At 42.7% G+C, this 47,308-nt stretch carries 40 protein-coding genes and 1 tRNA gene (1 of these 41 running past the window's edge); 15 read left to right on the plus strand and 26 right to left on the minus strand.

The features are described 5' to 3' along the window. Together F2B13_RS19540 and F2B13_RS19545 are read right to left on the minus strand one after the other, a co-directional pair. Nucleotides 1–1,434 carry the 5' portion of a tyrosine-type recombinase/integrase gene (locus tag F2B13_RS19540; protein WP_232625274.1) on the minus strand. 57 nt of this gene lie to the left of the window's left edge, so the window shows 1,434 of its 1,491 coding nt (coding positions 1–1,434); the start codon lies at nt 1,432–1,434; its stop codon lies beyond the left edge, outside the window. Between the two features lie 15 nt (nt 1,435–1,449). Then, nucleotides 1,450–1,522 (minus strand) — tRNA-Met (locus F2B13_RS19545). 117 nt (nt 1,523–1,639) lie between these two features. Here F2B13_RS19545 and F2B13_RS19550 point away from each other — a divergent pair. Next, entirely contained in the window at nt 1,640–3,004 is a 1,365-nt protein-coding gene (locus F2B13_RS19550; RefSeq protein WP_149277679.1) for an alanine/glycine:cation symporter family protein, read from the plus strand. Then, nucleotides 2,991–3,878 carry a GTPase Era gene (era, locus tag F2B13_RS19555; protein WP_149277636.1) on the plus strand — a complete coding sequence of 296 codons (888 nt, stop codon included), beginning with the start codon at nt 2,991–2,993 and terminating at the stop codon, nt 3,876–3,878. The genes F2B13_RS19550 and era overlap by 14 nt, the downstream gene beginning before the upstream one ends. 151 nt (nt 3,879–4,029) lie before the next feature. On the opposite strand, the gene F2B13_RS19560 is transcribed toward era, so the two are convergent. Beyond that, nucleotides 4,030–4,551 (minus strand): GTP-binding protein, encoded by a 522-nt coding sequence (locus tag F2B13_RS19560; RefSeq protein WP_232625275.1) that lies wholly within the window; start codon nt 4,549–4,551, stop codon nt 4,030–4,032. Between the two features lie 55 nt (nt 4,552–4,606). Here F2B13_RS19560 and der point away from each other — a divergent pair, with 55 nt between their 5' ends. Next, nucleotides 4,607–5,911 carry a ribosome biogenesis GTPase Der gene (gene der / locus F2B13_RS19565; RefSeq protein ID WP_149277635.1) on the plus strand — a complete coding sequence of 435 codons (1,305 nt, stop codon included), beginning with the start codon at nt 4,607–4,609 and terminating at the stop codon, nt 5,909–5,911. Between the two features lie 175 nt (nt 5,912–6,086). After that, nucleotides 6,087–8,855: an outer membrane beta-barrel protein gene (locus F2B13_RS19570; RefSeq protein WP_149304924.1), complete on the plus strand. Its 2,769-nt coding sequence runs from the start codon at nt 6,087–6,089 to the stop codon at nt 8,853–8,855. Nucleotides 8,856–8,887: 32 nt separating this feature from the next. Here F2B13_RS19570 and F2B13_RS19575 read toward each other — a convergent pair whose 3' ends face one another. From F2B13_RS19575 to F2B13_RS19595, 5 genes are all read right to left on the minus strand, one after another. Continuing rightward, nucleotides 8,888–9,679: a TPM domain-containing protein gene (locus F2B13_RS19575; RefSeq protein ID WP_149304925.1), complete on the minus strand. Its 792-nt coding sequence runs from the start codon at nt 9,677–9,679 to the stop codon at nt 8,888–8,890. Beyond that, nucleotides 9,660–10,097 (minus strand): TPM domain-containing protein, encoded by a 438-nt coding sequence (locus F2B13_RS19580; protein WP_149277632.1) that lies wholly within the window; start codon nt 10,095–10,097, stop codon nt 9,660–9,662. The genes F2B13_RS19575 and F2B13_RS19580 overlap by 20 nt, the downstream gene beginning before the upstream one ends. Before the next feature lie 8 nt (nt 10,098–10,105). Next, complete coding sequence (locus F2B13_RS19585; protein WP_149277631.1) at nt 10,106–10,705, minus strand: LemA family protein; 600 nt, start codon at nt 10,703–10,705, stop codon at nt 10,106–10,108. A gap of 94 nt (nt 10,706–10,799) precedes the next feature. Next, nucleotides 10,800–11,129, minus strand: a complete 330-nt coding sequence (locus F2B13_RS19590; RefSeq protein WP_149277630.1) for a MerR family transcriptional regulator — start codon at nt 11,127–11,129, stop codon at nt 10,800–10,802. Continuing rightward, nucleotides 11,129–12,106, minus strand: coding sequence for a M23 family metallopeptidase (locus F2B13_RS19595; protein WP_149277629.1), 978 nt, complete (start codon nt 12,104–12,106; stop codon nt 11,129–11,131). Before F2B13_RS19595 ends, F2B13_RS19590 begins: the two co-directional genes overlap by 1 nt. Before the next feature lie 101 nt (nt 12,107–12,207). Between F2B13_RS19595 and alaS the strand changes: the two genes are divergently transcribed. The 3 genes from alaS (at nt 12,208) to F2B13_RS19610 (ending at nt 16,566) form a co-directional block, all read left to right on the plus strand. Then, complete coding sequence (gene alaS, locus F2B13_RS19600; protein ID WP_149304926.1) at nt 12,208–14,841, plus strand: alanine--tRNA ligase; 2,634 nt, start codon at nt 12,208–12,210, stop codon at nt 14,839–14,841. A gap of 75 nt (nt 14,842–14,916) precedes the next feature. Beyond that, entirely contained in the window at nt 14,917–15,876 is a 960-nt protein-coding gene (locus F2B13_RS19605; RefSeq protein ID WP_149304927.1) for a GSCFA domain-containing protein, read from the plus strand. 72 nt (nt 15,877–15,948) lie between these two features. Continuing rightward, nucleotides 15,949–16,566: a DUF4230 domain-containing protein gene (locus F2B13_RS19610; protein ID WP_149277626.1), complete on the plus strand. Its 618-nt coding sequence runs from the start codon at nt 15,949–15,951 to the stop codon at nt 16,564–16,566. Nucleotides 16,567–16,599: 33 nt separating this feature from the next. On the opposite strand, the gene F2B13_RS19615 is transcribed toward F2B13_RS19610, so the two are convergent. The 4 genes from F2B13_RS19615 to F2B13_RS20545 form a co-directional block, all read right to left on the minus strand. Continuing rightward, nucleotides 16,600–17,865 carry a glucuronyl esterase domain-containing protein gene (locus F2B13_RS19615; RefSeq protein WP_232623082.1) on the minus strand — a complete coding sequence of 422 codons (1,266 nt, stop codon included), beginning with the start codon at nt 17,863–17,865 and terminating at the stop codon, nt 16,600–16,602. A gap of 21 nt (nt 17,866–17,886) precedes the next feature. Then, nucleotides 17,887–19,644, minus strand: coding sequence for an aromatic amino acid hydroxylase (locus F2B13_RS19620; protein WP_149277625.1), 1,758 nt, complete (start codon nt 19,642–19,644; stop codon nt 17,887–17,889). Between the two features lie 219 nt (nt 19,645–19,863). After that, the gene (locus tag F2B13_RS19625) at nt 19,864–20,433 is read right to left on the minus strand and encodes a DUF4136 domain-containing protein (protein WP_149304928.1); all 570 of its coding nucleotides are present in this window, start codon (nt 20,431–20,433) and stop codon (nt 19,864–19,866) included. 76 nt (nt 20,434–20,509) lie between these two features. Further along, nucleotides 20,510–20,668 carry a DUF5522 domain-containing protein gene (locus tag F2B13_RS20545; RefSeq protein WP_198439906.1) on the minus strand — a complete coding sequence of 53 codons (159 nt, stop codon included), beginning with the start codon at nt 20,666–20,668 and terminating at the stop codon, nt 20,510–20,512. 270 nt (nt 20,669–20,938) lie between these two features. Here F2B13_RS20545 and F2B13_RS19630 point away from each other — a divergent pair, with 270 nt between their 5' ends. From F2B13_RS19630 to hemL, 4 genes are all read left to right on the plus strand, one after another. Then, entirely contained in the window at nt 20,939–21,262 is a 324-nt protein-coding gene (locus F2B13_RS19630) for a hypothetical protein (RefSeq protein WP_149304929.1), read from the plus strand. A gap of 86 nt (nt 21,263–21,348) precedes the next feature. Next, nucleotides 21,349–22,260, plus strand: a complete 912-nt coding sequence (locus F2B13_RS19635) for a 1-aminocyclopropane-1-carboxylate deaminase/D-cysteine desulfhydrase (protein ID WP_149304930.1) — start codon at nt 21,349–21,351, stop codon at nt 22,258–22,260. Beyond that, nucleotides 22,257–23,120 carry a glucosaminidase domain-containing protein gene (locus F2B13_RS19640; RefSeq protein WP_149304931.1) on the plus strand — a complete coding sequence of 288 codons (864 nt, stop codon included), beginning with the start codon at nt 22,257–22,259 and terminating at the stop codon, nt 23,118–23,120. The genes F2B13_RS19635 and F2B13_RS19640 overlap by 4 nt, the downstream gene beginning before the upstream one ends. 2 nt (nt 23,121–23,122) lie before the next feature. Continuing rightward, a complete protein-coding gene (gene hemL, locus F2B13_RS19645) occupies nt 23,123–24,403 on the plus strand; it encodes a glutamate-1-semialdehyde 2,1-aminomutase (protein WP_149304932.1) in 1,281 nt (426 codons plus the stop codon). 30 nt (nt 24,404–24,433) lie between these two features. Here hemL and F2B13_RS19650 read toward each other — a convergent pair whose 3' ends face one another. From F2B13_RS19650 to F2B13_RS19665, 4 genes are all read right to left on the minus strand, one after another. Next, nucleotides 24,434–25,594, minus strand: a complete 1,161-nt coding sequence (locus tag F2B13_RS19650) for an acetylxylan esterase (protein ID WP_149304933.1) — start codon at nt 25,592–25,594, stop codon at nt 24,434–24,436. A gap of 13 nt (nt 25,595–25,607) precedes the next feature. Then, on the minus strand, nt 25,608–27,110 hold the full coding sequence (locus tag F2B13_RS19655; protein ID WP_149304934.1) for a TolB family protein: 1,503 nt from the start codon (nt 27,108–27,110) through the stop codon (nt 25,608–25,610). A gap of 51 nt (nt 27,111–27,161) precedes the next feature. Continuing rightward, entirely contained in the window at nt 27,162–27,599 is a 438-nt protein-coding gene (locus tag F2B13_RS19660; RefSeq protein WP_149277618.1) for a universal stress protein, read from the minus strand. Between the two features lie 127 nt (nt 27,600–27,726). Then, nucleotides 27,727–28,167, minus strand: a complete 441-nt coding sequence (locus F2B13_RS19665) for a hypothetical protein (protein WP_149304935.1) — start codon at nt 28,165–28,167, stop codon at nt 27,727–27,729. A gap of 943 nt (nt 28,168–29,110) precedes the next feature. Here F2B13_RS19665 and F2B13_RS19670 point away from each other — a divergent pair. After that, on the plus strand, nt 29,111–29,518 hold the full coding sequence (locus F2B13_RS19670; RefSeq protein WP_149304936.1) for a hypothetical protein: 408 nt from the start codon (nt 29,111–29,113) through the stop codon (nt 29,516–29,518). A gap of 63 nt (nt 29,519–29,581) precedes the next feature. Here the strand turns inward: F2B13_RS19670 and F2B13_RS19675 are convergent, their stop codons facing one another. From F2B13_RS19675 to F2B13_RS19705, 7 genes are all read right to left on the minus strand, one after another. Next, nucleotides 29,582–31,012, minus strand: a complete 1,431-nt coding sequence (locus F2B13_RS19675) for an SLC13 family permease (RefSeq protein ID WP_149277615.1) — start codon at nt 31,010–31,012, stop codon at nt 29,582–29,584. An 82-nt stretch (nt 31,013–31,094) separates the two neighbouring features. Continuing rightward, nucleotides 31,095–32,489, minus strand: a complete 1,395-nt coding sequence (locus tag F2B13_RS19680) for a c-type cytochrome domain-containing protein (protein ID WP_149304937.1) — start codon at nt 32,487–32,489, stop codon at nt 31,095–31,097. 12 nt (nt 32,490–32,501) lie between these two features. Further along, on the minus strand, nt 32,502–33,374 hold the full coding sequence (locus F2B13_RS19685; RefSeq protein ID WP_149304938.1) for a sugar phosphate isomerase/epimerase family protein: 873 nt from the start codon (nt 33,372–33,374) through the stop codon (nt 32,502–32,504). A gap of 64 nt (nt 33,375–33,438) precedes the next feature. Next, nucleotides 33,439–34,950 carry a DUF1501 domain-containing protein gene (locus F2B13_RS19690; protein WP_149277612.1) on the minus strand — a complete coding sequence of 504 codons (1,512 nt, stop codon included), beginning with the start codon at nt 34,948–34,950 and terminating at the stop codon, nt 33,439–33,441. A gap of 58 nt (nt 34,951–35,008) precedes the next feature. Further along, the gene (locus F2B13_RS19695) at nt 35,009–37,747 is read right to left on the minus strand and encodes a PSD1 and planctomycete cytochrome C domain-containing protein (RefSeq protein ID WP_149304939.1); all 2,739 of its coding nucleotides are present in this window, start codon (nt 37,745–37,747) and stop codon (nt 35,009–35,011) included. Between the two features lie 547 nt (nt 37,748–38,294). After that, nucleotides 38,295–39,986, minus strand: a complete 1,692-nt coding sequence (gene lysS, locus F2B13_RS19700; RefSeq protein WP_149304940.1) for a lysine--tRNA ligase — start codon at nt 39,984–39,986, stop codon at nt 38,295–38,297. A gap of 39 nt (nt 39,987–40,025) precedes the next feature. Further along, nucleotides 40,026–40,781: an SGNH/GDSL hydrolase family protein gene (locus tag F2B13_RS19705; RefSeq protein WP_232623081.1), complete on the minus strand. Its 756-nt coding sequence runs from the start codon at nt 40,779–40,781 to the stop codon at nt 40,026–40,028. Between the two features lie 133 nt (nt 40,782–40,914). On the opposite strand from F2B13_RS19705, the gene F2B13_RS19710 reads away from it, so the two are divergent. Beyond that, on the plus strand, nt 40,915–41,070 hold the full coding sequence (locus tag F2B13_RS19710) for a YqaE/Pmp3 family membrane protein (protein ID WP_149277609.1): 156 nt from the start codon (nt 40,915–40,917) through the stop codon (nt 41,068–41,070). Nucleotides 41,071–41,164: 94 nt separating this feature from the next. Next, nucleotides 41,165–41,890: a lipoyl(octanoyl) transferase LipB gene (gene lipB / locus F2B13_RS19715; protein WP_149277608.1), complete on the plus strand. Its 726-nt coding sequence runs from the start codon at nt 41,165–41,167 to the stop codon at nt 41,888–41,890. 2 nt (nt 41,891–41,892) lie between these two features. On the opposite strand, the gene F2B13_RS19720 is transcribed toward lipB, so the two are convergent. The 3 genes from F2B13_RS19720 to F2B13_RS19730 all read right to left on the minus strand — a co-directional run bounded on the left by F2B13_RS19720 (nt 41,893) and on the right by F2B13_RS19730 (nt 44,815). Then, entirely contained in the window at nt 41,893–42,585 is a 693-nt protein-coding gene (locus tag F2B13_RS19720) for a TapB family protein (RefSeq protein ID WP_149277607.1), read from the minus strand. Between the two features lie 36 nt (nt 42,586–42,621). Further along, nucleotides 42,622–43,974 (minus strand): OmpA family protein, encoded by a 1,353-nt coding sequence (locus tag F2B13_RS19725; protein WP_149277606.1) that lies wholly within the window; start codon nt 43,972–43,974, stop codon nt 42,622–42,624. Between the two features lie 241 nt (nt 43,975–44,215). Further along, nucleotides 44,216–44,815, minus strand: a complete 600-nt coding sequence (locus F2B13_RS19730; protein ID WP_149277605.1) for a ribonuclease HII — start codon at nt 44,813–44,815, stop codon at nt 44,216–44,218. A gap of 142 nt (nt 44,816–44,957) precedes the next feature. On the opposite strand from F2B13_RS19730, the gene F2B13_RS19735 reads away from it, so the two are divergent. Beyond that, a complete protein-coding gene (locus F2B13_RS19735) occupies nt 44,958–46,922 on the plus strand; it encodes a putative porin (RefSeq protein WP_149277604.1) in 1,965 nt (654 codons plus the stop codon). Nucleotides 46,923–47,308 lie beyond the last annotated feature (386 nt).

The raw sequence follows: 47,308 nt of genomic DNA on the forward strand, positions 1-47,308 counted from the left end.
GTATTTCTCAAGGGCTGTCTGGGTCGTGTGTTCGGTGTACTGCTTCAGTTTGGCCTTCGCCAGTTGCTGGGGGTATTTCTTGCGCAGTTTCCTGTAGAGCTTGGTGATATAGGTATGCCGATAACTGTAGAGCCCGTAATCCTTGCCTAGTCCGAAATGGTCCTTTACCTTTTTGAACCGTTTGGAGAAATAGTTCCGTTTGTCGGCATCCGGTATGTCCCATTTCCCGCCCAGTCCGTAAGGGGTGAAGAGATGATCGTCCTTGTCCAATTCGGAAAGGTCAGGGAGTTTTTCTACCATGATCTCTTGAAGGCGCCTTCTTTTGCGAAGCTTGTCCTTCGCATCATAATTGATCCGTTTTTCGTCAAGGTCAAGATCGCCCACCTTTAACCGGCAGACCTCGATGGGCCTTAAGAGGTTATAGGAAACGAACCAGATGAACTGGCGCAGGAGCTGGTCGTTCTCGGCAAGATAGTTGTCGATATCGTCCTCCATTTTTTGGGAGAAGGTCTTGTGGCGCTCCGGCCTTGACGACAGTTTGTTGATGGATAGTATGAAGTTCTCCGCGATGATGTCGTTATCGCGCAGGGTGGTGAAAAAAGAGCTAAGGGCACCACGTGCGTTGTTCCGGTTTGCGGCCGAGGTACGGTCGAGTACCCAGTTCAGGTACCGGATCACGGTGGACCGGTCCACCTTGGTAATATCTTCCATGCGTTCCGGTTCATGCTCCCCGAGCCATTTCAGGAACCGGTTGATACGACTTTTGTATTTGGTGAAGGAGTTCGCGTTCAGGACGCTCTTCTTTATTTTGAGCCCCAGTTCGAACGCCTCTTGCACCGATGTTCGGTTTTCGGCTTCCTCTTTATGTACTCGGGGCCGGTTTTCGTCTATATTTTTATCGGTGGCATCTGGGAATGTTCCGGTCCCTTTTTCGAGCGGTTCCGTTGCAGTAGGGGTAGGGGCCTGGTTTGTTGTCGCCTTTTTACCGGGTCTTTCGGCAGTGGTTCCGGTTTCGTCGCCCGCCATACCGGCGCGGAACTTGGCCTCCAGTTCAGAATTGTCCCTATAAGGGTCGAACCCGGCCTCCAATAGTACCAGAAGGTTGCGCTGCAGAGTGCGGAGGAATTTCAACCGTTTGGTCTTGGTCTTGAAGCGGTTGGCCCCGCCCTTGATCTGCGACTGCCGTTTCAGTTTTCCGGTACCGGGGTCTCGAAAGGAATAGTAGACGTACCAATCCTTTTGTAGGGCCTCTCTTCTCTCTTCCCTGGAGAGCTTCGACCATTTGGAGGCATCGACCCCTCCGGTGTAGATTTTTGGTTCGGAATAGTTCAATTTTGTGCTAAAAACGTATTCGTTTTCGTATACGTTTCGTAAAAGTAGGGAAATGTCGGACATAAAAAAACGGATCGCACGCATGCGATCCGTTGGTTTCATTGGCCTTGGGCCTTGTAGCGGGGACTGGACTCGAACCAGCGACCTTCGGGTTATGAGCCCGACGAGCTACCTACTGCTCTACCCCGCGATTTGAACGACAAAGATACAACGGTTTTTTAGTTTAATCAAATCTTGTCAAAAAGAAATATTTGGAGTCTCGATGAGGTATAACTATAGAAAGTTTTACCTTCGGGGTTTTACGCCTATGGAAGTAATCAACGACTTTATTGCAAGTGTTCTACCATTGACCGAGTGGCCCATGTTCATACTGCTTATCGGAGGTGGACTCTTTTTGGTGCTGTATTCAAAATTTATTCCCTATCGCTATTTCGGTCATGCCATAGCCATTACAGCCGGAAAATATGATGATAAGAATGCAGTAGGGGATGTGAGCTCCTTTCAGGCCCTCTCAGCTGCGGTAGCGGCTACCGTAGGCCTAGGTAATATTTCCGGGGTGGCCATAGCCATTCATGATGGAGGCCCCGGCGTTGTTTTTTGGATATGGATGACGGCTCTGTTGGGCATGTGCATTAAATTCTATTCATGTAGCCTTGCCATTATGTTTCGTGGTACCGATTCAGACGGTAAACTACAGGGTGGACCCATGTTTTACATCACCAAAGGACTTGGTCCCAAGGGAAAACCTTTGGCCATCTTTTTCGCTATTTGTGGTCTTTTCGGGTTTTTAGGGGTCTTTACGGCCAACCAGTTTACCGAAACTTTTATGAGTGTGGTGGAACCTTCCGAGACCCTCTTTGCTATGGACGAAATGACTTGGAAGTGGACGGTCGGCTTCGTATTGGCCATCATAACCTCTTTCGTAATATTTGGCGGGTTGACCAAAATCGCCAAAGTGGCTTCAGCTTTAGTACCTTTTATGGTCGCCATTTATCTGGTCGCCGTAATTGTGGTGATGGTGCTGAACGCTTCCCAGATTATACCGGCCTTAAAAATGATTATCACCGAAGCATGGAATTTCAAGTCGTTGGTAACCGGTGGTTTTTGGGGGTTGGTGATCATTGGTATCAGACGGGCCATGTTTTCTAATGAGGCAGGGCTGGGCAGTGCACCTATGTACCATGGGCAGTCGAAGACCGATAACCCAATAAAAGAAGGGTTGGTGGCTATGTTAGGTCCTTTTATAGATACTATTATGGTCTGTACGTTTACAGCGGTCGTAATTATTTTAAGCGGGGCATATCTAGAAGATGCCAGTGGTATCGTGATGACCTTATCGGCTTTCGAGACCACGCTGTTCGGTTTTGGCGATGATTTACTGATGCTCATTGTTACTGCATTTGCGCTGTCTACGCTATTTACCTATTCGTATTATGGAGTGAAGTGTTTGTCTTTTTTGACCAATGCCAAAATCGGAAAGCTTTACAATTGGTATTTTGTCATCATGATCGTCTTCGCCGCAGTGGCTTCCTTAGAATTGGTTAAAAACCTGATCGACCTTTCGTATGCGTTAATGGTGATTCCCAATATGATTGCCGTACTTCTTTTGGCACCCAAGGTGAATGCCGCGGCAAGAACTTATTTTGAAAAATTGAAACATGGCAACACATAAAGCAGGCTTCGTAAATATTATCGGAAATCCAAATGTGGGTAAATCTACTTTGATGAATGCCTTTGTGGGCGAGAAGCTTTCTATTATTACCTCAAAGGCCCAGACGACGCGCCATCGAATTCTCGGTATTGTCAACGGAGATGATTTTCAGGTCGTTTTATCCGATACCCCAGGAATTATCAAACCAGCCTACGACCTACAATCGAGCATGATGGATTTTGTGAAATCGGCCTTTGAAGATGCAGATGTGCTGCTCTATATGGTAGAAATAGGAGAGAAGTCTTTAAAAGACGAGCGTTTCTTTGAACGTATAAAAGAGAGTAAAATACCAGTCTTGTTACTTCTGAATAAAATAGATACTTCCGAACAGGAGATTTTGGAGCAGCAGACCCAGTATTGGCAGGAATTACTTCCCAGTGTCGAGATCCATCCGATTTCGGCCTTAAACAATTTCAACGTCCGAGAGGTTTTTGAAAGAATTATTGAACTGCTGCCTGAGGCACCTCCCTATTACCCCAAAGATCAACTCACCGATAAACCAGAACGCTTTTTTGTAAATGAGGCGGTGCGCGAAAAGATTCTCATGAACTATAAAAAGGAAATACCATATGCGGTCGAAGTAGAGACCGAAGAGTTCTTGGAAGAAGAAGACATTATTCATATACGCTCGGTTATTATGGTGGAGCGTGATTCGCAGAAAGGTATCATTATCGGCCATAAAGGAAGCGCCTTAAAAAGAGTCGGGGTGGGTGCTCGCAAAGACTTGGAAAAGTTCTTTGGGAAACAGGTGCACATCGAATTGTTTGTTAAGGTCAATAAAAATTGGCGTAGCGATGCCCGTCAACTGAAACGTTTTGGGTACAATCAAAAATGATTTAAAACCTTGATAGGCGAAGAGATTGTTTTTTAAGTTGAATCATGCGGTTAAGAATTGAATGATCGTAAAATAGGAGCACTTAAAAAATCATCACTCTGGTACAAAATAAACAGTGGTTTAAAGCCATCTCGAAAAAATGGCCAACAAACTATAGGTACGACTCAATAGTACTTTTCATAAAATCGTACAGTTCGTGCATCTGTGGTTTTCCCTTATGACGGCCCGCCCTTCCAAATGCATATAAAACAAACCACAGCAAGACCATAAAGAGCATTAGGCCGAGTTGAATACCAAAGGGCTTGTTCAAAGATGCGCTTGAATAGGCCCAAATTCCTAGAATGATAAATAAAGTAGCGACCCCAAAATGGAGAAACATGAAAAACGTCCATAAGGTAGGATTGGGGCCGAAAAGTCCGTAAATCCTACTTTGACCATCTTCAGTGTCGTTGATTTCCAAATGTAATTGAGGTGACCAAAAATGAATGTGATCGACATTGAACTTTATAAATACGTGGTCATCCAAGCGTTTTACTATAAAGGGTATTCGCGCTGATTTCTCAAAGGTTTCCAAGAGCGTTTCCTTTAAATACGGAATATCCATCTGAAATCGAGGACGTAGAACAATGTCGTTGGGCAGGGCTTTCATGTTCGATGGGTTTTTCCAAGGCATAATATACATATTTCCTTAAAATATTAGTAGTACTTTTGTCGCAAATTAGATACAAATGAGTGCTATTGTAGCCATTGTTGGAAGACCGAATGTTGGAAAATCCACGTTCTTTAACCGGTTGATCCAGAGGCGTGAAGCTATTGTTGATGCGGTTAGCGGTGTGACCCGGGATCGTCATTACGGAAAAAGCGATTGGAACGGAAAAGAGTTTTCATTAATAGATACTGGAGGTTACGTCGTGGGCAGTGATGATGTATTTGAACAACAAATCGATAAACAGGTAGAGTTGGCGATAGATGAGGCCGATGCTATCATTTTTATGGTAGACGTAGAGACGGGCGTAACGGGTATGGACGAAGATGTGGCAAAGCTACTACGGCGAGTCAAAAAACCGGTTTTTTTGGCCATTAATAAAGTAGACAACGCGAAGAGGGCCGAAGATGCCGTGGAGTTCTATGCCTTGGGATTGGGAGAATATTATACCCTCTCAAGTATCAACGGCAGCGGTACGGGAGAATTGCTCGATGCCTTGGTCGAGGTGCTACCTGAGAAAGAGAATCAAGATAACCAATTGCCTAGATTTGCAGTGGTCGGTAGGCCTAATGCCGGTAAATCTTCTTTTATCAATGCCCTGATTGGAGAGGAGCGCTATATCGTAACCGATATCGCCGGTACGACAAGGGATAGTATCGATACCAAATACAACCGATTCGGATTCGAATTCAACTTGGTCGATACCGCAGGAATCCGTCGTAAAGCCAAGGTCAAGGAGAATCTTGAATTTTACTCCGTAATGCGGTCCGTTCGTGCCATCGAACATAGTGACGTGTGTTTGGTGCTTTTCGATGCTACCCGAGGTTTCGACGGGCAGGTAGAGAACATTTTCTGGTTGGCCCAACGGAACAATAAGGGGGTTGTAATATTGGTCAACAAATGGGATTTGGTCGAAGACAAGGAGACCAATACCATAAAACAGTACACCCAACGTATTAAACAGGCAATGGAACCCTTCGTAGATGTGCCTATTATTTTTATTTCGGCATTGACCAAACAACGTATCTTCAAGGCTATCGAAACGGCGGTCGAAGTATACCAAAATCGTTCAAAGAAAATCAAGACCCGTAAGTTGAACGATGTGATGCTGCCGATTATTCAGCAAACCCCGCCCCCCGCATACAAAGACAAGTACGTCAAAATAAAATATGTGACACAATTGCCGACCCCTTATCCGCAATTTGCATTTTTTTGTAATCTACCACAATATGTACGAGACCCATACAAACGATTCCTGGAAAATAAGCTACGGGAAAACTTTAATTTTACCGGAGTTCCTGTAACTGTTTTCATGCGTAAAAAGTAGGGTTCTTCGGTAGACAAAATTCTTCTTTCTAAGTTGGTGCTACAAGAATTATCGATCAGCCTCTCCATTTCAAAATATATTTTTCTTATGTATGGACAAGACATAAACTTTTGTTAATTATCAACTAAAATTTTAGTTGATTTGTATTTTAGGCGTCAATAAAACCAAACTGCCCATGCCACGATTTCTTCTAGCCTCCTTTTTTTCCCTTATTTTTTGTACTATTTCCTGGTCCCAAGAATTTAAAATTACCGGTTCAGTGGTCGATGCAACGTCAAAGCAGCCCTTGGAAGCCACGACGGTATATGCCGAATCCCTAAAGGACAGTGCGCTCGTAGCCTATACGATTACCAACAATACGGGCTTTTTCGAGCTTCAGGACCGTACCGGCCTTAAAGAACTTAATATCTACTTTTCTTACAATGGCTACAAGACCCTTAAGATGAAAATCGATTTGAAGCCGACGGTGAATTTAGGGACCGTTCAACTTGAAGAACAGGCAGAAGAGCTCGAGGAGGTGAACGTGGTCGGGGAAAGAGTGCCGATCACGGTCAAAAAAGACACCTTGGAGTTCAATGCCGATTCTTTTAAGACCCGACCCGATGCCACGGTCGAAGATGTGCTGAAAAAATTGCCCGGGGTCGAGGTCGATAGCGATGGCAATATCACCGTAAACGGTAAAGAGGTTAGTCAGGTAAAGGTCAACGGACAAGTCTTTTTTAGCACCGATCCGAAAGTGGCCACCAAGAGCTTGCCCAAAGAAATCATCAGTAAAATACAGATAAGCGACACAAAGACACGGGCGCAAGAATTTAGCGGTGAAGCGGGTAATGGCGAAAGCAAGACGATAAACCTTACGCTAAAAGAAGATAAGAATAAGGGATATGTGGGTAGGGTCGGAGCCGGCTATGGCACTGAAGATCGATACCAAGCGAATGGGCTTTTGAATTATTTTAATGACAAAGAACGGGTCAGCATTTTGGCCAGTGCCAATAATATCAATAATACCGGTTTTTCGTTTGACGAAATCCGTGACATGATGGGAGGAGTTCGAGGAAATTCGAGCTGGAGCTCTAACGGATCTTTTTCCGTGAATGGAATTTCCTTTGGATTTGGGGAAGGCATTACGACCTCGTCTACTTTGGGAGCAAGCTATGCCAATGAAATAAAGAATCGGTTCAAAATCAACAGCAATTACTTTTTTTCCGATAGCGAGTCTGTGAACAATGAAAAAACGACTAGGGAAAATATTTTGCCCGATCGCCGTTTTTTTACCGATAACACCTCTGATTTCTTGGGAAATACGACATCGCACCAAGGATCTTTTCAAATGGATTACGATATCGATAAAACATTGAAAATTTTTATAAATCCATCCTTAAGTGTCAACAGTGCTAACCAGACACGCAGTAATGAGACAGAGACCTCGGATGAAGCGGGCAACTTGGTCAATCGCAACGACCGTATCGACCGAAACAACAGTACCCAGCGAAGGTTCAGCAATAGGTTTGACGTGATGAAAAAGCTCGATACAATGGGAAGGCTATTGCGTTTTAGCTTTTCTAACGAGAATACCGAGAATCGCTCCGAGGGAATTCTAAACTCTGAACAGGAAGTATTTGGCGAGGAAACCACAGTGGAGCTTTTCGACCAACAAACGGAAGTCAAAGGGGCGGATGACAACTACCGAATTGAATTGAGTTATACCCATCCGTTGACTAAGAAGCTTTTGCTAACGGCAGAGTATAATTTTTCGGATAAAACGGTTAAAAATAAGCGCGATGTATTCGAACTTGATCGAAATACAGAAAGGTATACGATGTTCAATGAAGATCTGAGCTCTCAATTCGAGTTGGGTACCATGCAGAATTCCCCCACTTTGGGAATACGGCACCAAGGTGAAAAATTAAACGCTAGCATTTCATCACGATATATGATCACCCGGTTAGAAGGTACAGAGCTTTTTAGGAATGTCGATTTGTCAAGAAAATACCATACCTGGCTTTATAACGGGTATTTGAACTATAACTTCGGTAACAATAAACGTTTAGGACTCTATTTCAATTCCGATTTGGATATTCCATCCTTTTCCCAATTGCAACCGGTCGCGATTATCAATGACCCCCTGAACATCATCGTTGGGAATCCAAACCTAGAGCCTGGGGTGAACCGAAATATATATCTGAACTACAATAATTTTAATTGGAGGGAACGCACTGGTTTTTTTATTTACTCCGGTGTTAATTTCAGGAAGAATAGGGTTTCAAGTGTAACGACGACAGATGATAATTTTATTCGCACCACGACCTACCGAAATGTAGATGGTAACTATTCAGCCTATAGCGGCATGGAATATTCCAAACAGATCAAAAAAGATAGTGCCTATACCCTAAAATTTAGTATACGGCCCTATATGAACCTAAATAGGGTCGTAGGTATTTCGAACGGAGTGGAACTGGTTTCTAAAAACTTTACTGTAAACCCTAGGGTTCGAATAACCTTTAACTACAAAGAGTTGTTTGAAATCGAACCGGAATACACCTTTTCGGTCAACAACACTACCTTTAGCAACCCAAATATTGGAGATGTCGATTTTATTTCGCATCGCCTTGGGTTAAGAACAACTACCTATTGGCCCGAGAACCTAATTTGGGAAAACGACATCAGTTACAACTACAACGGTAATGTGGGGCCCGGTTTTGACAAGAGCTCTATTTTTTGGAACACCAGTATCGGAATGGAAGTTTTGAAGAAAAAAGCGACTTTGAAAATATCCTCTTTTGATTTGTTGAACCAAAATATCAATACACGGAGAACTACGGGCGAAGACTTTATACAGGATTTTCAGGGAACTGTCCTACGGCGTTATTTTATGGGAAGTTTTACATATAAGTTTGACCAGTTCGGAGGAAAGAAGGGATTAGGGAACCGATTCCGCAGGTAGTTCGTTCGTATTTTCAAGGAAAAGAGCTAATATTACCATCCTCCGGAGGCACCACCGCCACCGAAGCCGCCACCGCCAAAACCGCCGCCGAAACCACCACCGGAACCGCCGCCGAAGCCACCACTACCGAATCCGCCTGAGCCGCTGCTTCTGCCCATATTGCTAAGAATGATCATATCCCAAATATCAAGTCCCCTAGACTTACCACCGCTACCGCCACCTCCTCGTCTATTTCGTCTGGATAGTATGATCAATATGACAATGAAAATAATAAACGGAAGCAAAGGGGCCAGTGGAAAACCCTGACCGTCATTCAAGGTGCGATCTTCCTTAAACTCCCCATTAAGCACTTTAAAAATAGCGTCGGCACCATCACTGAGACCGGCGTAATAATTGTCTTGCCTGAATTGTGGAAGGATGATATTTTCGATTATACGGCGCGAAAGGGCATCGGTTAGGCTCCCTTCTACCCCGTACCCCGTGTTAATGGCAATTCTGCGATCGTCACGAGCTAAAAGCACTAAAATTCCGTTGTCCTTACCCTCTTGGCCGATTCCCCATTTCTGACCCCATTGCGCCCCCAAATAATTGATGTTCTCTCCTTCGGTAGAACTTATGATCGCTATAACAATTTGAGTCGATGTACTGTCTGAATAACGGATCAGTTTCTGTTCCAAAGCCTTTTCCTGACCGTCCGAAAGCAAATCGATGTAGTCGTAAACACTGGTCTGTTCTGAAGGCTTCCCGGGAATCTCGAATTGGGCATGAACGATGCCAAAGCAACAGCATAAGGCGACAAGTAAACTATCCTTTAGATATTTCATCGCTTAATTCGTTTTTGTCATCGTGCTGCCAGGGAAAATGGACTTTCAATTCCCTTCCTGCCTCTAAAATACCGTTGATTAGCCCTTGTTTGAACCTTCCTTTTTCAAATTGGGTCTGGATGGCGTTCCTGGTAGAGTGCCAAAAATCTTTAGGAACGACCCTATCAATCCCCCGATCCCCACAAATGGCAAACTTTTGATCGTTGACCGCGACATAGATCAGCACCCCGTTTTCTTCCTTGGTGTTATCCATTTTTAAAATATGGAAAACCTCTTTGGCCCGTTCCATGGTCTCTAATCGGGTATGCGGCTCGATATGTACGCGAATTTCACCAGAAGTGTTCTTTTCGGCGGCACGAATGGCTTGAACAATTTCTTGTTCTTCGTCGGCAGTCAAAAAGTCTTCTACGCGCGACATCTATTCTATCAATTAAAATTGAATTCTACATCAGGAGCATTTTCAGAGCCGGCATCGGCCTTGTATCTGGCCATTTCTTCGAAACCGAAAAGGCCGGCCAAAAGTTTACCCGGGAATTTGGTGGTATGTATATCGTAAAGGTTGACCTTTTCGTTGAACCGATCGCGTGCCACGTTGATTCGGTTTTCAGTGCCTTCCAATTGTGATTGTAGTTCTAAAAAATTCTGATTGGCTTTTAGTTCAGGATAGCGTTCTACCACTACCATCAATTTGCTAAGGGCACCGCTGAGTCCTGTCTGGGCCTCTTGAAAGGCCGCCAAGTTTTCGGGAGTTAGGTTGTCGGCGTTTACAGTGGTCGAAGTGGCTTTTGCGCGGGCTTCTATCACATCGGTCAACGTACCCCGTTCAAAATCGGCTGCTCCTTGTACGGTCTTGACCAAGTTGCCAATAAGGTCATTCCTTCGTTGATAGGCACTTTCAACGTTCGACCAGGCCGTTTTGGCATCGGCCTGTAGTTCAACCGCGGTATTGTTGAAACCGACCGCCCATTGGTAAAGGCCAAAAATAATGACCCCAAGTACAATGAGTACAATTATTCCTTTTTTCATTTGCTTGTGTTTTTGAGATTAAATATAGTTAAGGTTATTATGATCGTTTGTAGTAACCAGGAACAAAATATTAGACAACGGTAGTTCTAAAAAGTTACAGTTGCTCCTTGATTTTTATGAGTTCGGTCTTTATATGTTCCAATTTGTCGATGATCTCAAAATTGGAAAGAGCCTTTTGCCGATTTTCCCTAAGATGGATTTTTGCGCCCTCTAAGGTAAACCCACGCTCTTTGACCAAGTGGTAGATAAGTTTCAGGTTTTCAATATCTTGAGGGGTGAATTTTCGATTGCCCTTTGCGTTTTTTTTCGGTTTAAGGGCATCGAACTCTTTTTCCCAAAATCGAATCAATGACGTGTTCACGTCAAATGCCTTAGCTACTTCGCCAATGCCATAGTACCGTTTTTCAGGAAGTTCTATTTGCATTAATCTAATGATTGGTTTTCTTGTGCGGCATATTTCAGCATATTCTCGAATTCTTTTGCGGTCAAACTGCCATAATAGAAATTGATCGGATTGATACGTTCCTCGTCTTTCCACACCTCATAATGAAGATGGGGTGCTTCCGACCGGCCCGTATTACCAACAAAACCGATAAGGTCACCGCGTTTTACCGTTTGCCCTCTTTTCACATTGTACTTGCTGAGATGTCCGTAAAGGGTCTTGTAGCCATAACCATGGTCAATGCGAATGTGCTTCCCATAGCCCGAAGCACCATTGTCGGCGCGAATTACCTTACCGTCTCCCGGTGCATAGATAGGCGTACCCTTAGGCGCCGAAAAATCCATGCCCCTGTGCATCTTACGGGCTTTGGTAAAAGGATCGGAACGCCAACCGTACCCAGACGCCATCCGTCTTAAATTCTCATTGTTTACCGGTTGAATGGCCGGTATGGCCATTAGTAGTTTTTCTTTTTCCTCGGCCAGTTTGGTGATCTCGTCCAATGACCTTGATTGGATAGCCATTTGCTTTTTAATGATATCAAGCCGTTTGGTAGTGGTGATGATCATTTCGGAATTGTTGAAACCTTCAAGGGACTTATACCGGTTTACACCACCAAAACCGGCGCGGCGCTGTTCTTCTGGAATCGGATTGGCTTCGAAATATAATCGGTATATGTTATTGTCGCGGTCTTCAATGTTGGCCAATACCTCTTCGATTTGCCCCATTTTTCGGTTCAAAAGATCGAATTGAAGTTCGTAATTTTTAACCTCACGCTGCAGGGAAAGCTCTCTTGGGGTATTGATGAGATTAGTATTCAGCAGAAGTATCAAAGACATGAGACCAAAGAGGAATGAACCTAAAACGAAAAAGGCGATATTACGATAGCGACGCGATTTCTTCGGCTCTATCTTTCGATACGATAGTGTATCGGGATCGTAATAGTACTTTACCTTAGACATGAACGTATTTTATCCTATTTTTGTTGAGTTTTGACGCTAAGAACAAATATAAAGATTGTTTCCTTTAAAACGTTGAAATTTACAAAACCTTATAATTTTCTATGACTTCAAAGCATATCAGAGCACAATTTCTGAATTTTTTTAAAGACAAAGGTCATACGATTGTTCCGTCTGCCCCCATGGTCATTAAAGACGACCCTACCTTGATGTTCACCAACGCCGGTATGAACCAGTTCAAGGAATACTTTTTAGGAAATACGGCAGCGAAGAATTCACGAGTGGTCGATACCCAAAAGTGTCTCCGAGTAAGCGGCAAACACAATGATCTTGAAGAAGTAGGAAAGGATACCTATCATCACACCATGTTCGAAATGCTCGGCAATTGGAGCTTCGGCGATCCCTCCCGCCCTTCGGTGGGTTATTTTAAGAAAGAGGCTATTCAATGGGCCTGGGAGCTTTTGACCGACGTTTTCAAAATCGACGCCAAAAGTCTTTATGTTTCCGTGTTTAAAGGTAGTGATGATACCGATACGCTCGAAATGGATAAGGAGGCCTACGATTTTTGGAAGGCCATTGTACCGGAAGACCGGATCATTATGGGCAATAAAAAGGATAATTTTTGGGAGATGGGCAATCAGGGGCCCTGTGGGCCTTCTTCCGAAATACATGTAGACCTTCGTTCCGATGAAGATAAGGCTAAGGTGCCCGGGGCTTCGTTGGTGAACCAAGATCATCCTTTGGTCGTAGAGATATGGAACCTTGTCTTTGTTCAATATAACCGAAAGGCCACCGGGCAGCTGGAAGCACTGCCCGCTAAACATGTCGATACGGGTATGGGGTTTGAGCGTTTGTGCATGGTACTGCAGGGTGTTCGATCAAATTATGACACCGATATCTTTCGTCCTATTATCCGCGAAATCGAGACTATTACCAATGGTAACTATGGTGAAAATGAAGCCGTCGATATCGCAATAAGGGTAATAGCCGATCATATTCGGGCCGTTGCCTTTTCGATTGCTGATGGACAATTACCTAGTAATACAGGAGCAGGATACGTAATCAGAAGAATTCTGCGTCGGGCCATTCGCTACGGATTCACATTTCTGGAAACAAAGAGCCCTTTTATGTTCAGGCTGGTAGGGGCACTGACAGAAACTATGGGCGAAACCTTTCCCGAGTTGAAAGACCAAAAGCAATTGATAGAGAATGTTATAAAGGAAGAAGAACATTCCTTTCTTAATACCCTCGAGCAAGGTCTGGTACTTCTAGATCAAGTGATCTCAAATACGTCAGGTAGTGAGGTAGATGGTAGAAAGGCCTTTGAATTATACGATACGTACGGTTTCCCCATCGATTTGACTGCTTTAATTTTGTCTGAAAAAGGACTTTCTTTGGATCATAAAGGATTCGAAGCCGCCATGCAGGAACAAAAAAAACGGTCAAAAAAGGCTTCGGAAATAGCCAAGGAAGATTGGGTCATACTCCGAGATGATGTGGAACAAGAATTTATAGGATACGATGTGTTGGAGGCCGACGTTCAACTGGTCAAGTACCGAAAAGTCACTTCCAAGAAATCCGGGGAACAATATCAACTGGTATTTAATTTGACCCCCTTCTACGCGGAAGGCGGCGGGCAGGTAGGCGATAAGGGATACCTCGAAGCATCGAACGGCGATGTGGTCTATATTATGGACACAAAGAGGGAGAACAATGAAATCGTTCACTTTACCAAAAATCTTCCGAAGCGAATTGATGAAACGTTTAGGGCCATGGTCGATAAAAAACAACGCCAACGAACCGAAGCCAACCATACGGCTACTCATCTTTTGCATCAGGGGCTGCGAGAGGTCTTAGGGCCTCATGTCGAGCAAAAGGGCTCCGCGGTGCATTCAAAATATCTAAGGTTCGATTTTTCACACTTTGCCAAAATGACTCCTGAAGAGTTGCAGCAGGTTGAGAATTTTGTCAACGCACGGATTGCAGGAGGGCTTGATTTTATTGAAAAGAGGAAGGTTCCTTTAAAAGAGGCCTTGAACGAAGGAGCCATGGCCCTTTTCGGGGAGAAGTACGGTGACGCGGTGCGAACAGTACGCTTTGGTCAGTCTATCGAGCTTTGTGGGGGGACGCATGTAAAAAATACTGCGGATATCTGGCATTTCAAGATTCGCTCTGAAAGTGCGGTCGCGTCGGGTATTAGGCGTATCGAGGCCATAACTTCCGACGCGGTGAAAGATTTCTTTAACGAGAACAGTAAGATGCTTTCCGAATTGAAAGGCCTGTTGAACAATGCACAAGATCCTGTGAAGGCCTTGTCGGGCCTACAAGATGAAAATACCAAGCTGAAAAAAGAAGTCGAGCGTTTGCTCCGGGATAAGGCCAAGGGCTTGAAAAACGAATTACAATCCGAACTTGAAGATAGAAACGGAGTCCTGTTCTTGGCAAAGAAAGTAGATTTAGATGCAGGTGGTATCAAAGACCTATGCTTTGAAATGGGCAGTAACAAAGAGAACCTATTTCTACTTTTTGCAAGTGAACAGAACGGTAAAGCGCTACTTTCCTGTTATATCTCTAAAAATGTAGTGGAGGAGAAGGGGCTTAATGCCGGCGCTATCGTTAGGGAACTTGGAAAATACATTCAAGGCGGAGGCGGTGGACAGCCTTTCTTCGCCACCGCAGGGGGCAAAAATCCATCGGGGATTCAAGAAGCACTCGCCCAAGCAGAAAGTTATCTGTAGTGTCCATAAGGCCCTTGGCCATCAAAGAGGTTTGCCCAGTATTGAATATAGGGGAAGATACGACCAAGTATAATCATGAAATTACAGACCCGAATTCCACAGATTAAAGCTACATGCCCGATCGATTACGACAGTAGGGTCTTTGTAGTAGGGTCTTGCTTTTCTGAGAACATAGGGAAAAAGTTGGCACATTTCAAGTTTCGGAGCTTTCAAAATCCTTTAGGGATACTGTTCCATCCCGTGGCCATTGAAAATTTGATAACTAGGGCGGTTCAGAATAGCCATTACAGTGACAAAGACATTTTCTTAATGAATGCAAGGTGGCAAACTTTCGAAGCCCATTCCAGTATAGGTGAGGTGTCAAAAGAACAGCTCCTCAGGCGGCTCGATCAAAACGTAAGGGCTACCCGCCTACAGCTTGAACAGGCGACCCATGTCATCATAACCTTGGGAACCGCTTGGGTCTATACGCATGTGGCATCACAACAAATAGTGGCCAATTGTCATAAAGTGCCTCAAAAGGAGTTTTCGAAAGAACTTCTTTCTGTGGATACTATTGTCGACAGTTTAAAGAATATTGTAAATCAGGTACACGGCTTGAACGACCGGGCAAAGTTTATTTTCACCGTGTCCCCTGTTCGTCACTTAAAAGACGGTTTTGTTGAAAACCAGCGTAGTAAGGCTCATTTGATCACTGCCGTACATGAAGTGATTGAAAATGAAAATATCAATTCTGCCGTGTACTTTCCATCCTACGAACTTCTGATGGATGAATTGCGTGACTATCGCTTTTATGATTCCGATATGGTACACCCGAGTACACTGGCTATCGATTATGTGTGGGAACGGTTCAAACTTGCGTGGATCTCCCCAAGTGTCTTTTCGGTGATGGATGAAATCGACACCATTCAAAAAGGACTAGGCCATCGCCCCTTCCATGGGGATTCTGAGGCACATTTGAATTTTAAAAAATTACTTCAAACCAAAATCGAGAAACTCCGTCAGTCCTATCCTTTCATGAATTTCGAAGGATAGGTCGAAAAACTAAAACCATCAAATTTGAATGGTCTTATACTACAGTTGTATTTTCTATCGTAACTTCAAGGCATGAAGAAAGTTCTGGTCGGTGCGGTCGTAACCCTGGCATTGGTTCTTGTTTTTCGTTCTTGTACGAATGGCAACGAAGAGAAGTCTATCCTCCAAGAAAACTCCATGCTTATTCAACAACAAATTGACAATGTGTCGAAACTTATCGTTACCGAAGGACACTTTTCGGAGGTCTATAATTATAAGGACTCTAAAATGTTATTTGGCCCATTCATATCCGCTCAAAAAAAGGCTTTGGTCGTTGTGAACGCTGAGGTTACTATTGCTTATGATTTAAGTGAGATCGATTTTGAGGTCGATGAAGCATCGCGAACGTTAAAAATCAATGGTATTCCAGATCCCGAGGTCAAGATCAATCCCGATTTTGAATATTACGATGTGTCTTCAGACTATCTTAACATGTTTGATGCTTCTGACTATAACAAGATCAAGAACAATGTAACCTCTTCTTTGATGAAAAAAGTGGATGCCTCTTCGTTAAAGAAAAATGCTCAAAACCGGCTGTTAAGTGAACTTCAGAAATTTTATATTTTGACGAACTCCATGGGGTGGACTTTAGTATACAACGAGGAACCGGTAAACAATTGGGATAAAGTACTGCAAACTTCTACGGATTGAATTCTTATCGGTATATAGCTATCTCTACGCCTGTTATTTCTCAATTTGGGCTTTGGCCCAAGCGATATATTGTGACCAATCGTAGTCTGTAACGTCGTGCTTGCCACTACGTATATGATACCCGATGGTATGGTGAATGGGGCGATGAATCTCGGGCATTTTATCGCTGGGTATCCCTTTTTTATCAAATAGGTCGTAGACAGGGGTGGCATAGTAGGTGGATAGAAATTCTCCCTTTGGGTCTGCCCACTGATCATCTTCAGCACTTGCCACATATAGAGGACGGGGTGCTATCAGTGCCAATAGGCCATGTTGGTCAACGGGCAAGTCTTCTTCCTTATTGTTGTATTTCTTGAAATTATCTGAAAACCAATGCGGAAAAGAAGTGTTGATCCGACCTACCGTTTCCCCGAATTTTCGCTTTGACAAAGCTGCACCCCCACATCCTGAATCGTTACTGATGGCACCCGCGAACCGTTGGTCCGACGCTGCTGCCCACAGAGACACTTTACCCAGGCGTGAATGGCCGAAAGCAATAACTTTTGAGGCATCTATATCTTTATCGGTTTCCAAATAATCCAATGCCCGACTGAGACCAAATGCCCATGCGGAGATACTGCCCCATTCGTTGGGTTTCGGGTGCTGTTGGTCTTGCTGATAAAATAGTTGGTGAATGCCGTCCGTAAGATCATTCTTGTCGGGATCGATTTCTCCGTAATAGATGGTAGCGAATCCGAATCCGGAATCGATCATCTTCTGAATTGACCAGCGGCTTGTTCGAACCCCTCGCGAATTTTCGGTGAGCGTATTATCGCTTATATCGAAAGCCTTATTGTTCCTTGCCCATGCTTTGGATATAATCACGTTGGGATCTTCGGTGACCGTGTGATTTCCATAGAAATTATAACCTAGAAATATCGGAACTGCCGATGCATTTTTGGGCAGGTACATAAGAATTGTGAAGCTGAGACTTTTGTCATTTTTGAAGAGGCTCACGACTACTTGCTTGCGTAAAGCGGTACCGTTAAGTGCCTTGTCATCACTTTCGACCCTATTAAAAGAAATAGAATCCAGTACACCGGGTACCTGGCCGTATTCATGTTGCTCAAAGAACCTATACAGTTCAGGTCGTCTGTTCTCGTTCCAATCTTTTGGGGTACTCACCTTTTTTCCGTTGAACGTCAACAGGTCGGTTAATTCGAGTTCAGGTACCTCACTCTCATCGTAATTAGGTTGCCCTTGTGCTAAGGTAATCTGTGCCACAAATGCAAGGGTCAAAGCTGGGAGTAGTTTGTTCATGATTTTTTGTAAGGATTAATTTTATAGTTTAGGTATCAAATTGTTATCTACCAGTTGTAGGCCTTTATCTATGAGGTGTCCTACTTCTGGTTTTTTATGCTTAACGGTTTCGAGATGCATGCGTATTTCTTTTCCAAATTCGGTATCGTTATTGGTCATTGCCAGTTCATATAGTTCGACCGAAAGAAGCCAGTCGTCAGGGTAATTGAGTTTTAATTCCTCAAAGACTTTATGTCTTGAAATTGTGGTGTTCTTACCTTCTCGATAATGCCTAATTTGCTCGTAGTATTGTACTAGTTTTGATTGGCTCACCGAAAGGGAAGGTTTTTTTAAGCTTGATGAGGTACGATGGGCAACCAAGTCAAAACTATTTATATCTGCCGGTCCGTTGAAGGCGGAAACTATTCTTTCTCCTACGGCCATATGGTACGGTTCGTTCTTGGATTGATAGAGTATTCTGTTGCCATAGGTTACCCTACAATTAGTAAAAGTGACCAGAATGATTTCTCCTCTAAGATTACGGGTGCCCGTTAATATTGTTCCCGAAACTTTTATGTCACCCTCAAATTCTAAGGTGATGGTTTGCCCTTCGTAAATATTGTAGGCTTTTAAGTCTCTTGGGCTCATATGCTCAATAGCGATGTTGATACCCTTTAACTTCCCTAAGGGTGATCCAAAGCCTTTAGCATGCATGTCAATACCATGCCCGATCAACTCTTTTTCTCGGTAGGAAAGAGCGGTATTGCCCTTGGTCTGAAAATAAACAGGATGGCCATCGTGTGCAATAACCTGCTCAAAATTCCCGGATATCTGTAGTCCAGTGGTCAGTTCTATGGTGCCCAGTTCCTTAGACTCAATAAGTTTTTGAATACCGATCAATCCCCCTTTTCGTAAAGCCATGGTGTCGGCAAATTCTTCTAAAACTTGGTTTAGATAGGCAAAATCCGGAGTTACGAATAGTTGGGGCTGTGGTCGTGTAATATCGAATGGGGTATAGGCTGCTTCTAGACTATAGGGCAGTTTTTTTACCTTATCGGTCATGCACCATACACTTTCACCGATGGAAGAGAGTAGGCCAGCTCCGTATATTTTCAGGTTTTTAACGGTACCGATCAATCCATACTCAACGGTCCACCAGTGTAGGTTCCTTATTAGTGCGATTTCGCTGGGTTCGCCCATAGTGCGTTGCAGTTCCTCAACATGCTCCTCTGCCTTATTGATATCTTCTAAAGGGGTGTCTACAGATTCCTTGAAAATCGAAAGTCGTCTAACGGCTTCATAAAGCTCAAAATCTTTGGCATTGGAAATGGCTTTTGAGCCGATTTCACCAAATCGGCGTAAATATTCGGCATATTCGGGGTTTGCGATAATAGGGGCATGACCTGCACCTTCGTGTATGATATCAGGTGCCGGAGTGTATTCGATGTGCTCTAATTGACGTATTTCTGAAGCAATGACAAGCACGTTATATGCCTGAAATTCCATAAATGCCGATGGTGGAATAAAACCGTCAACGGCAACAGCGGCCCAGCCGATTTCCTTAAGAATACGGTTCATGCCGTACATGTTAGGAATATGTGCTATGGAAATACCGGTTTTTCGTAGCCCTTCTAGATATGAATTATGTGCTATGCCTTTTAAATGGCTCACATTTTTTCGCATCACGTAACGCCAAACTGCCTGGTCAATGGCCGAATATAGACTGTAGTCCTGTGGCTTTATATACTGGCGCAAGTGATTTGGTAGTCTATCTAGAACGGGATTGCTTTCGTATGACATGACAGTTTTGAATGCTAGAGAGTTCCTTTGAGATGGCTTTTCTAAAGATACAAAATTGATTGTAGCAAATAGTTCAGGGGGTAAGTGTACCGTTTTTAAAGAGTGGGGAGAGACCCGTTATAAAAGTAAGGTGTGCTAGAGCTTAGTAGCTCTAGCACACCTTAAAATAATGCCGGTAATATACCGAGTCTAAGTTACTAGCTCCCGTTGAGAGGAATTTTATCTTACTGCTACCGTGTTGGGCGGATATTGCATTAATATTTCTGAAACGAATTCACGAATTCGTTCTTCTTTCTTTTGAATATTATTAATGTTGCCTAGATTTCCCACTCCTTTGCCTTGCCATACCAACTCTCTGGTTTTGGCATCGACCAAATCGATATATAGTGAACCTTCGGTTCGAGTGCTCACCTGACTGCCGCCCCAGCCTGGGCCCCAGCCCCAACCAAAGCCTGGTCCCCAGCCCCAGCCGCCCCAACCCCAACCGAAGTTGTTATTGTAGATATCCACTTCTTCTTTTTCTTTGGTGAAAATGGCGACCAATAAATCAGGATTTTCAGACTTCACGAAACCTCGTTTAGACATTTCTGTTTCTATGGCCCGAAGAATTCGTTTTTTGTCCAAATCTGAAATTTGAGCCTTATCGATACCTGTTTTATAAAAGGCGTATGACTTGTACGTATTGAAGTCCGCTTCTTTATCATAGTCTGATAGTACACGTACAGAAGTGCAAGAACTCAAAACGAGCAGTGCCAATAAGGGTAGCGTAAGTATTTTAATTTTTTTCATAACAAGTATTTTTATGGGAGTTAACAATTTTTGCTTTAAAAAATAGACTCAAAAACCATGCCGAATGCCCATCTCTCTATCGTGAATTGGTTTTAGTGTTATAGCCGTAGGGGCAGTGTCTACAACCGCTTTCGCAGCAATAACCTCTTTTCAAATGATATTGTTCGGTGAAAACTTTGTACCCCTCTTTCGAAAGGTAGAAGTCGCCTTCTTCTAAGGGGAATATTTTAGTCATTGGCAGAATTTCTTATTTCCTAATTGCAATTTAAATGATTGATTCTATATTGATGGACCATTTGCCCTTAAAAGAATCTGGTATCTTGATTTATTTCAAAGTGAACAAAGTGTTTGCTCTTTATAGCAAAAGATACCAAAATAATGTACATTTAATAGGTGTTTCACGTGTATTCAACGAAAAATAACAATGCAAAAGCGATAGGTGTGTTATCGAATAAAAGGGCAAATAAACAATTAACTTTATTCATGCCCGTTTAACCCTATGCGTATGATCTTAGTCTTTAAACATTTCTTTTATAAAAATTACGTAGGGCTATCGCTATGGCCCTTTATCTTCTTAAAAAATAATGATTTAAAAGAAGATATCGTACTCATCAACCACGAAAGGATTCATTTAAGACAACAACAAGAATTGTTGATCGTATTCTTTTATATCTTCTATTTTATGGAATGGGTCGTTCGATGCATGCTATATTTTGATACTTACAAGGCCTACCAAAATATGAGCTTTGAAAAAGAGGCCTATAACAATGAAAAGAATCTTGCTTATTTGAAGGAACGCAAGCCCTTTAGTTTCATAAAGTATTTTTGAGTATTACTTTTGTCAAAAAAGGTCTTTTTCCTCCATGTATCTGAAATTGTGCCGTGACGGATCATGATCGAACTAGGGTAGAGGTTATGGAAGTACAATCTACAAACGAGCCTATTGAACTAAAGCCTATCACGGATAAGAATATTCTACTTTCCATAAAAAGGGAAGACACTCTCCACCCCATTATTTCAGGAAATAAATTGAGAAAGCTCAAGTACAATTTGTTGCAAGCAAAGCAGCAGGGTTGTAAAACGGTACTAACTTTTGGAGGGGCTTTTTCCAATCATATTGCGGCTACGGCCCACGCAGGTAAGATACACGGATTTCATACAGTGGGTGTTATTCGTGGGGAAGAACTTGTTGATCGTTGGAAGGAAAACCCGACCCTGGGGCAGGCCGCAAAAGATGGTATGCGTTTTAAATTTCTATCAAGGGAAGACTATAGAAAGAAGTCTCATAAAGCCATGCATCAAGAATTGGAACGTGATTTTGGACTTTTTTACCTGTTGCCTGAAGGGGGCACCAATGAACTGGCAGTAAAGGGTTGTGAAGAAATTTTAGCACCAGGTGATACCAAATTCGATTTCATCTGCTGTCCTGTCGGAACCGGGGGCACTCTTGCCGGAATCATAAATAGTGCCAACCCCGGGCAAAGGGTTTTAGGCTTTCCTGCGCTAAAGGGTGGTTTTTTAACAGAAGATATTTGTAAATTTGCCCAAAAGGATAATTGGGAACTTGTCAATGATTATCACTTTGGGGGGTATGCAAAGGTAGATGTTGGACTGGTCGAATTCATGAATAATTTCTTTTCAGAGACCCAAATCCCATTAGATCCCATTTATACCGGTAAGATGATGTTCGGAATTATAGACTTGATCAAAAAGGACTTTTTCCCTTCCAACACAAAAATACTGGCGATTCATACTGGTGGGTTGCAGGGTATTAAAGGAATGAACGCTAAGTTGAAATTGAAAAATATATCATTGTTACGCATATGACGAGACAAATCGGGTTGCTTTTTCTTTTGGGTATAGTTTTGATAGGTTGTAAGACCAAACGTACCGTTTCCAATAACAATAACAGGGAGAACTATGCTAGTAGTTCTGAAACGGTGACGGTAGTTAAAAGTAAATCTACCCATGAGGTGGGCGACTCCTATACCATGCCAAAGGACACCGGTAAATTTGTGCGATTGGCTATAGAGAGCCCTCAAGAATACATCGAAGTTTTTTCCGAAATCGCACAATTGGAGATGAAGGCCTATGGCATACCAGCCAGTATAACCTTGGCCCAGGGTCTTTTGGAAAGTGGTTTTGGAAAAGGTGCCCTAGCCCTCAAAACCAACAATCATTTTGGTATCAAATGCCATACTGGATGGCAAGGAGAATATGATTTTCACGATGATGATGAAAAAGGAGAGTGTTTTCGAAAATATAACCATCCCATGTATTCCTACCGCGACCATAGTATTTTCTTGTCGGGTCGCTCGCGTTATGCGTTTCTTTTCGATTTGCCCAATGATGATTACAAGGCTTGGGCCAAAGGCTTGAGAAAGGCGGGTTATGCCACCGATAGGCATTATCCTCAAAAGTTGATTGGTCTTATTGAACGCTATCAATTGCATAAATTTGACGAAGCTGTAGCCACTAAGGGGTATGGTCGTAGCCCTCAAAAAAATGTGGTTATGGCCAGTAGCCCGCTTGTCAGCACCCATACGGTCAAGCAGGGAGATACCCTTTATTCCATTTCCAAGAGATATTCGGTTTCTGTAGATGACCTCATGCGGTGGAACTATATGTATGATAGTCATATTTCAGTGGGGCAAGAACTTACCGTTAAGACCCAAAACTTTAATTGAACATGCTATACCAAAGAAGTAGTGCCCTTTTTAAAGAGGCCCAAAAATATATTCCTGGTGGTGTGAATTCTCCTGTACGTGCTTTTAAAGCTGTTGGGGGCGATCCCATTTTTGTAAAACATGCCAGTGGTGCCTATCTATATGACGAAGATGGTAATCGTCTTATTGATTATATTGCATCATGGGGTCCTCTGATCTTGGGTCACGCCTACGAGCCCGTTATCAATGCAGTCATCGATAAGGCAAAGAAGGGCACTTCCTTCGGAATGCCTACGCAGATAGAAACGGAACTGGCACGTTTGGCGGTGTCAATGGTTCCGAACATCGATAAGATACGTTTCGTCAACAGCGGTACTGAGGCTTGTATGAGCGCTGTTCGCTTAGCAAGAGGATATACCGGCAAAGATAAGATCATTAAATTTTCAGGCTGCTATCACGGGCATTCCGATTCGTTTTTGATTCAAGCGGGAAGTGGCGCGGTTACTTTTGGCAGCCCGAACAGTCCGGGTGTTACCCAAGGGACGGCCAAAGATACCTTATTGGCGCGTTACAATGATTTGGAAAGTGTTCATCAAATCGTTGCGGCCAATAAAGATGAAATCGCTGCCGTAATCATAGAACCTGTTGCTGGAAATATGGGATGTATTATTCCATCGAACGAGTTTATAAACGGGCTACGCAACATCTGTACACAAGAAAATATACTGCTCATTTTTGATGAGGTCATGACTGGTTTTAGATTGGGTAGGGGAGGGGCCCAGGAAGCTCTTAATATCGATGCCGATATACTCTGCTTTGGAAAGGTGATCGGAGGAGGCCTGCCCGTAGGTGCCTTTGCGGCCCGCTCGGAAATCATGACTCATTTAGCGCCTGAGGGCCCCGTGTACCAAGCGGGTACCCTTAGCGGAAACCCTTTGGCCATGGCTGCGGGACTCGCAATGTTAAGTGAACTGGACCAACGCCCGGAAATTTTCGATAGCCTAGCGAAAAAAACCGCCTATTTGCACGATAGCTTTGATGAGGTTCTAAATAAAAAGGGCATCCCTTATCATATCAACCGATTCGGAAGCATGATTTCGTTGCATTTTACCGAAGAACCTGTAACCGATTTTGAATCATCTGCTAAGGGAAATAACGACATGTTCAAAAAGTATTTTCACGGCATGCTCGATAAGGGGATATACCTGCCTCCTAGTGCTTTCGAAAGTTACTTTTTAAACGATGCTTTGAGCTATCAAGACCTTGATGAGACCATTTCGGCTCTGGAAGGGTTGACATTCTGAGGTCTATTACTTCGCCCCAGTAATATGTCGTTACAATCTTATTTTTAGATAATTAATGACGGCACTATTGCCTTGTAAGACATTCTTCGGCATGGGTTCTTCTTCGGTGAAAACTTCCAATTCCTTTCGGGGCAAGACGGTCACAAAATCTTCTTTATAACCTTCATCGTAAGGAATACTGCCCATGTTGAGGTCAAGATGATGACCAAAAAAATTATAGACCGCAGATCTTTTTGAATACCCATAATCATGTTTTTCCAAAGGCAGATGCACATTCTCGACCCTGTTCTCCCCATTGTAAAGTGCATATACTTTTTGGATATATGGATATTCTACCCGGGGCGTATTACGGGTCCAGTCCGCTCCATCGGAAACGATAATCATAGGTCTGGGCGCACATAGGGCGGCCACCTCCACATTGTTGGTTTGGTGGCTGGCACTTTTATGTATAGGCATGCCGCTTTCACATACGCAGCCACCAAAAAAGTGTGCAGATACCTGTACAACCGGAGCAGCCACTTTAATACGGTCGTCGATTGCTGTTAGTACGAAGGTCTGGGTGCCTCCTCCTGAACCTCCTGTCATACCGATGCGTTCCGGATCGACGTCTGATCTAGATAACAAATAGTCTAATACCCGTTTGCTATTGTAGGTTTGAAGCAGTAGAGCGATGGGCATTTTGTGGTCTACCTGCTTACTTTCGGCATATCCAATCATATCATAGGCGAAAACCACGGCACCCATCCGGGCCATTGTAGCTGCCCTTTTCTGTATATCTTCCGTAAACCGTTTGTCTTTGAGGTGCCCGTGGGGCGAAAGAATAGCGGCATATGTTCCGTCCTCCGAAGCTGGTCGGTATAGATTTCCGGTAATATAGAAGCCTGGGAAACTTTCAATGGCGATATTCTCGACGATGTATCCGTCCATTTCATGTTTATTTCGAATAATGGCATTGAAATTCCCTTCGATATTAGGCATTTTATCAAATTGCATTCCCTCTAAGATCCCTTTTTTAATCTTGGCGGCCCTTGCCTCCCATGAGGCGCGGTCATTCCATTCTGTAGCGAACTCCTTTAGCATTTGGTTGCCCTCGTCTTCCGTCCAATAATGACCGACGCACAACATCGATTCTTGGGCAAGGCCATAGCCGCAAGATGCAATGAATACAAACATTAAGATGATAATCTTCATTTTTTTAAGATATTTAGTCAATTTTAGAATTACTGATAAAAGCGATGTATCTGCTGTCGGGTGACCAACTAGGTACATTTATGGATCCCTGTCCTCCGTAAAGATAGGCTACAACTTTTGGGCGGCCCCCATCTAGGGGTATTTTTCTTAAATATACTTGCTTATAGAAGGGATGGTCTTGGGCATCGACTTCAGGAAGGTAAGAAAGAAAGACCACCCATTTCCCATCAGGGGAAATGTGGGGAAACCAATTTTGAAGTTCGTCATCGGTCAACTGTTCCTGATGACTACCATCGGGAAGCATACGCCAGAGTTCCATGGATCCGGTTCTGGCAGAATTGAAGTAAATGAATTTTCCATTAGGGGTGTATTCTGAACCATCATCAAGAGTGGGCTGGTCTGTTAGTTTTATTTCATCCCCCTTACCGTTCGATAGAATTTTGTAAATATTGTATTTGTCATTTCTTCTGCCCGTATAGGTCAACCATTTTCCGTCGGGTGACCAGCCGTGTAAATAGCTTGGTCCTAAAGGGGTTATTCGTTTAGGAATGCCCCCATTCACCGGAACGGTGTAAACGATCGATCCATATTGGGCCTCCCCACTAGAGCTGCTAATACCAAGCATGGTCCCGTCGAATGAGAGCACGTGGTCATTATTGTTGCGATTGGCAAAATCTGTCGGAAGAACATCGATTTTATTATCGGAAAGGTCGAAACGGTATATTAAACCTTCGCTATTAAATATTAAGGTTTTATTGTCTGGGGTCCAGTTGGGAGCTTGAATTGAATTCGGAGCCGAATACAGGATTTTTCTTGCCCCCGTCTGTATTTCCATAATCTCAAGATGGCTACCGATATAATCGTTGTAGGGCGTGAATTTGGTATCGGGTGGAATGACGATACGAACGTTTGCGAACTCGGCTTTCTCTACTATATCGGCGTTGTGCGAGCAAACGAATAAACCTGCCAACATTTCGACCGGAAAATCGAAATCAGGTATCTCCACTGTCCAAAAAGGATTACCGTAGGTCGCCACGCTCATAAAAAAACTTCGGCCCCGTCTTTCCAATTGAATGATGTCGGGGGCATTGATAGGGCACTTTACCTCTTCGATATGTGTTCCCTCCTTTTTACGGTATTGAATGGAAGTAAGACCATCGCCATGAACGGTGGCGCAAACCATGGCCGCACTGGGTTCGGTGGTCGTTCGCACCATCCAACCTAACTTGCGATGTGGATCGACCCCTTCGCCGATAAACTTGGCCCGGGTGCGTAGTATAAAATTTCCGCTAAGCTTTTTATAGGTAAAATGAAACTCATCCTTGTCGAACCAAATATTACTCCCTGAACCCGATAAACGATAGATTTGGTCCTTTGAATTATATAAAGTCAGCCCCTTGTGTTTTACCGGGCCTATATCTGCGCTTGAACTGAAGTCGCCCAAGTAATTTTGAGCCGAAGATAATTGCGGGAATAGGCTAAAAATCAATATCCAAAGAAATCTTTTGCTTTTCATGTATTAGACCATCTGAAAACTAGGCAGTGTACATTTTTTATGTTGACCATACTATTCAATTAGAGGTACAATAAGTACGGGTATTTTTGACTTTTTGACGATTTCGGTTGAAACACTCCCTAAGAATACTTTGTATAAAAAACTATGCTCATGGTGGCCTAAAATAATCAAATCAATATTTAATTTCTCCGATTCGGCCATAATCATTTCTACCGTTGCCCCTTGAACAAGTAACCCGTCGGCTTCGATTTCTTTTTTGGTAAGGCCCATAGCATAATCTTGGAGTTGTCGGTGTTCTTCCCTTAGTTCTTCAGCGAGGGTATCCCTAATATATTGTGGGCCCACCTCATAACCCACAAAGTCAGGTTCAGGTTCCGCAATATGGATCAGCCATACTTTTGAACCGAATTTAGTAGCTATTTCCGCCGCATAATCTAGCAACAGTTTTTCATTGTTTTCAAAGTCTATGGCGACCAATATATTTTTCATACCGATATTTTAAACGAGAGCTACGTCCGTGGGTTTAAGTATTCGCTTAAAGATAAGAATTACTCCAATAAAAAAAGCCGTTCATGAGATGAACGGCCTGAAGAAAATAAAATAACTCTAACCTAAATTATCTTCTTGCACTGCGATGGTCTCTTTTTCCTTTCCGATGTGTTGCATTTCTACGTACCATTTTTTCCCATCGTACATATTGTTCATCCGAAAGAATTTTTTTCATTTTTCCTTTTTGGGCGATCATTCTGTCCAAGTGTTGATTTTCTCTTTCGAATCGCTCATCTGCACTTGGTTTATGCATTTCACCACTATTCCTCCTTGCCTTCCTTTCCGCTATTCTTTCGGTCAATTGCGTGGCGTTTTCTAGATTAAGAGCCTGTATTTTTGCTTGTTGCTCTTTGGTCAAGTCTAAAGCCAAAGCCATTTTCTTGGTTTTTAAAGTGGCCATTTGTGTTGCGGTCATCTGTCGCATGTCACCGCGACGGTACTTTTCGCCTTTTTGAGCAAAGGTCGTTGCGCTTAACATGACCATGAGTACTACTATTACTTTTTTCATGTTTCTATTATTTTGAATTCTATACTTTGACGATTTAAAATGATTCGGGTTTAACCACAAGTAATATTTTATTAAATTATTAACAGCTTTGAAACGTACTAGTGAAGCATAAAAAAAGGCAAAGACTATCAGTCTCTGCCTATTAATAAGTAGGTGGTTCTAAAAAAATATTGTTATTCTATACCGTTTATACTGGAAATTTGATCAACGTTAGATGACACCATATCTACTGTTTGGGGATTTTGTTCGGTATGGGTCTCGCTGTAGTAGATTAAAGAAGCTAGAATAAAAGCGGCTAGGTACAGTGAACTTTTAAATCTTTGTGACATGGGGGATGATTTTCGATTCGTTTACTAAAGTATGAAAGATACGGTCACGAGAATAACCTTTGTTGTCTAGTTGGCCGATTGTGTGGTCAAACATCTAAAAAATGTGGTTTGAAATCGCATTTAATCGATTTTTTTTGTCGTTTGTCGATGTGATGAGGATTCATTGTCTTTTTTTGATGGGTATTTGAACGAAATGGAAGCCCCATTTTTTAGGCGTTCATTTTAAATAATATTGGTGAAGTGTAACATTTCAACCTTTTTGAGGTCTTATATAGAGGATTGTCAGTTTTGATTATCTGAATTAGTCGGGTATAAAGCCGTTGTATAGCAACGGCTTTATTTATTTGTATTCGCATTGCGTAATAAAAGAACAATTAGCCTACATAAAAATTAGCGGGTTAAAATGTTGATTTACCAATTGTAATGCCATAAAAATAGGAGGTTGTTAGCATTAGTCGCTTCTCGTTGCATATTTGTTGTTTTCGGCGAATTTCGGAAAATTAGAAGGTATGATGGTAAGCAATAATATGATATTATGGCGTTATATAGGCTCAACCAATGTAACACGTCCTGAGCGTAATTTTTCGGGAACGGGTTGTTAACCTACAATCGTTATGAGAAAAAACATTTTAAGATTAAGTGCTGTAATGGCTTTTTTTATCGCAAATGGAGTTTTTGCGAACAATCCAAAAACAGAAAAGGATATTTCCATTATCAATTCAGTGGAGTTTATAGAGGAAGACGATACTGAATTCGACCTGGGTTTCGATACGGCCGACTATCTACCGGAGGGTTTCGATCCCTATAAAATATTTGTAGACCTTAGTGCCATTGATTTTATAGAAGTGGAGACGAAACTTACCTTTGATTCAACAGTCAATTTGCCTAAGGGATTTGACCCCTATAGTTTTCCAACTGAGGTAGAGGCTTTCAATTTCATCGATGAAAACGATACCTGCGAATTGGATTTCAATACTAAAGATTTTCTACCTGAAGGGTTTGACCCCTTTATACGACATTAAATATAGTAGATGTTCGAATACCAGTTTTGCCCTGTCAATGTACAGGGCTTTTTTTGTTGGTGTTCAGAAAATTAAAGGAATAACAAACTTAAACATGAGCACTAAAATCAAAATGGCTATGCAGTTTAGTATAATGCCCACGCGAGCCATTTCACTGACTTTGATATAACCACTTGCGAATACAATGGCATTGGGAGGGGTGGCCATGGGCAACATAAAGGCACAACTGCTTGCAATCGTTACTGGAATCAATAAGTACAATATAGGTAGATCCAGTCCTATGGCTATGCCCGCTACAACTGGTGCTAAAACGGCGATCAAAGCGACGTTACTCATAAGTTCGGTCATAAAAAGCATCAAGGTGATTAGAAGTACCGCCGTAAATAGGATACTGATATTGCTATTTGCAATGGCCAAGGAGACCATGTCGACAATACCGCTGACCGACATTCCCTTAGCCAAGGCAAGCCCTCCGCCAAACAAGATCAGAATTCCCCAAGCCAATTTTTGGGTATCCTTCCAATCAATTATAAAATCTCCTTTTTTGAGGTTATATGGTATAGAGAAGGTGGCAATGGCCGCTAACATACTGATCATGGTATCGTTTAATTTCAGATCAGGAAAAATACCATTGATCACCGTTCGGAAAATCCAAAGAAATACAGTTACGACGAATATGACAAGCACCATTTTTTCCTTCCCACTCAAAGGGCCTAATTTTTTAAGTTCTTGACCAATGATTTCCTTTGAGGCCGTAAACTTAACCTGGGTGTTAGGAAACATCCATTTTACCAATACCAGATAACTTATCCAGATCATCAGAGCGGAAAAGGGTACTCCAATAACCATCCATTTGACGAAGGATATCTCAATACCGTACTCATTCTCCAACAACCCTATCATCACAGAGTTCGGGGGTGTTCCGATAACGGTAGCAACACCTCCTGCGTTTGCCGAAAAGGCTATGCCCAACATTACGCTCAAGGCGAAGTTCTTGTCGCTCTTTGTGAATCCATCTTCGTCGTTGATGAGTAAACCTATGACCGACATGGCTATCGGCAACATAACTACCGTGGTTGCGGTATTACTAATCCACATGCTGAGAGATGCGGTAGCTATCATAAAGCCTAGCACTACTCTGTTCGGGGTGGTTCCTGTGACCTTTATAATATTGAGGGCAATACGTTTATGTAAGTTTACCTTTTCAAGGGCGAGTGCCAATACAAAACCTCCAAAGAACAAGAAAATAATCGGACTTCCATAATTAGCGCCGACTTCATCGATTTCCATGATTTTTAAAAGCGGAAAGAGTAAAAGTGGAAGTAAGGCAGTGACGGAAATCGATACGGCTTCGGTAATCCACCAAATGATCATCCAAAGGGCTACGGCTATAACCGTATCTCCTTTTTCGGAAACCATTTCAAAAGGTAAATTCAGTACTATTAAAAAGAGAATCGGGCCTAGAAATAAGCCCCATTTGCCACTTAAGTTCATATAGGTCGATTATTAACCCCTAAGCTAGCGTATTTCTTTTGGTTTTGAAAGTTCGAAAAGGTCAATCTGGTTGCCAATGTAATCAATATATAATGGTGTCCGCTGGAATAGGGGGAAGCTGATAATCACCATAGTCGATGATAATTTGACCGTTATTAAGAGTTTTGACACCACTTGCATCGATACCTGTGCGGTATAGGTAGACCTTTTTTAATGCCTTAAATTGTTCCAACGCATTCAAATGAACCTTTTGGAACTTCGTGGCTGTCAGGTTTATCAATTTGAGATAGTTCGAAGGGGCCAACAAACCGATATTCGTTCCTGTAACTTGGGTATTGTCTATTTTGAGTACGGTCAGATGAGGAAGTATAGCCAACTTTTCGAATATGGCATCGGTGACTTGGGTTCCCCCCAGGTCCAGCACTGCTATCTGTTGGGCGATGGGCTGCAGTAATTCAAAATCTGCATCGGTAAACGATGGATCATTGATGCAGGAGACCGTCAGAAAATTTGTGCCCTTGCTTATTCTATCGACATGAATGTTATTTTTCTTGATTACATTGATGCTATCAATGGGCGCTTCGGCAACTTCGATGTCAGGATAATCGAAATCATGCTTTTTTGGAAAAAAGGGTTCGAACAGCTCTTTTGCCATGCCGGCTTCGCCTATAGTTCCCTCAAATGGATGGCCAGCATCCAGCCAAGCACCGATCAGCAGTAATTCTTCCTTGCTAGGTTGGGTCTTTTCTTCAGGGGGCATGTGGTCCTCGTCTGATACAGGCAGGTTCATTCGTTTGAACAACTCACTTTTTTCGGCATTCTGGGCTAAAAGGGTTTCGCCACTCTCTCCTCCTTTGAGCATTCCCTCCGCGGAATCCAGAAGTAGTTCTCCCTTGTTTTTTTTCGGGTTATGGCAACTAACACATCTATTGTTCAAAATAGGTGCGACCACATCTTCGTAAATAAGGCTTTCTGACCAATTATCTTCGTTGAGGGCGATTTCCTTATCTTCATAGGTATCGAAACCCAATGCCGACCTAACGGAATTGGGCAAGGGTTCTATTAGATAGTCCTCTCCATGGGTGATGTTTCCGCCAAGGTGGCCGGTAAAGGAAATCAAGAATAGAAAGATAAAGCTGAGAATCCCCATCGGGATTTTTGAAATAGGTGCGAAGGCCTTTGACCCCTTCACTTTATAATACATTACGAAGGAAAAAATGGCAGTAGCAATGCCTGCCCATAAGTGCCATTTAACAGTATCGAAACTATAACCTTCGCCCATATATTGTAAGTAACCCGTTATACAGGCCAATATGGCAAAAGTGCCTGCCCACAAATAGATCAGTGAGATTACGGCATTATGATGCTTGGTTTTTCGATCGTACCATTGAAGCAGCAGCCCGAGAATGATGAATCCTATAGGTAGATGTACGACCAAGGGGTGCAGTCTGCCCAAGAGTTGTTTTAGAACGTCCATAATTCTATAGGTTTATTCAATATTCAAACGTTCTTTGAGTCGCTGCATAATAAAGGTATTGGCTTTCCATTGGTCGCTTACCGGCTGTCTGGTATAGGGAAGTGTCGGCATATAATCTGCCGGGCCAAATTCCGTGGTGATTGTAAACACAGAGTCGGTCTTCCATTTATTGCGGATGATATTTTCCCAAATGTCCAAATGGCGTTCCACGGCCCTTTCCCATTCCGGTGCTTCTGGATCATTGACCTGTGGACCTTCAGGATGACCTACTCGAGCATGAATATGATGGGTACGGGCGATAACTTCTTGCAACCGTCTATCTTGCTTTTGTAACAACGATTCGTGTACTACCATCCAATGGCTGATATCAAGGTTCAGTTTCAGGTCAGGTATCTCTGCAAGATATGTTTCGGTATCGGGTAGATTGAAACTGAACCTTCCGCGATGTGTTTCATGGTAGTTGGGAATACCCTCTTCCTTTGAGATATCGTTTGCGGCTTTGATAAATGCCCTGTTCTGTTCAAAGGTGAAAAAATCGCTACCGGTATGGCAATTGATATAGGCTGGTTTCCAAGCCAGTAACTTGGTAAAATTCTTAGAATAGATTCTCAGGCTTTCCTCAAAAGGCAGCGATTTGTCCGTACCGTTGAGAAAACCGACCAGTAGCCCATGTTTTTGGAGAGCGTCCTTAAGCTCTTTTTGATCTTTTTCACTGGTGGGGAACCAAGTCTCCACCCCATCATAACCTGATGCTTTGGTCCGTTCGCAGAAGGCGTCCCACGATATGGTCCTTCCCCAATCGGTTTGGAAAAATAGTACTTTTTTATCTTCTTGGGAAAATGAAGTCAGCGAAGAAATTAGTAGGATTAGAAAAGAAATTCTCATTGTCGTTGGGTCGGATATAAAATGGTTGTTTTTGAGTTTTTGTAATGGAATGGGCTTAACAGGGTCAGGCTAAAATTTCTTTAATAATCTCTCCTTCAACGTCGGTGAGACGGAAATTTCTTCCCTGAAATTCATACGTAAACTGTTCATGGTCGAAACCGAGAAGGTGCAAGATAGTCGCGTGCACATCATGCACCGATACACGACCTTCAACAGCGGAGAAACCAATATCATCGGTTTGTCCAAATGAGGCCCCTTTCTTAATGCCGCCACCGGCCATCCACATGGTAAAGGCATCTCCATGATGATCACGCCCTTTATAGGCCATCTTTTTATTTCCACGGTTCTCCTGCATTGGGGTTCGGCCGAACTCCCCACCCCAAACGATGAGGGTATCGTCTAATAGTCCTCTTTGTTTTAGGTCAAGGATCAAAGCGGTTATAGGACGGTCTATTTCCCTACATTTGTTGCGTAGCCCCAAATCAATAGAGCCCTCCCTTATATTTCCGTGGGTATCCCAACCCCAGTCGAATAGCTGTACAAAGCGAACACCATCTTCGACCAGTTTTCGCGCCAAAAGGCAATTGTTCGCAAAAGATTCCTTTCCTGGTTCGACCCCGTACATCTGTTTAATATGCTCTGGTTCGCTGTTGATGTTCATAACCTCGGGAACCGCAATCTGCATACGATAGGCCATTTCGTATTGGTTAATACGGGCCAAGATTTCGGGATCTGCATATTTGGCGTACTCTTTCTTGTTAATTTCGTTGATTGTCTTAATGGTATTTTTTTTCAGATCTCGCGTAATGCCTTCGGGATCTTCGATGTAAAGTACCGGGTCACCTTTAGAGCGACATTGTACTCCTTGGTATACCGAAGGAAGAAAGCCACTGCCCCACACACTTTTTCCCGCATCAGGGGAGTTGCCACCGGAGGTGAGTACAACGAAACCGGGAAGGTTTTGGTTTTCAGACCCTAAACCGTAGGTTGCCCATGCCCCAATACTAGGCCGTCCAAGTCTAGGGCTGCCTGTATGCATGAACAGTTGAGCGGGTCCATGATTGAATTGGTCGGTGTTCACGGCCTTTAAAAAAGCTACTTCGTCTACCACTTTTTTAAAATGTGGGAGGAAATTGGATACCCAGTTTCCCGACTCGCCTTCTTGTTTGAATTCAGCTTGGGGCCCCAATAATTTCGGGGTACCCTTTATGAACGCGAATTTTTTTCCCTCGAGCAACGATTGTGGACAATCTTGCCCATCATATTTTTGGAGCTGGGGCTTGTAATCGAACATTTCAAGCTGCGAGGGAGCTCCTGCCATGTGAAGATATATGACCGACTTTACTTTGGGTGCATATGGCGGGGATAGGGTCGCTAAAGGGTTAAGATCCCTCTCGGAAAAACCCATCGACGAATTGGTCTTAGGCTTGCCAAGGGGGTCACAACCCATAAATATGGAGCTGAGGGCGATACCCCCCATTCCTTGGGCGCAGCTCTTAATAAAATGCCTACGGGTATTCACTTCGGCCTCACGGACCAGTTTTTCCTGTATAAGTCTTTCTATTTTATCTTTCACTTTTCTAATTTTTTTCTGGGACCAACTGTACTTTTAGATTCGTTGCTGTATCCAGATTTTAAGCTTTTGTTAGAAACTCGTCCAAGTTCATTATAGCGTTGGCCACGATGGTCAATGCGCTCAGTTCTGCAGTGGGCTGATTATCAAACTTCAGGAAAAGTTTTGAAGCTTCCTTGTTACTATTGAATTCTGCCAAAGAGTTCTGATAGAGTTCCATGAGGGCCGATAAGGTTTCGGGTTCGATATCGCTCAATGTAGCCATTCTGTAGGCCTTGGCAATACTTCTTCCAACATTATCCTTTTCCCGAGTGTTTTTCGCTAATTGGTAGGATGCCTCGAGGTAAACGGGATCGTTCAAGGTAACCAAGGCCTGTAACGGGGTATTGGTCACCGTTCTACGAATCATACATACCTCACGGCTTCCGGCGTCAAAGGTCAGAAAAGAAGGATATGGACTGGTGCGTTTCAAATAGGTATAAATACCCCTGCGGTAGCGATCCTCACCTTTGCTCTCGACCCATTTAGAGCCGTTATATACGGTTTGCCAAACCCCATCGGGTTGAGGAGGCATAACCCCTGGTCCGTACATTTTGTCACTGAGTAATCCTGATACGGCCAGGGCCTGATCCCTTATCTGCTCTGCACCCAATCTTATTCTGGGCCCTCTTGCCAAAAGTTCGTTGTTTGGGTCTAGGCGGTACATTTCGGGAGTGCTTTCGGAGCTCTGACGATACGTGCCCGACATGACAATATCTTTAACCAAGGCTTTTATACTCCAACCGTGTTCGTTCATAAAACGAAGGGACAGCCAGTCGAGCAATTCAGGGTGTGAGGGAGGCTCTGATTGTGAGCCGATATCTTCCAGTGTAGCGACAATGCCCCTTCCGAATATTTGGTGCCACACCCGGTTGACCAAGGTACGAGCAGTCAAAGGGTTTCTCTTATCCACGATCCATCGGGAAAGCCCCAATCTATTATCGGGCCAATCGGTATTCCAAGTATTTAAGCTTTCAGGGGTTCCCGGCATCACGGTATCCGTCTTAGATAACCAACTTCCACGGTCAAAGAGTTGCGTGGTGCGCTTCATGAATTTGGGATTTTCGGCCATAATAGGAACGGTCTCCGTGTTGGCGTTCAGAGCCTCTAAAAATGCTGCATTGGCATCCGACCAACCTGGTTGGTCTCGTGCGGGCAAGTCTGGAACAAAACCGACCCAATATAAATTAAGGATATTAATTTCTTTGGCGACCGCATTGTTTTGGGTCTCAATGTAAAGATCGGTCTTTTCATCAATTTTTTTGATCGGGAATTGTGCTGTGATATTCCCTTTGGTCTTATTGATGGTGAATTCCCCTAGAATGGGGCCTTGACCGTCATTGGCCCTTATGGTCATCTTTGTGCCGTTATAATGCGATCGATAGTTCAGCAAGACATAGCTAGCTTCATTGGTATAGGCATTTTCGATTATGCAACTCCCGTTGTCCCAAAAAACTACAGAGGCATGGTCGTCATATACACTGCTCTTGAAGTCCTTAAAGAAATGCGATTTATAGACCGGTTCAGTGAACTGCATGAAATCTTTGTAAGTACGTGCCAATTGGTCACTTCCGAATCGGGTCGCCCATTCGATTACCTTGTCCACCTCTTTTTGCTGCTCCGGGGTGAAGAATTTCAAAAGGGGAGATTCGCTGGGAGTATCCTCATCTCTTGAATTATTGAAAAAGGCCATCAATTCGTAGTACTCCTTATGCCGGAAGGGATCATAGGGATGACTGTGGCATTGAACGCATTCCATGGTAGTGCTCTGCCATACTGAAAACGTAGTATTGATACGGTCGATGACCGTCGCCACACGGAATTCCTCGTCATCCGTACCACCTTCATCATTGTTCATGGTATTTCGGTGAAACGCGGTGGCAATCAGCTGGTCGGTAGAAGATTCGGGTAGCAGATCACCTGCCAGTTGTTCTATTGTGAAGCGATCATAGGGCATATCTTCATTGAAGGCATTTATGACCCAATCGCGATATTTCCAAATGGATCGTTCCATGTCTTTTTCATAGCCCTTGGAGTCGGCATATCGGGCCAAATCGAGCCACCAAGTCGCCCACTTTTCACCATAGGTCTTCTGGGCCAACAGGCTATCGACCATGGCTTCATAAGATATCGTTCCAGACTCGAAATTTTGTAAAAGCTGTGGGGTAGGGGGCAGACCGACAAGGTCAAGGGCTACCCTCCGGGCGATAACATTTTTATCGGCAGGTGCATTGGGTTCCAAGGCTTCGGCATCCATTCGGGCAAGGACGAAATTATCGATTTGGTTTTTTAAGAAGCCATTTTCGTTTTCGGGCCCTAAGCTCGCTTTTTGGGCGAAGGTAGGCACGTCTACCTTTTCAGGTAGGGAATAGGCCCAGTGTTCGCCCCATTCCGCACCCTGATCGACCCAGCGGGTCAGCAGATCTATTTCTTCATCGGAAAGTTTGGCCTTTTCGTAGGGCATGCGTAATTCCGGATCCTCTTCATGTAGTCTTTTGATCATCTCACTGCCAGATGCGTTACCCGGAATAATAGCCGGTTTCCCCGACTCGGTTTCGGTAAAGGCATCTTCCTTGAAAAGAAGCCCGAATCCCCCACTTTTTTTGACACCCCCGTGACAGGTAATACATTTAGTATTGAGAATGGGTTTTATTTGGGTGCTGAAATCGACTTTTTCCCCGGTCGATGTACAACCCGATATAATAAAGGCGAAAAACACCAACTTTAGATAGCGGGACTTAATGTGAAAATTGATCTTCATGTTTTACTCGAACTGAATTCAAAAATAGAATTTTTGACTTGTACGTACAAGATTCAAAATGTTATTAATTCATAAAAAAGAAATACCTCAAAGCATTTCTTTTTCACTTTTTAAAGGGAATGCCTTCCCTTACTAAATATAAGAAAATTTGAGTTGGATTAAAATTCACTATTCAAGGGGGAACTTTTACTGAATTTCTGTCTGGTAAAGGTTACCTCATTGGTGAAGTTGAGGGCTTCATGATTGGTGTTTAACCATTTGGGGACTAAAATTCTAACTTGAATAGTAAATTTAGAACTATGCCGATTTCGGCGGATTTATACATTAAATAAGTAGACTAAAGATCTTTTAAGCGTTATATCAATTTTTTCGATACTCCATTCCAAACAAATCTAAAGGCATTCTAAGAGTAAAGCAAGTAAGATTTTGACCCTGGTCAATACTTTTTTTGCCATAACGGCTTTGTAGCCAGTAGTTTGTTAAAATTTATTTGGCTTTTGGCCTATCGAAAAGTGTTGGTATTTCTAAAACTATAGGGGATAAAATATCATTCTTTTAATTCGACCCGTTTTTCGGAGCCTTCAACCACAACTTTGATCAGCCCATTTTTTGAAAGGGACTTCATTGATTTATCCCATTTTTTTCCACTAAGTGAGGCCTGATTTTTGAGTGCTTCAAGTGCCATGTTGCCTTGGGGCTTCAGCAAGTCCACGATGGACTTTTCTTCTTCGGTCAATTCGACCTTCTTTTTTTCAGGTCTCATTTGGGGGAAAAACAATACTTCTTGGATCGATGCATTGTTGGTCATCAACATCACTAAACGATCGATACCTATACCGATTCCCGAAGTAGGTGGCATACCGTATTCAAGGGCGCGAAGAAAGTCTTGGTCGATGAACATGGCTTCGTCGTCTCCTTTTTCAGAGAGTTTGAGCTGCTCTTCGAACCGCTCACGCTGATCTATAGGGTCATTTAGCTCCGAATAGGCATTGGCCAACTCTTTGCCGTTGACCATAAGCTCAAAACGTTCAGTCAAGGCAGGGTTCTCCCGATGGGCCTTTGTCAGAGGGCTCATTTCTTTAGGGTAATCGGTAATGAATGTCGGTTGCACATAATGATGCTCACATTTTTCACCGAATATTTCGTCGATCAACTTTCCGACGCCCATGGTCTGGTCTACTTCTATACCTAGCTTGACGGCCGTTTCACGTAATTGCTCTTCGTCCATTTCAGAGACATCGAAACCCGTATGTATTTTTATGGCCTCTAAAATGGGAACTCTGGGATAAGGGGCCTTGAATTCAATTTCATGTTTTCCGACTGTGACCTTGGTGCTCCCCGTTGCATCTACAGCGACCTTCTCCATGAGGGCTTCGGTCGTCTGCATCATCCAGTGGTAATCTTTATAGGCCACGTAGAGTTCCATGACGGTAAATTCCGGATTGTGCGTGCGGTCCATGCCTTCGTTACGAAAATCTTTTGAGAACTCGTACACCCCATCAAAGCCACCAACGATTAATCTTTTAAGGTACAATTCATTGGCAATACGAAGGTAGAGCGGGATGTTGAGTGCATTATGATGGGTCAAAAACGGACGCGCAGCGGCACCACCGGGTATGGGTTGAAGAATGGGGGTCTCTACCTCGAGGTAGCCTCGCTCATTGTAAAATTCACGGATACTGTTCGTGATTTTTGTGCGTTTTATAAAGGTTTCCTTGACTTTTGGGTTGACGACCAAATCAACATAACGTTGGCGATACCGCTGTTCGGGGTCGTTGAATTCATCAAAAATATGGCCTTCGGCGTCTTTTTTCGGCAATGGCAAGGGTCGTAAGGCCTTGCTCAGTATACTATAATTTTTAACCATTACCGTTTTTTCTCCAACTTTGGTGGTAAACAGCGTTCCTTCGACCCCTATGATGTCGCCAATGTCGAGGAGTTTTTTATACACATCGTTGTATAGGGTCTTATCTTCCCCAGGGCAAATTTCATCTCGGTTAAAATAGACCTGAATCCTGCCCGTACTATCCTGCAGCTCGGCAAAGGAAGCTTTGCCTTGAATACGTCGGGACATCAATCGACCGGAAAGAATTACTTTCTTGCCCTCTTCATAATTGTTCTTGATATCACGGGCCGTTGTATTTACAGGGTATAGTGCGGCTGGATACGGATCGATACCCATGTCACGTAATTTGGTCAGTTTTTCCCTTCTTACGATTTCTTGTTCCGAAAGTTGCATGTGCGTATAAATTAAGCTAGCAAATATAGGTACAATAGCCTAATTTTTCAATTGATAACTTATTATTGGAGCCATTCGTTCAACAAATAGGGTATAGGCCAATACGGAGGGGTGCAAACCGTCCGAGGCTACCAATTCTTTTTCTTCAAGACCTCTTCTTGTAATATCTGTAATATCAATAAAAGTAATATCAAATTGGTCGGCCATGTTTTTGGCGTAGGCATTGTATTGGTCTATTTCTTTGGAAGTCTTATCGGCGTCGAATTCTTGTCCGAAAGGAGTGTATGCCCAATCAGGAATGGAAATTACAAACAGATGTTCCGTATTTCCACCGGCTAAGACTAATGCTTTTTCGAGAAGCTCAACGAATTCCGATTTGTATTTCGAGAAAGGAGCCCCTTGATATTGGTTATTTACTCCGATTAATAAAGTTACAATGGTATAAGGAGGGTCGGTTTCCGTGTTTTCAATGGCATCGATCAAGTTATCGGTGCGCCAACCCGAAGTGGCAATGATTTCAAGGGAAATGTCCTTGTTAAGATCTTTCGTCAAGGTATTGCGGAGTTGTGATGGGAAGTTATCCGCTAGAGGAACGCTGGCCCCTATGGTATAGCTGTCGCCCAAGGCCAAGTAGGTAAGGGTGTTTGTTTCAATTTTTTCCTTCTCCTGATCATTTGCGGTTACGTCGCCATAAGATGCCTTGGGCAATAAGGTCTTCTTGCTGCACGCTGTAGGGAACACCACTGTTGAGAAAATAATTAGGGCAACTATTGAAGGGAACTTAAGTCGTTTCATATTGTGATGTACGTAATTTTGTCGTCTTGGTTTGCATTTTTTTGTTTAGACGTAACAAAATAAGGTTTTTAACGTCAAATAATTATAACCGTAGGAAAGAAGCGGTCATCAATCAAAAAAAATCACGTTTTCAATGAGTTTTATCAGAGTTTTACTTGCTATAATTTTTCCGCCATTGGCAGTTCTAGGTAAAGGTTGTGGATCTTTTCTGATCGTTTTGTTACTTACTTTCTGTGGATGGGTGCCTGGCGTTATTGCAGCTTTGGTCATATTGAACAATCCGAATTAGAGGATCCCTTCGACACTTTTCCAGCGAGGTTAAATTGCTGATTTGTACTATGAGGTAATTCGTTTAAAAGCGGAAAGGTCTTACCTTTGTCCTAATGAATAGAAAAGTTGATCTACAAGACTTAGGCCTTAAGGATTACAAAGAAACTTGGGACTATCAAGAAGTTCTTTTTAAGGAAATCGTCGATTTAAAAATAAAGAACCGAAGGGAAGGAACAGCAATCCCTACGCCTAACCACTTCCTATTCGTAGAACACCCCCATGTCTTTACCTTGGGCAAAAGCGGAAATGCAGGCAATCTTTTGGTCGATCAAGCCGTGCTGAACGAAAAAGGGGCCAAGTTTTACAAAATTAACCGGGGGGGCGACATTACCTACCATGGCCCAGGCCAAATAGTCGGTTATCCGATTTTGGATCTTGACAATTTCTTTACCGATATTCATAAATACCTCAGGCTTTTAGAGGAGATGGTTATTTTGACGTTGGCCGAATACGGACTTAAGGGTCAACGTTCGAAAGGGGAGACCGGCGTATGGCTAGACGTCGGAACCCCGTTTGCCCGAAAGATATGTGCCATGGGGGTACGTGCCAGCCGATGGGTTACCATGCACGGTTTTGCCCTCAATGTGAATACCGATTTGGGCTATTTTGATATGATGGTACCTTGTGGCATAAAAGACAAAGCAGTTACCTCTTTAAATGTGGAGTTAGGAAAACCAGAAGTAAATTTAGAAAAGGTGAAGCAAAAGCTTTTAAAGCATTTTGAGTCTCTTTTCGGAGCCGAAATAAGCTTGCAAAAGGAGAACCGCCCAATTGATTGAGATTATTTATCAAATTTGGTCAATTCTACACTGCTCACCAAGCTTCCACTTTTTTTATAGGTTTCCTGTTTGACCATACCGACGCCTTCGGCCAACCATAAACGACTTGGAAATGATTGTGTCGCCCCCATAGTTTTTGATTCTGTGACCTCTGATATGACAAAACAATCAAAAGTGCCGGCTGGGGTGGTGACGCTTTCCTTTTTTTCCACTTTGCGATCCACCATGTTGACCTCCATGTCCATTTTCATACCAGCCATGCTGATCGACATATTTACATTGGCATCGTTAAGGTCTTGACCAACACTTAAGTCGTTCGGCAATTCGATATCGGTACCGGTGATGTCATATTCCATATCTTTGAACTGTTCCAGCATGCTTTGTGGCATAATGGAGTTATAATCTATTTTTATTCCATTTCCAGTGCATGTGAACGTATAGTCCGAGGTAAAAACCTCTTTGCCTTTTTTGTCCATGAACTCCATATGCATGGTAGCATTGGTGTCGCTCCCCGAATTTGAAACATCGGTTATTTTATATAGCGTGCTACCATCTTCTTTTCCTTTTTTGTCATACATCGTGTATTGAAAACTGGCACCCTCTTCCAATGGATAGTATTTACTGCAATTGTTTTGAGCAGAGAGAATACCTATGGTAAATAAAGCAGTAAAGAAAAGTAAGTTTCTGTATAGCATAGCGAATAGTTTTGTAATGTTTAGTATTTATTTTGATTATTGTGAGATGAATTCCACACGGCGATTTTGACTTTTACCTTCTGGGTTTGAGTTGTCACCAACAGGATCTGTTTCTCCTTTCCCTTCAGTTTCCAATCGATCCGAAGATATCTTATAGACGGACACAAGTGCATTTTTAACGGCATCTGCCCTTTGTTTGGATAGCTTCATGTTCGCCGCCTCATCCCCGTCCGCATCCGTGTGACCTACGATTTTTAGTTTTAAGCTCTGGTCTTGTTGCATGACCTGATAAATTTGACGTATGATTCCCATTGACTGGGGTTTTATATCGGCCGATCCGCTATTGAAAAGAATACCGTTGGTCGAAATTTTTCCGTCGCTAAGTAATTTTCTTCTCAGGTCGACCCCTCCTTCGGCCACTTTAAGATTGGTAATAAAGACCCTCTCCTTACCATCCTTAAAATTGTTCATGTGGAATTTCAGTGTTTTTAAAACTTCTCCTTCCGGAACAATTCGTGGAATGTCGATGTGTTTTTCTTCGTTCACCCATAACCTGAACCTCTGCTTGTTTACGGCTATCGAGATGTGGGGTGTATTGAGAATTTCGTCCCTCAAATCGGCCTTGACCACGCTGTAAATTTCCCTTTTGGAGTTTATCCTGTTTTCCATGGTGATTCCGATGGCGCTATATTGACAAAAAGGTATACTTGCCTGTACAAAGTTTTCACCTTCCTTGAACTTATCGTCATCGCTCAGATCTATTCTGAGTATGGCGGTTGAAGAGGTTTTACTATCAACGCCTTGGGTCAATATATCGAATTCGATAGTGTATTCATCGGGTAGTGCAGGTACATCGGGAATAAAATAAATATTATATCCTGATATAAGTTCCAACCACTTTTCTTGGGAAGTATTGACGGAAACTACTTCGCCGCCTGCGTTGGTATTCCATTTTGATGGAAAATCACCAACGAATTCATCCGAAAAATCTTCGAAGAATAGCAGTTTATCTCCGGGTACAAAGTCAAACTTACTATAAATGGCTATTTCCTTTTTTCCTGCCCCTGCCGACGAATTTGGAATATTAGCGGCCCCTGAATTTTTACTGGTTTCAGAGCCGCCGACCTTCGTATTCTCAACGGGTTTGTTGTTCGGTGCCGGGCTTTTTGCTTCCTTGCCGCCCTTTGAGCCTGGTTCAAGAATACTGTCAAGTACTTGATCTGTTTTCTCCGTCGTTTCTTTCTCTACCCTACGCTCGACGGTTCTTTCTGCTGCCTTTTCGGCTCTTTTGCCCAGTTTTTTCAGAAATTGCCCGTTCACTTCCTGTAAACCGACAAATAAGCAAAATATGGGAAGTATCCATTGTAATGATCGTTTAATTCTTTCCATCTTCATAATAATTTGGCACCTTAAATAAATTTCTAATGGGTTGGAGGGGTAACCTTGGCCCGTCCAAAAACGTAATGGTACGAGTTAATGTGTAAAAAAACCCAGAGATTAACATCAAAACTAAAGGAAAAACGTCTTTCTGAAAGCTGACATGTGTATTTTGGAATTGAAATTTGTATAGATGGGGCGGTATCTTGTGTCGTTGGTAACATTGCATGTTCTTTCGATCGTAAGAAAAATTCTAGAACGGGAGTTTTAATTGTTCGGGCAATAACCGAAAACTCTTCCGGTGATATTTTGTAATTCCATTCGCCCTAATGGCTTCCCGATGTTCTTTCGTGGGATAACCCTTATTTTTTTTCCAGTTGTACATGGGAAATTCTTCATGTAACTTCTCCATGTAGTCGTCACGGTAGGTCTTAGCCAGCACTGAAGCCGCTGCAATACTCAGATATTTGCCATCACCCTTAACTATACATTCATGTGGAATATTTGGAAAGGGTCGAAACCTGTTACCATCGACAATAATGAATTCTGGATTTGTGTTCAGTTTTTCGATAGCCTTGTGCATAGCCAAAAAGGACGCATTCAATATGTTGATCGAATCTATTTCTTCCGGAAAAACATGGGCAACCGCAAAGCAAGTGCAGGATTTCTCGATTATTGGCCTTAAAAAAGTACGGTTGTTGGGTGTGAGAAGTTTCGAATCGTTCAACAATTCGTTGGTAAATTGCTCTGGAAGTATGAGTGCTGCCGCTGTTACAGGGCCAGCCAAGCAGCCCCTACCGGCTTCGTCGGTGCCGGCCTCAACATTGGGTTTGCGAAAGTAAGATTTTAACATGGTCGGCCGATTACTGATAATATTGGTGTAGCAACATACATATAATGAATTAAATATCAAATAGCCTGCATTTTGCGCTTGGGAAACTTTCACATTTAATTACCAACTAAAAAAATTAACTTTACGGCCGTAAAATGCCTACATGAAATATTTTCTTTTCATCCTTTTATTGAATTTTACCTACCTGAACTTTTACGCCCAAGATAATTCGGATTTAAGAAATAGGGAACGGCGGATACCTCCGAGTTTGAAAGATACAAATTCTATAAAAGTCACGATCGAAGATTATAAGATCATTTCCTTTCAAAGGGATACGACGTATTTAGATACTACGCTTACCATTCAAAAAGAATATAAATACAATTACTTAAGACGTGACGATTTTGAATTAATGCCCTTTGCCAATGTGGGTCAACCTTACAACAAATTGGGGGTAGACTTGAAGAGGCAAGTAATGTACCCGTCCTTGGGAGCAAGAGCACTCCATTATAATTATATGGAGGTTGAAGACATCGATTATTACAATGTGGCAACCCCAATGTCGGACCTCTTTTTCAAAACGACGTTCGAGCAGGGCCAGTTGCTTGATGCGACCTTAGCCTTCAATACTTCTAAACGTTTGAATTTTTCGATAGCCTATAAGGGCTTTAGATCATTAGGGAAGTATCAATACAACCAAGCTGAGTCTGGTAATTTTAGAACTACTACAAATTACGTAACACAGAACGGAAGGTATAGTTTAAGGGCCCATATCGCCGCCCAAGACATAGAAACCGAACAAAATGGAGGGTTGGTCAACGAAGAGGCCCAATTTGAATCGGGCGACCCCGACTTCTCGAATAGGGTTAAAATCGACGTTCGATTTAACAACGCCAGTAATAAAATATTAGGAAAACGGTATTATTTAGATCATTTGTATAAGTTCCTGAGAAAAGAAAAAGATTCAGGTAATCTAGAGAAGACCTCCTTAGGTATCGGACATCGTTTCAACTACGAAACAAAGTATTACACCTTTGACCAAAATACCCCGAACACTTTTTTAGGAGGTGTGCTTGTTTCTCCCATTAAGGACAAAGCGAGACTGAAAACCATGTTCAATGAGTTCAACGCCCAATTTTACAATGCGACCCTAGGTCGGTTGACCGGTAGCTTGGCCCTTTATAATTATAATTATTACTTTAATAGTTTGCTCATTACTTCAGATGGCCAGCAGATCCCCAATCAGCTTAAGGGCGACGAGATTGTTGTCGGTGCGCAATACGAAAAAACGATAAAGGGGTTTCAACTCAAGGGTGATGTGAAGTACAACATTACGGGTGAACTGACCGGCAACCTAATGAATGCATCGGCAAGTTATAGGTTAAATGACCATCATAAGATAGGAGCCTCCGCTTATACTTCGTCTAGAATGCCGGATTTTAATTTTTTGCTGTATCAAAGTGATTATGAAAATTACAATTGGTTTAATCTAAATTCCTTTGAAAAGGAAAAGGTCTATGGGGCATCCATTGAGTTTGACTCAGACCACTGGGGCAAACTCTCACTTGAATATACCGCTATCGATAATTACAGCTATTTTGCGCCTGACCCGGAAATTACAATCGGTGAAGGGGAAGAAAATGCATCCATTAAGCCCTTTCAGGCAAGTAGCATATTGAATCATGCCAAGATCAAATATAACAAGGAGTTTAGGCTCGGCAGTTTTGCCCTGAACAATACGGTGATGTATCAAAATGTATCCCAAACAAATCAGGTACTTAACCTGCCGCAATTGGTTACCCGTAATACCTTATATTTCTCTTCTGACGTGTTCAAGAAAGCCATGTTCTTACAGACCGGAGTGACCTTGAAGTATTTTACCGCTTATTACATGGATGCCTATAATCCCTTATTGGGCGAATTTTATCTTCAGGATTTGGAAAAGCTAGGTGCATATCCTATGCTTGATTTTTTTATCAATGCCAAGATACAGCAGACCCGAATATATTTGAAGGCTGAGCATTTCAATTCATCGTTCGGCAAAACCAATAATTTTTATGCTGCACCACATTATCCCTATCGCGATTTCGTAATTCGCTTTGGGCTGGTTTGGAATTTTTTCTCCTGATTTTTCAGCTCGGATTTTTGAATGTTGTGGAATTTTAATCAAGTACCTAAACAGGAAATCAAAGGAGTCGATTCATTTAATTTTCCCATTAATCAGGCTTAATTATCTCGCACTTAGATTTTTGAGTATACTTTTTGAATTTGTTTTGTGAGAAGCCGTATCTAGGATAGATAGGCTGTTGTAGTTATTTCTATTTTTTTCAATTGTTTTATTTACTGATTATCAACATATTATATAATATTTTCTTAAGATTATCAAAAAAAAACTACTTGGGTTTGTGGAAACAGAAAAACCCTCTTATATTTGCACCCGCTTTGGGAGTTTGAGAGTGATCGATGAGATGTTTTCCCTGGGCGTTTAAGGGTTTTTTTGGGCCCTTTTCAGGA

Origin of the sequence: Pareuzebyella sediminis, assembly GCF_008367235.1 — a bacterium.
Taxonomy (GTDB): Bacteria; Bacteroidota; Bacteroidia; order Flavobacteriales; family Flavobacteriaceae; genus Pareuzebyella; species Pareuzebyella sediminis.

Excerpts from the sequence above, each read along its gene's own strand:
- F2B13_RS19550 (WP_149277679.1), top strand. The coding sequence starts at position 1,640 with ATGGAAGTAATCAACGACTTTATTGCAAGTGTTCTACCATTGACCGAG.
- era (WP_149277636.1), top strand. The coding sequence starts at position 2,991 with ATGGCAACACATAAAGCAGGCTTCGTAAATATTATCGGAAATCCAAAT.
- F2B13_RS19560 (WP_232625275.1), bottom strand. The coding sequence starts at position 4,551 with ATGCCTTGGAAAAACCCATCGAACATGAAAGCCCTGCCCAACGACATT.
- der (WP_149277635.1), top strand. The coding sequence starts at position 4,607 with ATGAGTGCTATTGTAGCCATTGTTGGAAGACCGAATGTTGGAAAATCC.
- F2B13_RS19570 (WP_149304924.1), top strand. The coding sequence starts at position 6,087 with ATGCCACGATTTCTTCTAGCCTCCTTTTTTTCCCTTATTTTTTGTACT.
- F2B13_RS19575 (WP_149304925.1), bottom strand. The coding sequence starts at position 9,679 with ATGAAATATCTAAAGGATAGTTTACTTGTCGCCTTATGCTGTTGCTTT.
- F2B13_RS19580 (WP_149277632.1), bottom strand. The coding sequence starts at position 10,097 with ATGTCGCGCGTAGAAGACTTTTTGACTGCCGACGAAGAACAAGAAATT.
- F2B13_RS19585 (WP_149277631.1), bottom strand. The coding sequence starts at position 10,705 with ATGAAAAAAGGAATAATTGTACTCATTGTACTTGGGGTCATTATTTTT.
- F2B13_RS19590 (WP_149277630.1), bottom strand. The coding sequence starts at position 11,129 with ATGCAAATAGAACTTCCTGAAAAACGGTACTATGGCATTGGCGAAGTA.
- F2B13_RS19595 (WP_149277629.1), bottom strand. The coding sequence starts at position 12,106 with ATGTCTAAGGTAAAGTACTATTACGATCCCGATACACTATCGTATCGA.
- alaS (WP_149304926.1), top strand. The coding sequence starts at position 12,208 with ATGACTTCAAAGCATATCAGAGCACAATTTCTGAATTTTTTTAAAGAC.
- F2B13_RS19605 (WP_149304927.1), top strand. The coding sequence starts at position 14,917 with ATGAAATTACAGACCCGAATTCCACAGATTAAAGCTACATGCCCGATC.
- F2B13_RS19610 (WP_149277626.1), top strand. The coding sequence starts at position 15,949 with ATGAAGAAAGTTCTGGTCGGTGCGGTCGTAACCCTGGCATTGGTTCTT.
- F2B13_RS19615 (WP_232623082.1), bottom strand. The coding sequence starts at position 17,865 with ATGAACAAACTACTCCCAGCTTTGACCCTTGCATTTGTGGCACAGATT.
- F2B13_RS19620 (WP_149277625.1), bottom strand. The coding sequence starts at position 19,644 with ATGTCATACGAAAGCAATCCCGTTCTAGATAGACTACCAAATCACTTG.
- F2B13_RS19625 (WP_149304928.1), bottom strand. The coding sequence starts at position 20,433 with ATGAAAAAAATTAAAATACTTACGCTACCCTTATTGGCACTGCTCGTT.
- F2B13_RS20545 (WP_198439906.1), bottom strand. The coding sequence starts at position 20,668 with ATGACTAAAATATTCCCCTTAGAAGAAGGCGACTTCTACCTTTCGAAA.
- F2B13_RS19630 (WP_149304929.1), top strand. The coding sequence starts at position 20,939 with ATGATCTTAGTCTTTAAACATTTCTTTTATAAAAATTACGTAGGGCTA.
- F2B13_RS19635 (WP_149304930.1), top strand. The coding sequence starts at position 21,349 with ATGGAAGTACAATCTACAAACGAGCCTATTGAACTAAAGCCTATCACG.
- F2B13_RS19640 (WP_149304931.1), top strand. The coding sequence starts at position 22,257 with ATGACGAGACAAATCGGGTTGCTTTTTCTTTTGGGTATAGTTTTGATA.
- hemL (WP_149304932.1), top strand. The coding sequence starts at position 23,123 with ATGCTATACCAAAGAAGTAGTGCCCTTTTTAAAGAGGCCCAAAAATAT.
- F2B13_RS19650 (WP_149304933.1), bottom strand. The coding sequence starts at position 25,594 with ATGAAGATTATCATCTTAATGTTTGTATTCATTGCATCTTGCGGCTAT.
- F2B13_RS19655 (WP_149304934.1), bottom strand. The coding sequence starts at position 27,110 with ATGAAAAGCAAAAGATTTCTTTGGATATTGATTTTTAGCCTATTCCCG.
- F2B13_RS19660 (WP_149277618.1), bottom strand. The coding sequence starts at position 27,599 with ATGAAAAATATATTGGTCGCCATAGACTTTGAAAACAATGAAAAACTG.
- F2B13_RS19665 (WP_149304935.1), bottom strand. The coding sequence starts at position 28,167 with ATGAAAAAAGTAATAGTAGTACTCATGGTCATGTTAAGCGCAACGACC.
- F2B13_RS19670 (WP_149304936.1), top strand. The coding sequence starts at position 29,111 with ATGAGAAAAAACATTTTAAGATTAAGTGCTGTAATGGCTTTTTTTATC.
- F2B13_RS19675 (WP_149277615.1), bottom strand. The coding sequence starts at position 31,012 with ATGAACTTAAGTGGCAAATGGGGCTTATTTCTAGGCCCGATTCTCTTT.
- F2B13_RS19680 (WP_149304937.1), bottom strand. The coding sequence starts at position 32,489 with ATGGACGTTCTAAAACAACTCTTGGGCAGACTGCACCCCTTGGTCGTA.
- F2B13_RS19685 (WP_149304938.1), bottom strand. The coding sequence starts at position 33,374 with ATGAGAATTTCTTTTCTAATCCTACTAATTTCTTCGCTGACTTCATTT.
- F2B13_RS19695 (WP_149304939.1), bottom strand. The coding sequence starts at position 37,747 with ATGAAGATCAATTTTCACATTAAGTCCCGCTATCTAAAGTTGGTGTTT.
- lysS (WP_149304940.1), bottom strand. The coding sequence starts at position 39,986 with ATGCAACTTTCGGAACAAGAAATCGTAAGAAGGGAAAAACTGACCAAA.
- F2B13_RS19705 (WP_232623081.1), bottom strand. The coding sequence starts at position 40,781 with ATGAAACGACTTAAGTTCCCTTCAATAGTTGCCCTAATTATTTTCTCA.
- F2B13_RS19710 (WP_149277609.1), top strand. The coding sequence starts at position 40,915 with ATGAGTTTTATCAGAGTTTTACTTGCTATAATTTTTCCGCCATTGGCA.
- lipB (WP_149277608.1), top strand. The coding sequence starts at position 41,165 with ATGAATAGAAAAGTTGATCTACAAGACTTAGGCCTTAAGGATTACAAA.
- F2B13_RS19720 (WP_149277607.1), bottom strand. The coding sequence starts at position 42,585 with ATGCTATACAGAAACTTACTTTTCTTTACTGCTTTATTTACCATAGGT.
- F2B13_RS19725 (WP_149277606.1), bottom strand. The coding sequence starts at position 43,974 with ATGGAAAGAATTAAACGATCATTACAATGGATACTTCCCATATTTTGC.
- F2B13_RS19730 (WP_149277605.1), bottom strand. The coding sequence starts at position 44,815 with ATGTTAAAATCTTACTTTCGCAAACCCAATGTTGAGGCCGGCACCGAC.
- F2B13_RS19735 (WP_149277604.1), top strand. The coding sequence starts at position 44,958 with ATGAAATATTTTCTTTTCATCCTTTTATTGAATTTTACCTACCTGAAC.